The following is a 43,643-nucleotide window of genomic DNA, read 5'->3' as shown; positions in this document are numbered from 1 at the left end:
GCCTGGCTTCCCGTTGCTTTGCCCTTGATAGCGCTCGCATCGAAGCGCTGGAAGAACAGCGCAAGACCGTCCAGACCCGCACCGAAGCACTGCAGGCTGAGCGTAACGCGCGTTCCAAATCCATCGGTCAGGCCAAGCAGCGCGGTGAAGACATCGCGCCGTTGATGGCGGACGTCGAGCGCATGGCGGGCGAACTGAGTGCCGGTAAAGTCGAACTGGACGCGATCCAGACTGAACTGGACTCGATTCTGCTGGGTATCCCGAACCTGCCGCACGAATCCGTGCCGGTTGGTAAGGACGAAGACGACAACGTCGAAGTGCGCCGCTGGGGCACCCCGGCTGCATTCGATTTCGAAGTGAAAGACCACGTGGCGCTGGGCGAAAAGTTCGGCTGGCTGGACTTTGAAACTGCCGCCAAGCTGTCCGGCGCGCGTTTCGCCTTGCTGCGTGGCCCGATCGCCCGTCTGCACCGTGCCCTGGCGCAGTTCATGATCAACCTGCACGTCAACGAGCACGGCTACGAAGAGGCTTACACGCCTTATCTGGTTCAGGCTCCGGCGCTGCAAGGCACCGGCCAGTTGCCGAAGTTCGAAGAAGACCTGTTCAAGATCGCCCGCGAAGGCGAAGCCGATCTGTACTTGATCCCGACTGCCGAAGTGTCGCTGACCAATATCGTTGCCGGTGAAATCGTCGATTCGAAACTGCTGCCGATCAAGTTCGTCGCCCACACCCCGTGCTTCCGCAGTGAAGCCGGCGCATCGGGTCGCGACACCCGCGGCATGATCCGTCAGCACCAGTTCGACAAAGTCGAGATGGTCCAGATCGTTGAGCCTTCGACCTCGATGGAAGCGCTGGAAGGCCTGACCGCCAACGCCGAAAAGGTCCTGCAACTGCTCGGTCTGCCTTACCGCACCCTGGCACTGTGCACCGGTGACATGGGCTTCAGCGCGGTCAAGACTTACGATCTGGAAGTGTGGATCCCGAGCCAGGACAAGTACCGCGAAATTTCCTCGTGCTCGAACTGCGGCGACTTCCAGGCCCGCCGCATGCAGGCGCGTTTCCGTAATCCGGAAACCGGCAAGCCTGAGCTGGTGCACACCTTGAACGGTTCCGGTCTGGCCGTCGGCCGTACGCTGGTTGCCGTGCTGGAAAACTACCAGCAGGCCGACGGTTCGATCCGTGTGCCGGACGTACTGAAGCCGTACATGGGTGGCCTTGAGGTCATCGGCTAAATGAAATATCTGCCGCTGTTTCACAACCTGCGCGGCAGTCGTGTGTTGGTTGTCGGTGGGGGGGAAATTGCCTTGCGCAAATCCCGCCTGCTGGCCGATGCCGGTGCGCTGCTGCGGGTGGTCGCACCTGAAATCGAAGCGCAACTGCGTGAACTGGTTACTGCCTCCGGCGGTGAATGCCTGTTGCGCGGTTACGTCGAGGCGGATCTGGACGGTTGCGGGCTGATTATCGCCGCCACCGACGATGAGACGCTGAACGCCCAAGTCTCCACCGATGCGCACAAGCGCTGCGTGCCGGTCAACGTGGTCGATGCGCCGGCCTTGTGCAGCGTGATCTTCCCGGCGATCGTCGATCGCTCGCCGCTGATCATTGCCGTGTCCAGCGGCGGCGATGCGCCGGTGCTGGCGCGTTTGATCCGGGCCAAGATCGAAACCTGGATTCCATCGACTTACGGTCAGTTGGCCGGACTCGCCGCGCGTTTTCGCAATCAGGTGAAAAGCCTGTTTCCGGATGTGCAGCAGCGTCGTGGTTTCTGGGAAGACGTGTTTCAGGGGCCGATTGCCGATCGGCAACTGGCCGGGCAGGGCGCTGAAGCCGAGCGTTTGCTGCAAGCCAAGATCGATGGTGAAGCCATGGTCACCACCGGCGAGGTGTATCTGGTCGGGGCAGGTCCGGGCGATCCGGATCTGCTGACCTTCAAGGCTCTGCGCCTGATGCAGCAAGCCGACGTGGTGCTTTACGACCGCTTGGTCGCGCCGGCGATTCTTGAGCTGTGCCGTCGTGATGCCGAGCGAGTCTACGTCGGCAAGCGTCGCGCCGATCACGCCGTGCCGCAGGATCAGATCAACCAGCAGCTGGTCGACCTGGCCAAGGCCGGCAAACGTGTGGTGCGGTTGAAGGGCGGTGATCCGTTCATCTTCGGCCGTGGTGGCGAAGAGATCGAAGAACTGGCAGCCCACGGCATTCCGTTCCAGGTCGTGCCGGGTATTACAGCGGCCAGCGGTTGCGCGGCGTATGCCGGGATACCGCTGACCCATCGTGATTACGCGCAGTCGGTGCGCTTTGTCACCGGGCATTTGAAGGACGGTTCCACCGATCTGCCTTGGTCCGACCTCGTCGCGCCGGCGCAGACGTTGGTGTTCTACATGGGCCTGGTGGGTTTGCCAGTGATCTGCGAACAACTGATCAAGCATGGTCGTTCGGCGGATACCCCGGCGGCGTTGATCCAGCAGGGGACCACGGTCAATCAGCGGGTTTTTACCGGCACGCTGGCTGATCTGCCGCGACTGGTGGCGGAGCATGAAGTGCATGCGCCGACATTGGTGATCGTGGGAGAAGTGGTGCAACTGCGCGAGAAGCTGGCGTGGTTCGAAGGGGCTCAGGCGCAGGTCTGAGTCAGATCAAAAGATCGCAGCCTTCGGCAGCTCCTACATGAGAATGCGTTCCCTGTAGGAGCTGCCGAAGGCTGCGATCTTTTGCTTTTTGCTATTAACCCTTCAACCAAACCCCTTTCCCAGCCAGCCGCGCCCGATCATGCGCCAAGGTGAAATCCTGCTCCGGCCCCTTCGGCACAACCCCCGTCGGGTTGATGGTCTTGTGGCTGCCGTAGTAGTGGTTCTTGATGTGCTGGAAATCCACTGTCTCGGCAATCCCCGGCAGCTGATACATCTCACGCAGCCAGTTCGACAGATTCGGGTAATCGGCAATCCGCCGCAGGTTGCACTTGAAGTGCCCGTGGTACACCGCGTCAAAACGAATCATCGTGGTAAACAGGCGGATGTCCGCTTCTGTCAGGTACTCACCCGACAAGTAGCGATTGGCACCCAGCACCTGCTCCAGATGATCCAGCTCGGCAAACACCTCATCGAACGCTTCTTCATAAGCCTCTTGCGACGTAGCGAAACCAGCGCGGTACACGCCGTTGTTCACCGCCGGATAGATCCGCTCGTTCAACGCATCGATTTCACCGCGCAACGGCGCCGGGTAGAAGTCCAGATCGTTGCCAGTCAAGCCATCGAACGCGCTGTTGAACATGCGGATGATCTCGGCTGACTCATTGCTGACAATACGCTTGAGTTTCTTGTCCCACAGCACTGGCACGGTAACGCGGCCGGTGTAATCGGCAGTGTCGGCGGTATAGCGCTGATGCATGAATTCAAAACCATCGAGCTTGTCGCCGGTCGAGCCGAGTGCTTCGTCGAAGGTCCAGCCGTTTTCCAGCATCAGCCAACTGACCACCGACACGTCGATCAGACTTTCCAGACCTTTGAGCTTGCGCAGGATCAGCGTGCGATGCGCCCACGGGCAGGCGAGGGAAACGTAGAGGTGATAGCGCCCGGCTTCGGCGGCAAAGCCACCTTCACCGCTCGGGCCGGGTTGACCGTCTGCGGTCACCCAGTTGCGGCGCTTGGCCTGTTCGCGCTGGAACGCGCCGTCCTTGCTGCTTTCGTACCACTTGTCCTGCCAGTGGCCATCGACGAGTAAACCCATGATCAAGACTCCGTAAACCAATAATCGTTGGAGTCGAGTCTATTCCGATGAGTTCGAACAAAAAGCGCAAAGATCGGGCGCGAATGATCGGTTAAATCGATTTGTCCCGCGCAGCCCAGTATTGCTCGGCAGTTTCGAAGGCTTGCTCTCGCGGCTGGCCAAGGCCACGCAGGGCCAGCGCCATCGTCGAGATCAGCGCCATTTGCGGGTAGCTGTCGACCACTTCACCGCGCCACACGGCTTTCAGATGTTCGACGTCCAAAGTTGCCGGTTTGACGTGGCGTTGTGCCGACATCTGTGGCCATTCCTCATCCCAGCTCTCGCCGCCCGTGGTGCCGTAGAGATGGCTGTCAGCGTCCGGGTTGATCTCGATTTCGCCGCCGTCACCCTTGACCACAATCGCCGTGTCGCCCAGCAGCCCGCTGGCATCGCGATGCACTGCCTGATAGCCAGGATGGAAAATACTTTGCAGCCCGCACCGTGCGCCCAGTGGATTGAGAATCCGCGCCAGCGAATGAATCGGTGAGCGCAGCCCCAAGGTGTTGCGCAGGTCGATCATGTTCTGCAGTTGTGGCGCCCAGTCCACCAACGGCATAAACGCCAGACCACCATTATCCAGCGCCGCGCCGACTTGTTGCCAGGTGCGGCACAACGGGATGTTCAACTCGCCGAGCAGTTGCTCGCTGTACAGACGCCCGGCGGTGTGCGCGCCGCCGCCATGCATGAAAATGCGCACGCCGTTCTGCGCCAGACACTTGGCGGCCAGCAGGTACCACGGCAGATGGCGCTTCTTGCCGGCATAGGTTGGCCAGTCCAGGTCGACATTCAATGCAGGCGCCTGCAAACGCGCGCGCAGCGCTTCGGTGAACCCAGCCATTTCCTCGGCGCTTTCTTCCTTGTGCCGCAGCAACATGAGAAAGGCGCCGAGCTGGGTGTCTTCGACCTTGTCGTCGAGGACCATGCCCATGGCTTCGCGAGCTTCCTCGCGGGTCAAATCGCGGGCGCCGCGCTTACCCTTGCCGAGGATGCGCACGAATTGAGCGAATGGGTGTTCGGCAGGCGTTTCGAGGGTCAGCGCGGGAAAGTCGGTCATAAGCAATTCGTCGGTTTGGGCAGGCCCGCCAGTTTCGCGGCGAGTTTGGCAGGGGTGCCTTTGAACAGTCGGTTCAGGTGCAGGCTGTTGCCTTTGTCCGGGCCGAGCTTCAGTGCTGTGTACTTGATCAGCGGTCGCGTGGCCGGGGACAGCTCGAATTCTGCATAAAAGCTGCGCAGCAGTTCGAGGACTTCCCAGTGCTCAGGGGTCAACTCGATCTCTTCAGCGGCGGCGAGGGCGCTGGCAACGTCGGCGGACCAGTCACTCAGATCAACGAGAAAGCCGTCCTTGTCCAGTTCGATGGCGCGGGCGCCGACGGTCATCGAATTCATAGCCAGCTGTTGACCTTGTCGTGGTGGATCGACAGTTCGACGAAGGCAGGATAATCGATCACTTCGGCCCATTCCGGAACTTCGATGGCGCGAGCCTGAGCATCTTCGGCAAGGACGAATAATTTGATTTGGCGGGTTTGCAATGCGCTGAACGGCGCGGTGCCCGGTTGCAGCGCATAAACCGCATCGCCGGACAGTAATAAGGCATCAGCGCTGCCGATCAGGCGCAAGCAACTGCTCAGGCGATCGTCGCCGAACGGGGAATGAGACAACACATGCAAAGTCGACATCAGAGGGTGATCACCTGGTCGTAACGGTCAATAAGGGCGGTGATGTGCTCGGCGGCCAGTGGCTGCGCTTCGTCCAGCGACAACTTGTCGAGGCCTCGGGCGCTGGCGCTGTCGGCGCAGTAGAACAACTCTTCTACACCAAACATCGGCAGCGCTTGAAGGTTGGCGCTGAGGTCTTTCTGTTGCAAAGCCTTGGCGTTTTGCCCGGCAGCCAGTTGCAACACACCGTCATCGAGAAACAGCAGGCCGATCGGCAGATCGAAGGCGCCACCGGCGAGGACGATGTCCAGCGCTTCGCGGGCAGCGGGGCCGGACCATGGCGATTGGCGACTGATGAGCAGCAGGGATTTGGCCATGTTACGCACCTCCGAAGCAGATCAGACGGTCGGCGTCTTGCACCGCGTCGTGCAACTGGCCCAGACCGGACAATTCCCACGGTGCGCTGACGGAGACCGCTTCACGCTGATAGCGCCTGGCTTCTTCATTGTTCAGCACGCCGCGACGCAGGGCGGCGGCGATACACACTACGCCGTCGAGCTTCTGCTCAGTGATGAATGCGCGCCACTGCTTGGGCAGGTCGAGTTCATCCTGCGGCGTGACCACCGCATCAGAGGCGTTGTAGACGCCGTCCTGATAGAAGAACAGCCGGACAATTTCATGCCCACCGGCCAGCGTAGCCTGCGCGAACAGCAGGGCGCGGCGCGAGGAGGGCGCGTGGGCGGCGGAAAACAGCGCGATGGCAAACTTCATGACGGACTCGATCAGCAAAACTGCGGCCATGATAAAGCATTGCAGACCGCAAAGGATCGCAGCGCTTACAGGGAAACACGATCTCTGTAGGAGCTGCGGCACGCTGCGATCTGTTGATTTTGATTTTGAGAAACAAGATCAAAAGATCGCAGCCTCGTTTCACTCGACAGCTCCTACAGGGAGTACGGGTCGGGCGTTGGTTAGCGGGGCATATAGCCCAGTTGCCAGCGCCGCGGGATTTTCAGAGAGAGCAGCCCTATCGTCGCGGCCAGCAAACCGCTGACAAACATCGCTTTGAGTCCCAGATGGTGTTCCAGCACCGCCCCCAGAATCGCGCCGACAAACATCCCGCTCCAAGGCACCAGTTGAACGCGCCAGCCGCTGCGCCGTTCGCCGAGCATCCAGCGGCCCAGTCCTCGCCCGAATCGCGACAATGCACCCGTGACATAGGTAAGTCCGACCGGTAAACCATTCACTTCTTCGACGGAGGCATTGAGCATGCCCATCGCAATGATCGCCGCCATCAGCGCCGGCAGTTGTGTGTCGAATGGCCAGACCGCCGCCGCACAAAGCAGGGCGGCGATACACAGCAGCAGCGGTAACACCCGGCGTCCGCCGAAACGTGCGACGACAACCCCCAAGGCATTCCCGACAATAAATGTTGCGACGAGGATCAACAGGCGCACAGTCAACCCGACGTCGCCATCACTGATCGCCACGGCAAGTCGGGTGGTGTTGCCGCTCATGAACGAGACGAAGTCACCGCTGGCCATAAAGCCAATGGCGTCGGTCATTCCGGCCAGCACCGAAAGGCTGGCCACCAGTGCCAGACCAATCCGCCCGCGCCACTTTTGTGTGTGCAGATGGCCGGGGCTGGCGCGGTGAGTCGAGGCGGATGGCAGCATGAGTGCGGTGTCCTGGGGTGACAGTTACGGTTCTATGCCATATAGATCGCAATATTCCAGCCAATCCATCCCGGCCATTTCCGCCACCTCACGGTGGACTTCCAGCCGCTGCGCCTGATACTCCTCAGGCGAATCAGCGGTCAGTTGCAAGGTCAACTCCCAGGCGAACAGCCCAAGACTTTCCGCCTCGGCTTCAAATGCTTCGTGCAGGCGCTCTTCACGATACTGCGCCTGAGTTTCGCCTTTGGCCTGGGCCAGCAACGGGTTGAGATGATCGAGGGTTTCGCGCAGTTCGGGACGCGCGTCGAGAAATACTTGCAGGGCATGTTCATGTCGCTGGTCGGTAGGCGCCATGTGGTTTCCTTATGAGGCTGATGAGCTTGGGTTGCCGCAGCGGCCTGCGTGTGTCGCGCTATAAATGCAGTAAAGCAGAACGATTTCTGCTGCTGCAATGATACAGTCCGCTTTTTTCTGAATGAGCGAATGCAATGCGAATTCTGATGGTAGCGCTGGCGGCGACGATGCTGGCCGGTTGCGCGGGTTCGGCGATGAACGATGCTCGCACTCAAGCCCCTTACAAGGTACTGACTTCGGACAAAGCCGAGAAAGTCGTGGCCCAGTGCGTGCAATTCGGCTGGCAGGATGAGGCGGTGTTCGGTGTCGATGCGGCGGCTTATCTGGAACCGCGCAAGCTCGGCGGGACGACGGTCTACACGCGTTCGGCGGAGTCGTTTGTGGACGTGATCACCGAGGCCTCGGGCACGACGTTGAATTACTACGCGCAGAAGGATGATTTTGTTGCCAAGCGCCGGTTGGCGGCGTTGGCGACCTGCCTCTGATCATGTGTTGACGCAGCTGTCGGCATCGTCGGAACGCCGCCCGGAGCAGGCTCACTCCTACAGTGGAATGCATTCCAGATGTGGGAGCGAGCCTGCTCGCGAAGGGGCCGCAACATTCAACCGATCAATCGCTTCTGGAAGAAATGCCGCTTATGCCCCAGTGGATAATCCAGAATCTCTCCGCATTCGCTGAATCCAAGCTTCTTGTAAAACTCCGGTGCCTGGAAGGAGAAGGTGTCGAGCCAGATGCCAACGCAGTCTTTTTCCCGTGCCAGATCTTCTGCCCTCTGCATCAACTGCGAGCCGATACCCTTGCCGCGACCTTGCTCCGGCACGGCCAGTAACTCAATGAACAGCCAACGATAGAACGTGTGGGCATACAAACCACCTAGAATCGCGTCGTGTTCATCACGTACTAACAGAGCGATCGGCTCGAAGGTCGACGGTCCGGCTTTGGCAACGTTGTGCGCACGCAGCGGCGCGAGGATGGCTGTGCGTTCTTCTTCGGTCGGGTTTTGTGACAGCTCGATACGCAAGTTCATGCATGACTTCCTTGTTGTTTGAGTTCGCAGCCTATCCTGCCGCGCGGTCATCTTCCAAGCCCCGTTTCAACCCTTTGGAACTGCCGCTCACGCGCCGGGGTCTAGCTGTTACAGCGTCATTCCAGCACGCGGTTGATGAGGACATCCCATGAACATTTTCGAAGCCCTTCGCGAAAGCCATGACCGCCAGCGTACGTACGCCAAGACGTTGATCGAAACCAGCGGTGACACGCCTGAGCGAGTCGAAGCCTACAAACAGCTCAAGGCAGAACTCCAGGCCCATGAAACCGCCGAAGAGCGCCATTTCTACATCCCGTTGATGGAGCTTGACGAGGGGGTCGATCTGAGCCGCCATGCCATCGCCGAACACCATGAAATGGACGAGATGATGGAAGAACTCGACGAGACCGAGATGTCCAGTCCGGCGTGGTTGGTAACTGCCAAGAAGCTGTCGGACAAGGTTCATCATCATTTGAAAGAAGAAGAGCAGAAATTCTTCCAGATGGCCGGCAAATTACTCAACGAAAAACAGAAAGTACAGCTCGCCGGTCAGTACGAAAAGGAGTTCAAGGCACAGCTGCCGTGAGTACTGAATGGCAGCTTTTGCAGCATTGACGTGTAATCCTTTGGCGTCATTTAGGGTGGGTGTTATCGCAATGACTGTATATGCATCCAGTATTTGCGGTGTTTTCAGGTTTTAACGCAGCTAACTGCGACAAAACCGCCGATGGACAAAAAATCCGTCTCCGTTAGCTTGAAGGCCTCTCCTCGGAAAGGAGAGTTCTTAAATCAACGGAGTGAAAAACATGAATCAACCACAAACCCAACTGCGACACGGTCGTGTGATTTCTCCTGCAAGCCGCGGTGCGGTAGCGATCGAGCAAGGATTGCTCGGCGCCTGGCAGGTCAATGAAATGGAAGGCGGGAAAAACTTCCCGGCGCTGGCAGCGGGACCGTTCCCGGCCCCTTACCAGACCGACTCGGACAGTGTCACGCCACCGGCTGATGGCTACATACTCAGCGGCGGCAAGAGCGATGCCCGCGATTGCGTGAACTTCACCAATGACGAAATGAGCAAGAAGCTCTCCCGTCCATTCACCTGGCCGCTGCTCAATGTCACCCCGGGGCAAACCCTCGAAATCAAATGGGAATACACCGCGCCGCACACCACCCGTGGTTACCGCTGGCTGATCACCAAGGATGGCTGGGACCCGAAACAACGCATCACTCGTGCGCAACTGGAAGCCCAACCGTTCTTCGAGGACTTCTACACTCAGGTGCCTTATTACAGCTACCCGAATGAGTTGAAGGCCAAGGTCAATCATGCGGTGAAACTACCGGCCAACAAGACGGGCCATCATGTGATCGTACTGATGTGGATCGTTGCCAACACCGGCAACGCCTTTTATCAGGCCTTCGACGTCGACTTCAAGTAACGGCGCTGCGTCGTCAAACCCACACGTTCTGAAGGATTAGAACATGTCAAAAATCGATTTCTCTTTAGTGCAAAGCGCGGTGAGCGATGCCGCCTCGCTGATGCCGAGCATTGCCGGTAAAAAGATCCTTATGGGCTTCTGGCACAACTGGCCGGCGGGCCCGAGCGACGGTTATCGCCAGGGTCGCTTCGCCAGCCTTTCGCTGGAGGAGGTGCCCAAGGAATACAACGTCGTTGCGGTCGCTTTCATGAAGGGCAGCGGGATTCCGACCTTCAAGCCGTTCAACGTTTCCGATGCCGAGTTCCGCCGTCAGGTCGGCGTACTCAACAGCCAAGGGCGGGCCGTATTGATTTCCCTCGGCGGTGCCGATGCGCACATCGAGTTGCGCAGCGGTCAGGAACAACCGTTGGCCAATGAAATCATCCGTCTGGTGGAAACCTACGGCTTCGACGGACTGGACATCGATCTTGAACAGAGCGCGATTGACTTCGCTGCCAACAAGACCGTCCTGCCGGCCGCGCTGAAACTGGTCAAGGATCACTACGCAGGCCAGGGCAAGCACTTCATCATCAGCATGGCCCCGGAGTTTCCGTACCTGACCAGCACCGGTAAATACGTGAGCTACCTGCAGGCACTGGAAGGCTACTACGACTTTGTCGCCCCACAGTTCTACAACCAGGGTGGCGACGGGGTCTGGGTGCCGGAGGCCAACAATGGCGCGGGTGCGTGGATTGCGCAGAACAACGATGCGCTGAAGGAGGATTTCCTCTATTACCTGACCGAAAGTCTGGTGACCGGCACTCGCGGCTTCACGCGGATCCCGGCGGACAAGTTCGTCATCGGCCTGCCAGCCAACAATGATGCGGCGGCTACCGGTTATGTGATCGATAAAACCGTGGTCGGGAATGTCCTCAAGCGTCTGGCGATCAAGGGGCTGCCGATCAAAGGCTTGATGACCTGGTCGGTGAATTGGGACAACGGCACCAGCAAGGATGGCGTGCCGTACAACTGGGAGTTCAGCCGGCGTTATGGGCCGTTGATTCAGGGGGGGCGTTCCGTTGGGCAGGATGTCGATGACATGCAATCGCACATCGCCCGGTAGTTGCAAATAAAGAAGCCCGGTAGCGCTGCCGGGCTTTTTTTGTTCGCGCAATTATTCGACCATGGCGGCTTACTCAGGAAACAGGATCAAGCGTCATGTCCAACACAGCCGAGCGGGTCAACATCGTCGACACTCAGGTGTTGTCCCATGACTGGTATCTGCTGAAGAAAATCACCTTCGACTATCACCGCAACAATGGCGAGTGGCAGCGTCAGACCCGTGAGGTCTACGACCGTGGTAACGGTGCAGCGATTTTGTTGTTCAACCGCGAGCAGCGCACGGTGGTGTTGACCCGGCAGTTTCGCTTGCCGGTGTTCGTCAATGGTCATGATGGTTTGCTGATCGAGGTGGCGGCGGGGTTGCTCGAAGGCGCGGCACCGGAGCAACGGATTCGCGACGAAGCCGAGGAAGAGACCGGTTATCGCGTACATGATGTGAAGAAGGTATTCGAGGCTTACATGAGCCCCGGCTCGGTGACCGAGAAGCTGCACTTTTTCATTGCCGAATACGACGCCGCATCGAAGGTCAGCGACGGTGGAGGTCTGGAAGAGGAGACTGAAGAACTGGAAGTGCTGGAGTGGCGATTCGATGACGCGCTGGCAGCGTTTCAGCGCGGTGAGATCTGCGACGCCAAGACCATCATGCTGTTGCAGTATGCGGCGATGAATAACTTGTTTGACTGATAAATCAAAAGATCGCAGCCTTCGGCAGCTCCTACAGGAAAACGCATTCCAGGGTAGGAGCTGCCGAAGGCTGCGATCTGACGGCTAAAACAAATCCCCGGTTTTGCCAATCTGCGACCAGTCGCCACCTTCAAGGGTCAGCAAGCGCTCTTTCGCCTCCAGGCCCCCGGCAAATCCGGTCAGTTTCCCTGACGCGCCGATCACCCGATGACACGGCGCGACAATGGAAATCGGGTTGCGTCCGTTCGCTGCGCCCACTGCCCGCACGGCGCTGGGATTGCCGATCTGTTCGGCAATCTGGCTGTAGGTCCGCGTCTCGCCAAATGGAATGGTCAGCAGCGCCGCCCAGACCTTTTTCTGAAAATCGGTGCCAGCGAAATCCAGTTCCAGATCAAAACAGTCACGCGTCCTGGAAAAATATTCTTCAAGTTGTCGAGCCGTTCGAATCAGGATCGGATTGTCGTGTGCCTCGCTCATCGGCCCGAGGCGCACGCGGTTCGGTTTGTCGTTTTCCCAGAGGATGGCCGCCAGTCGTGAACCGTTCGCGACCAGCTTCAGCTCGCCGACGGGCGAGGGCAGGGTGATGAACGTATAGGACATGACGGCAGACTCCGGATCAGGACGGCAACAGCGCCCAGCATACTGCCTGAGCGGGGAGGCGCAATACGCAAAGCCGACCATACTGCTTGGTGCTCTTGCAGCGTTCCCCGCTCTGTTTTGCACAGACCCTGAAAACAAAAAAAGAGATCGACTCATGAAGTACGAACCTTTGGCCAGATCGCTGATTGCGACCTCACTGGCACTCAGCTGTCTCATGGCTCACGCGGCGTCAGTCGCACCGGTTGCTGCCGAAAACGGCATGGTGGTTACCGCGCAGCATCTGGCCACTCACGTGGGCGTCGACGTATTGAAAAGTGGCGGCAATGCCGTCGATGCGGCGGTCGCTGTGGGTTACGCGCTGGCGGTGGTGTATCCCGCAGCCGGTAACCTCGGCGGTGGCGGCTTCATGACCATTCAATTGGCGGACGGGCGCAAGACCTTCCTCGATTTCCGCGAAAAGGCCCCGTTGGCGGCGACGGCCAATATGTACCTCGACAAGGAAGGCAACGTCATTCCCGACCTGAGCACCCGTGGCCACTTGGCCGTCGGCGTACCGGGGACCGTGTCCGGCATGGAACTGGCGCTGAGCAAGTACGGCACCAAGCCGCGCAAGGAGATGATTGCCCCGGCGATCAAACTGGCTGAAGACGGTTTCGCGCTGGAGCAGGGCGACGTCGAGTTGCTGGAATACGCCACCGACGTGTTCAAGAAGGACATGCGCGATTCCGGTTCGATTTTCCTGCACAACGGCGAGCCGATGCAGGTCGGACAGAAACTGGTGCAAAAGGATCTGGGTAAAACCCTGCGGACCATTTCCGAAAAAGGCGCCGATGGCTTCTATAAAGGCTGGGTCGCCGATGCCATCGTCACTTCCAGTCAGGCCAACAAAGGCATCATCACTCAGGCCGACCTCGACAAATACAAGACCCGCGAACTGGCCCCGGTGGAGTGCGATTACCGTGGTTACCACGTGGTCTCGGCGCCACCGCCAAGCTCCGGTGGTGTGGTGATCTGTCAGATCATGAACATCCTCGAGGGCTATCCGATGAAGGATCTGGGTTTCCATTCGGCCCAGGGCATGCATTATCAGATCGAAGCGATGCGCCACGCATACGTGGATCGCAACAGCTACCTCGGCGATCCGGATTTCGTGAAAAATCCCATCGAGCACCTGCTCGACAAGAACTACGCCACCAAACTGCGCGACGCCATCCAGCCACAGAAGGCCGGGGTCTCGGCTGAGCTGAAACCCGGCGTCGCACCGCATGAAGGCAGCAACACCACGCATTATTCGATCGTCGACAAGTGGGGCAATGCGGTCTCGGTCACCTACACCCTCAATGACTGGTTCGGCGCCGGTGTGATGGCCAGTAAAACCGGGGTGATCCTCAATGACGAGATGGACGACTTCACCTCCAAGGTCGGCGTGCCGAACATGTACGGTCTGGTGCAGGGCGAAGCCAACGCCATCGCTCCGGGCAAGGCGCCGCTGTCATCGATGAGCCCGACCATCGTCACCAAGGACGGCAAAGTGGTGATGGTGGTGGGCACGCCGGGTGGTAGCCGCATTATCACGGCGACTTTGCTGACCATGCTCAACGTCATCGACTACGGCATGGGCCTTCAGGAAGCGGTCGATGCGCCACGCTTCCACCAGCAGTGGATGCCGGAGGAAACCAACCTCGAGGACTTCGCCGCCAGCCCCGATACGCGCAAGATTCTCGAGAGCTGGGGCCACAAGTTCGCCGGCCCGCAGGACGCCAACCACATCGCCGCGATTCTGGTGGGGGCACCTTCGCTGGGCGGTAAGCCCGTTGGCAAAAACCGTTTCTACGGCGCCAATGATCCGCGCCGCAACACCGGCTTGTCACTGGGTTACTGAGGGGCGTAAAAAAGGGGCGGGCTCACGTCCGCCCCTGTCTCAAGGACTGATCAAGGAAGGCTCATCATGACCACCGCATTACTGATCATCGACGTCCAGCGCGCCCTCTGCTCGGGCGAATATCAGTGCCATGACATTCACCGGGTGATCAACACCATCAACGGTCTCAGCATCCGCGCCCGCCAGGCAGGTGTGCCAGTGGTGCTGATTCAGCACGAAGAGAAGGACAGCCCCTTGGCCCATGGTGCCGAAGGCTGGCAATTGGCCGAAGGGCTTGAGACATCGCCCAAAGACCTGCGCGTACGCAAAACCACGCCGGACTCGTTCTACCAGACTGACTTGCGCAAACTGCTGCCGAGCGAAGATTTTGAAAAACTGGTCATCTGTGGTCTGCAAACTGATTACTGCGTCAACGCCACCGTGCGTCAGGCTCATGAACTGGGTTATGACGTGGTGCTCGTTGCGGACGCCCATTCCACCGTCGACAACGGCAACATGAGCGCCGAAGACATCATCGCCGAACACAACAAGGATCTGGCGCACCTGACCGGCTCCGTGGCGCGTATCGACGTCAAACCCGCAGCCGACATCACGTTCTGACAACCCACACAAAACCTGTAGGAGTGAGCCTGCTCGCGATAGCAGTGTGTCAGTTGGCGCAGCATCGTCTGACTGGACGCTATCGCGAGCAGGCTCACTCCTACAGTGATTGCGAAACCCTGATTGCCATGTACATCAGGGATTTCCGCTGGCGGCACTGGCATACTGCCCGCCGTCCGAAGAATGGAATATCTCGATGTTCGCGATCTCCCTGCGTCACGTTCTGGCGCTGACGTCCTTTGCATTTGCCTCCGTCACCCACGCCAGCAGTTTCGATTGCGCCAGCGCTGCCAGCAAAACTGAAAAAGCCATTTGCGCCGATTCGTACCTCTCGAATCTTGACCAGAAACTGGGTTCGCTTTGGCGTTCCACTCTGGCAGAGGTTGCCGATCCGAAAGCGCTTAAAACGGATCAGCGAGGATGGTTGAAGCAACGTAATCAATGTGAAGACCGGGTTCCCTGTTTGCGCCGGCAGTATTTGATGCGTCTCACGGCACTTGAATACATGGTCAAACCGTTTTCCTGGGACGCCACTTGGCAGCTCATTCCCTGGGGAGTTTCGGAAGGGGCAGAAATCACCACCAGGCGCCAGGATGCTTCTCACATCGCCTTTGATATTTCAGCCGCGAACGGCTCCCACTCGGGGGAACTGGAAGGCATTGCAACGATAAAGGGGACGCAGGCCCGATACGAGCAGGGAGAATGTGTCTTGACCTTCAAGGCTCTCAACGGCCTGATCGATGTAGTACAGGATGGCGCTGATTCCGATTGCGGCGCCGGCATGGGCGTTTACTACGGTGGACGGTATGTGCCATCGAAGCAGGCAGTCCTGGTCGACTATGATTTGCTCACGCTGGGTGTGGCACAAACCCAGCGGGAAAACGCAATGTTGCACACGCTGCTCAAGGACGACTATCAGACGCTACTGCAAAACTGCGGCTTGAAGATGGACGGTGAGTCCTCTGAAGAGGTTCCGAACAGTGAGGTCAGCAACTATTGGGTCCGGGGATTGCCATCGAGCAACGCGGCGATTGTCATGCGTGCACCGAATGAGCAGTTCTGGATCATAGTCCTGGTACCCCAGTCCGGGGGTAAAACCCTTGCGCGTTACTACACCAATGTTGCGCAATGGAAAGGGCGTATGCCCGACGTCCTGCAAGCCTGGTATGAAAGTAAAGGCGGGGAAGGCCATATGCCTGTGGATTTCATGCCCTGACCCGCATCAATCCTGCTGGCGTCCGAGGGGTTGTGAAACCACAGCCCTTCAAGTCGCAAACAAAACCCCACGAATCTCGCCGACTCGCGGCGCTACGACCACGCCCTCAAGCACCATACGCGTAATCGTCTGCGCCGCCGTTTGATAATCCTCATCCTGCGGCACTTCGCGTCCCGTGATCCGGCCCATTTGCCAGCCAATATTGGTGTACGTCCGCGTCGCCGACCAGATGAACAGCATCAAATGCTCCGGGTCCACCGGCGCGAGCAAACCGCGTTCGATCCAGCTGCGCAGGCATTCAACGTTGCGCCGCGCTTCGGTCCGCAACAGATCGCGGCACTCGTCGGGCAACTGTCGACCGCCAAGCAGTAACTCGCCACTGAACACCTTGGCAATCGCCGGATGTTCGCGGGCTATACCAATCCGCGCGGCGACGTAGGCGCGCAGCCCCGTCAGCGGATCATCGCTTTCACGCAGCACTGCCGAGGCCTCCAGCAGCGGTTCGACAAAACCCAGCAGCACTTTGCTGTAGAGGTTTTCCTTGGTCTGGAAGTAATAATACAGATTGGCCTTGGGCACCCCGGCACGCGCCGCGATATCGCGGGTCTGGGTGGCGTCGAAGCCGTTGGCGGCAAACTCCTCGCTGGCGGCGGCGAGGATCAACTGCTCGTTGCGGACGCGGATGGCACTCATGGACACACAGATTGGCTGGACGGCATGAAAAGGTTCTGGCGATTTCGGATTCGCAATATACAAAACTATATAGCGATGAGGCCAGTACACTCGACAGACAGCGCTATGATGATTCGATCATTGATTGGAAACGGAGCGAGGCCATGTCCCTTCATGCTTTGCGGGCCGACGCGACACATCTGGATGCGGTGGCGGCGTTGTTCGACGCTTATCGAAGCTTTTATCAGCAGCCGTCGAACCTTGAGCAATCGCGAGCCTTCATCGCAGAACGCATGGCTGCCAGCGAATCGGCGATTTTTCTCGCTCAGGATGAAAACGGTGAAGCGCTGGGTTTCGTGCAACTGTATCCGACATTCTCGTCAATCGATGCCCACCGCACCTGGCTGCTCAGCGACCTGTTCACTGCACCTGCCGCCCGTGGGCGCGGCGTTGGCCGACTGTTGATGAACACTGCGCGGGATTTTGCCTTGGCGACCGGCGCCAAGGGATTGGTGCTGGAAACCGCCACGGATAACTTCACGGCGCAAGGCTTGTACGAATCCCTCGGCTACGTACGCGACAGTGGTTACTACACCTACGTGCTCGACTTGCGGCAGGGCTGAGCAATTTTTTGCCGATTTTGCCATTTCAGGCTTTCGCTGGAAGGCCGCTCTCTCTAGAATCCGCCCGGCCTTCGCAATGAAGGCTCAATGCCATCATTTGGTCGTGTAAACATAGGGACGGACATCATGCAATTCGGGAAAATTCTGGCGCTGGGGCTGGTACTTGCGCTGGGCGGCTGTGCCAGTTTCACCAAAGACGAAGTGGCGCCGGTGACCATGCCGTCGATGGCCAGCTACACCAACAAGCCAAACGTCTACGTCGATTTCGATTTCTATCAGGGCGAGCCGAAAAGTGGTTCCGCCGTGGAAGTGCCGCAGGCACGTGATCAACTGAAACCACAGCTGCAAAAAATTCTTACCGATTCGGGTCTGTTCGGCCGTGTCACTCTGGACGAGTTCCAGAAGCAGCCGGGCGACTACAGCCTGCGTCTGAAAATGTACAACCATCCGCCGAATGCAGGTTCCATGGTGCTGGCCTTCATCAGCGGCTTCAGCATGATGGTGATCCCGGCGTACGGCACTGATCAGTACACCTTGAGCCTGGAAGGCATGGATGACCAAGGTCAGGCCCTGACCACTGCGAGCAACCACGATGCGGTCGGTACCTGGATCGGCATCTGGTTTATCCCGCTGATGGCCAACACGACTAAAGACGCGGTAAATGACACCTTTACCCGTCAGGTCAACGCGTTGCTCAAGCAAATGGTTGATAACAAAAACCTGAAGTACTCGGCACTCGAAACCGGTATTCCACGGGTTTGAAGCGAAAAAAGAGCCGCAATCGCGGCTCTTTTTTTTGCCCTTATTTCAGGGCCTGAATGAACTGTGGATCGCTGTACAGTTCCTTCAGCAAATCGCGCACCATCGGGTTGTAAGCGTTGACCGCGTTCGGGATCGCAATGAAACCGAAGAAGCTGCTGCTCCACTGGCTGCTGACATCTTTGGTGGCGTCGTACACCACATCGTTGCCGTTGAGCAGTGTAAAGCGAGCGGCCAGTTTGCCGTCGCCGGTGCCCATGCCGGCGGACAGTTCGTTCTTCACCACCAGTACTTTCAACTGACGCTGAGCCTGTGGATCGAGCAGACCGGCCTTTCTCAGTTCTTCGGTGATCGCGTCCTGAATGTGCGCCGGGATGCTGCCGGACGGCGAGCGCACCGGGTTGGCGCGGACCACCAGCGAACCTTCACCGGATTCGGCGGTGACCTGAGGATTGCTGATCGCGTGCAGCGGCGGGGTTTGCTTGAGCTTCTGGACGTTCTCAAAGCTTGGCTCGTAGCGGGTCATGGTCATGCCACAGCCTTGCAGTAGCACGGCCAGCATCGGGATCAACAACAGCGACTTCTTCACGGCAGTTCCTTGCGTGGGAATAGAGGAGGGCGCGAATTATGGGCAGAGTGCCATCATTGAGCAACCTCGTTCGCTTGCACGTTGAGCAAGTGCTCGATCTGTGCCAGTTCCCAAGTACTGAGCAAACTTACCGGGTCGGTGCCAAAACGCTGCCAGTGTTCTAGCGAGCCTTCTTGTCCATCGCCGCTGCGGGCATATTCACAGTGATGTAATCGCCCCCCGGCAAAATCCAGCAGCAGGCGCCAGCCGTCGATATCGACTGTGACCATTGCGGTCTCGACGGGTGCTTCGCAGACTTTGAACGCGAGCACTCCGAGTGCCGCTTCACGCAAACGCTGGCACACCTCGCGGGACGTCAGAAATGCAGACATGTCGAACTCAATGACCAGAGGAGCGCGCCAGCATAAAGCCCGAGCCGGCAAGTGTCAGCGTTCACTGGCCCGATCCTGAACAATTCCGTAACATCCGCAACCCTCTTTTCCCCGAACACCTGCGGCCGTACTCGTCGGCCGCTCAGTCAGGTAAGCCATGAAACCGAAACGTCTGCGCGCCGATGTCCTGGCCGGACTCACCACCTCGTTTGCCCTGTTGCCCGAATGCATTGCGTTCGCGCTGGTGGCGCACCTCAATCCGCTGATGGGCCTGTACGGCGCTTTCATCATTTGCACACTGACCGCATTGTTCGGCGGCCGGCCGGGGATGGTCTCCGGTGCCGCAGGTTCGATGGCCGTGGTCATTGTCGCGCTGGTGGTGCAACAGGGCGTGCAGTATCTGCTGGCGACGGTGCTGCTCGGCGGTCTGATCATGATGGCGTTCGGGCTGCTGCGCCTGGGCAAACTCGTGCGCATGGTGCCGCACCCGGTGATGCTCGGCTTCGTCAATGGCTTGGCGATCATCATTGCGCTGGCGCAACTGGAGCATTTCAAGAGCGGTGAGGACTGGCTCAGCGGCACGCCGTTGTACCTGATGACCGGTCTGGTGGCGCTGACCATGGCCATCGTCTACATTCTGCCGCGCCTGACCAATGCAGTGCCGCCGGCACTGGTGGCGATCCTTGGCGTCGGTTTGCTGGTTTATCTGTTCGGCCTGCCGACCCGCACCCTCGGCGACATGGCGCACATTGCCGGCGGCCTGCCGACGTTCGCGCTGCCGGACATTCCGTGGAACCTGGACACCCTGCGCATCATCGCCCCGTACGCGATTCTGATGGCGCTGGTCGGTCTGCTGGAAACCTTGCTGACCCTGAACCTCACCGATGAAATCACCGAAACCCGTGGCTACCCGGATCGCGAATGCGTGGCGCTCGGTGCGGCGAACGTGGTGTCCGGCGCGTTCGGCGGCATGGGCGGTTGCGCGATGATCGGCCAGACCGTGATCAACCTCAGTTCCGGTGGTCGCGGGCGTTTGTCCGGGGTGGTCGCGGGCGTGCTGATTCTGTTGTTCATTTTGTTTCTGTCACCGCTGATCGAGCGCATTCCGCTGGCCGCATTGGTCGGCGTGATGTTCGTAGTGTCGCAGCAGACCTTCGCCTGGGCGTCGCTGCGGGTGGCGAACAAGGTTCCGCTCAACGATGTGCTGGTGATCATCGCCGTGACCACGATCACCGTGTTCACCGATCTGGCCACGGCGGTGCTGTGCGGGATCATCATCGCTGCGCTCAACTTCGCCTGGCAGCAAGCCCGCGAGTTGTACGCCGATGAGCATCTGGAGAGCGACGGCAGCAAACTCTATCGCCTGCACGGCACGCTGTTCTTCGCCTCGACCACGCCGTTTCTCAACCAGTTCGACCCGGCCAACGACCCGCAAAAGGTCACGCTGGACTGTCGCCACTTGAGCTTCGTCGATTACTCGGCGATCGCCGCGTTGAAAACCCTGCGTGAACGCTACGCCAAGGCCGGCAAGCATGTGCAGGTATTTCATCTGTCGGAGCGCTGCAAGAAGTTGCTCAAGCGCGCCGGTGTCGATCACGACTGAGTCGGGCGCCGATCAGCCCTTGAGCCAGGTCTTGCCGAGGATGCGCGAGACCTGATCGGCGGAGTAGGGCTTGGGCAGAAAGTCGTAACCTTCGTAACCGCTGCGCGCCAGTTCTTCGCTGTAGCCCGAGGTCAGCACCACCGGCAGGTCCGGGCGTCGCTGGCGCAGCTCTTTGGCCAGCGCGACGCCGCTGATCCCCGGCATCACCACGTCGGAAAACACCGCATCGAACGCCATGGCATCGGCGCCCACCAGTTGCAACGCTTCTTCGGCGTTGGTCGCCCAAGTGGTTTCGTAACCCAGATCCTCAAGGATCTGCTGGGCGAAACGGCCGACATCGAGATTGTCCTCGACCACCAGCACCCGACGGCGGATATCCGCCGTTGGCGTCTCCTTGATTTCGATGTCTTCCGGCGCTGCGACCACGCTGGCGCTGATTTGCGGCAGGTAGAGCGTAAACACCGTGCCCTCGCCAACCACGCTGGATACATCGACGTTACCGCCCGACTGCTTGGCGAAGCCGAACACCTGCGACAACCCAAGGCCGGTGCCTTTGCCGACATCCTTGGTAGTGAAGAACGGTTCGAAAATATGCTCGAGGGTTTTTGCGTCGATGCCGGTGCCGTTGTCGGTCAGGGTAATTGCCACGAACGGACTGCGTGAACCGGCATGCGCACGAATCGCCGGTAACGGTTTGCCGCCTTCCAGTCGCAGCTTCAGCAGACCCTGACCGTCCATGGCATCGCGGGCGTTGAGGGCAATGTTGATCAGCGCGGTCTCGAACTGGCTCAGGTCGGCGCGGATGTAGCACGGCTGATCCGGACGCTCGACGCTGATATGAATCTGCGCGCCAGTCACTGATTCGAGCATTTCGCCAATGTTCGCCAGCCGCTCACCGGCATCGACGACTTCCGGATTCAACGGCTGACGACGGGCGAAGGCGAGCAGTTGGCTGGTCAGTTTCGCCGCGCGTTCGACCGTATCGGACACTGCGCGCATGTAGCGCTGGCGGCGCTCGTCGGAGAGGTTCGGCAGCCGCAGGAAGTCCACCGAGGAACGAATGATCGTCAGCAGGTTGTTGAAGTCATGGGCCACGCCGCCGGTGAGCTGGCCGATGGCTTCGAGTTTCTGCGACTGGCGCAACGCCGATTCGGCATGGGCCAGGCGCACGCTGCGCTCCTCGACCCGCTGCTCCAGCGTGGCATTGAGTTCCTCCAGCGCCAGCAGGCCCTGACGCACTTCGGCGTCGGCGCGCACGCGCTCGATGTGCGCCCAGCAGCGTTCGGTCACTTCACTCAACAGCGCCTGTTCGAACCGCGACCAGGCGCGTGGTTGCTTGTCGTGAATGGCCATCAGCGCGGTCAACCGGCCTTGCTTGATCAGCGGCATGCAAATGGTCGCGGTGAGGCCGATGGCCTGGAATGTCGCCGATTCCTCGGGCGGCAGTTCGGTGCGGTTGTCGTGGATGATCAACGGCTGGCCGGCGTGCAGCAGGGTCACGGCTTTCTCGCCGAAGTCGCGCAAGCTGTAGTGCCCGACGATGCTTGGCGAGCCCGCCGCGGCAAAGTCGCCGCGAATGGTGAAGCCGTCCTCGTCGGCATCCATGTCGGCATAGGCGCAATTGGACAGGTTAAGGTGCTCGACCATCAGGCGCGTGCTTGCGGCGAGAATCGCCTCGGCGTCGCTGGCGTTGGTCACCGCGTTGCCGATCGCCTCCAGCACAGCGAGGCGCTGGTTGAGAAAAACGGTTTGAGTGGTTTCGGTCACAGTGTCGAGCAGGCCGACGATGTGGCCTTGGGAGTCGCGAATCGGGCTGTAGCAAAACGTGAAATATGCCTGTTCCGGGCCCGCGCCGCGGTCCACCACCAGAGGAAAGTTTTCGATATAGGTGGCTTTGCCGGCAAACGCAGCCTCGGCAATCGGGCTGATCTCGCGCCAGGCTTCTTGCCAGACTGTACTGAAAGGACGCCCGAGCGCCTGCGGTTTGTTGCCGAGGATCGGCCTGAACGCGTCGTTGAAGAGAGTGATCAGTTCAGGGCCCCAGACAATCGCCTGAGGAAAATGCGAAGCGAGACAGAGCGAGACGGTGGTCTTGAGTACATCCGGCCAGTGTTCCAACGGGCCGAGGGGCGTGCTCGCCCAGTCGTGCCTGCGTATCTGTTCGGCCATCTCGCCGTTGTCTTGCAACCAGTTTGTCATAGGGGGTCGGGTCTTTCCTGACGTCAGCCTGTGAAAAAAGACCCGCGCGCGTGGTGTTTGGTTTCAGAGCACCAGACCTTGGTTGGCAACGCACACGATTCGAGCCTGTGAACATCATGGCACGGCCAAACGATTTGTGGCGAGAGAGCACGCTCCCTCGCCACCGTTTCGATACAGGCGTTTATCAAGCGTCGATGGCCGGGAAATCAATGTCCGTCAGCGCGGTGTTGTTCAGATAATTGGTCAGGGTCTGAACCGCCACCAAGGCAATCACTTCGATGATTTTCACGTCATCGATACCGGCGGCGCGGGCGGCAGCGATCTGCGTGTCGCTCAGGTGACCACGGCTCTCGGTCAGTTGGCGGGCGAGGGCGGCGTACGCATTGAGTTCGCCCTGACGCGCCGCGACGATGTCTTGCGCCGACAGCCCCGACTTGCCGGCAAACAAGGTGTGCGCCGCCAGGCAGTAGTCGCAACCGTTGACCTGAGACGTGGCGAGGTACACCGCTTCTTTTTGCTGGGCGCTCAGCGAGGTCTTGCCGAGGATCGCCGAGGCTTGCACATAGGTGTCGAGGGCAACCGGCGCTGTAGCCAGTGTCGCGAACAGATTCGGCAGGAAGCCGATTTTCTTTTTCACGCCTTCCAGCACAGTGCGGGTGGCGTCGGTGGTGGTGTCGAGGTTGATGGTGTTGATGCGGCTCATGGTGATGCTCCGAAAGTCCGGTGCGAAGTGCGCCGGCGATGGAGTGAATGGTAGGCATCGCGAGTAGCGCTTTGGCGGCAAATCGTCGAGGATATGCGACAGATCGTCCAGATATGTCGACGGGAGTCAGCCATGGATCGTTTATCCACCTTGCTCAGCCATTTTGGCGTGAACGCCGGAACCTTTCACAGCGGCACGTTCTGCGGTGTCGCCGTGCACGAGGGCGAACCCGCCGGCCATGTGCATCTGTTGCAAGCGGGTGAACTGCTGGTCAAGCCGGGTAACGAACGTGAGATCCGTCTGACCGAACCGTCGCTGATTTTCTTTCCCCGACCGTTTGCCCATCGGATGTTTGCCGACGAAGCCATGCACAGCCAGGTGGTGTGCGCAACGCTGACCTTTGACGGTGGTTCAGGCAATGCCCTGGCCGCCGCGTTGCCGGATTATCTGGTGCTGAAACTGACTGAAATCCCCGAGTTGGCGAGCACGGTCGAATGGCTGTTCAGGGAAGCTTTCGAAGGGCATTGCGGGCGGATGGCGGTGATGGATCGGCTGTTCGAACTGCTGGTGATTTTGCTGTTGCGTCATCTGATCAGCAGCCGTGAACAGCAACCGGGGATGATCGCCGGGCTGGCCGATGCACGTTTATCGCGGGCCTTGAATTTGATGCATGAGCAGCCGCAAACGCCGTGGAGCGTGGCCGAACTGGCGACGCTGGCGAACATGTCCCGCGCCAGTTTTGCCGAGCAGTTTCGCCGCGTGGTCGGGCAGACACCCGCGGATTATCTGCTGAGCTGGCGGGTCAGTCTGGCGCAGAAGCGTTTGCGCGAAGGCAAGCCGATTGCGCTGATTGCCGAGGAAGTCGGCTACGAAAGTCCGTCGGCGCTGGCCCGGGCGTTTCGGCGCAAGACCGGCCTCAGTCCACGGGAATGGAAAGCCGGTTCCTGAAGGTCATTTGGCGAATCTCTTCGCCCCGGCCACGCACACGATCACACCCAAGGTCACCGCGAGCATGCCGAGGCTGACCTGTTCGTGCAGCAAGGTCGCCGCCAATGCCAGACCGAAAAACGGTTGCAGCAACTGCAACTGACCGACCGCGGCGATCCCGCCCTGGGCCAGGCCGCGATACCAGAACACAAACCCGATCAGCATGCTGAACAACGACACATACGCCAGACACAGCCACGCCGACAGGCTGATCTGGCCGAACGAGGCGGGCGCCAGCCACACACTCCACAGCGCCATCAGCGGCAACGCCAACACCAGCGCCCAGCAAATCACCTGCCAGCCGCCGAGGCTGCGCGACAGCTTCGCGCCTTCGGCATAGCCGAGGCCGCAGGCCACAATCGCTGCGAGCATCAGCAAGTCGCCGGTGGGCGAGGCGGTCAGCCCCTGAGAGACCGCGTAGCCCACCACCAGCGCACTGCCCAGCACGGAAAATATCCAGAACACCGGCCGTGGACGCTCGCCGCCACGCAGCACGCCGAAAATCGCCGTGGCCAAGGGCAATAATCCGACAAACACAATCGAATGCGCCGACGTCACGTGTTGCAGGGCCAATGCCGTCAGCAACGGAAAGCCGAGCACCACACCGAGCGCCACGATCAGCAACGACAACCACTGATTGCGCGCCGGGCGCCGTTCGCGAAACAGCCACAGCAAGGCCACGGCCAGCACGCCGGCGATGGCCGCACGCAGCACCGTGAGAAACACCGGGTCGAACTCCAACACCGCCAAGCGCGTGGCCGGCAACGAGCCGCTGAAAATCACCACGCCGATAAAACCGTTGATCCAGCCACTGGTTTTTTCCCGGATCGGGGGTTTCAGGGTCGAGGTTCTTTCCATGTCTGATCGCGCTCGGCAGTGGGGTTGCGTTGTGATCATCCTAGGGTCGAGAATCAGCACAATCAAAAAATTGTCATGGATACATCTCGCATGCCGCGTTCGCGCTACAAGACCATCGTGGATGCCTACGCGGCGGACATTCGCTGCGGGCGTCTGGCGCCGGGCACGCGCTTGCCGACCCACCGGCAACTGGCGGCGCAGGAGGGGCTGGCGCTGGTCACTGCGTCGCGGGTCTATGCCGAGCTGGAAGCGATGGGGCTGGTCAGCGGCGAAACCGGGCGCGGCACCTTCGTGCGCGAAACCGTGTTGTCGCCGGGGCAGGGCATCGATCAGAAAGACGTCGCGGTGGGCATGATCGACCTCAACTTCAACTACCCGTCGTTGCCCGGTCAGGCAGAGTTATTGCGCACAGCGTTGCGGCAACTGGCGTTGTCCGGGGACCTGGAAGCGCTGCTGCGATATCAGCCCCACGCCGGTCGCGCCCATGAGCGTGCTTCGGTGGCGCGGCATCTGCGCGCGCGCGGCGTGAAGGTCGATGCCGCGCAAGTGCTGATCGTCAACGGCGCCCAGCAAGGGTTGGCGGTGACGTTGATGGCGTTGCTCAAACCCGGTGATGTGATTGCTGCCGATGCGCTGACCTATTCCGGTTTCAAAGTGCTGGCTGAGGCGCTGCATCTGGAGGTCGTGGCGATCCCGGTCGGCGCGCACGGGCCGGATCTGCAGGCGCTGGAAAAGCTCTGCCGCAGCCGCTCGGTGCGCGCCGTGTACAGCATGCCGACCCTGCACAATCCGTTGGGTTGGGTGATGCCGTTGGCAGCGCGCGAACAGTTGGTGGCGATTGCCCGACAGCATGATCTGACCATCATCGAAGACGCGGCCTACGCGTTTCTCGTAGAAAATCCACCGCCGCCGTTGGTGCAATTGGCGCCGGAGCGCACCGTGTACGTGTCCGGCCTTTCGAAGAACATCGCCACCGGTTTGCGCGTCGGCTTCATCGCCGCGCCTGAACCTTCAGTGCCGGCGCTGGAGCGCATCATCCGCGCCACGACCTGGAACACCCCCGGCGTGATGACGGCCATTGCCTGTGGCTGGCTCGATGACGGCACGGTCAGCGTGCTGGAAGAGCAGAAACGCAACGATGCAAAGGCACGGCAAGCACTGGCGGCCAAGGTGCTGAAGGGATTGCCGTACATCGGCCATCCGGTTTCGTATTTTCTGTGGTTGCCATTGCCAGAAGATGTGCGCGCCGATCAGATCGTAGTGGCGTTGATGCACGAGCAGATTTCCGTCACCACCGCCGAGCCGTTTTCCGTATCGGCGCATGTGCCCCATGCGATTCGTCTGGCGCTGGGTTCGGTGGACGTGGCGGTTCTGCGCCAGGCCTTGACCACGGTCAGGCAGATCATCGGCGCTTACCTGTAAAAACAAATGCTACCCTTGCGCCGCCCGATTCACGCCGATCCGGAACCCTCGATGAACAACACCGCACGCCTGTCCCTCGTCCTGACGCTAACCGCCGCGCTGTTCAGCCCGCTCACTCACGCGGCGGGCGACCCCGCAGCCGGGGCGAAAATCTTCCCGCGTCTGTGCGGTGGCTGCCATCAGGTCGGCGAGTCGGCGCGACCGGGTTTCGGCCCGCAACTCAACGGCATCATTGGCCGACCGGCCGGCACCTCGGCGAACTATGTGTATTCCGATGCGATGAAAAACTCGGGGCTGACCTGGAACCGCGAAACGCTGATCGCTTATCTGAAAGATCCGAAGGGTGTGGTGCCGGGCACACGGATGATTTTCTGGGGGCTGAGCGATGAGGAGAAGGTGGAAAACTTGCTGGCCTATCTGCAGAGCTTTCAAGCCACTGCGCCATAAAACTGCGGCTCAAGTCTGAGCCTGATCGGCAAACCACTGCATGACTGAACTGCACCCCGGATGCGCCGCCGAGCCCGGCTGCGGGCACAACGCGTAAACCCCTCCAGTCTTCAACGGCTCGCCAAACGGCACCCGCAACACGCCACGCTCGATCGACTCCGCTGCCAGCGTCATGTCAGTCACCGCCACACCCAAGCCGCGTGCGGCCGCGTCCAGTGCCAACTCATCCAGATTGAACGGAATGTGCCGGTAATCCTCCAGCGGCTGACCGTCGTTGGCCGCCAGCCATTCGATCCACGCCTGACGATCCGCCGAGCGGTGCAGCAAGGCAAAGCGCTGCAATTCTTCGATCGAGCGCGGTGCATGGGCCAGATTCGGCGAGCACACCGGCACCAGGGTTTCCTCGAACAGCGTCAGGCACGCCGCGTCGCTCGACGGCTGTGGCAGGTAAAGAATGTAGGCATCGCTGTCGCTCGCCGGCTCCACCACTTCAGTCGCCACTGTTTCAATCGCTAGCGATATTTCCGGGTGGCGCAGATAGAAATCGCTGAGCTTGGGCAGTAACCAGCGCACCGCCAGCGACACATGCATGCGGATGCGAAACGGGCGCTTTTGTGGCGCGAGGCGTTCTTCGAGGGTTTTCAGTTGCTCAAGGATGCTGCGGGCGCTGGCCAGTACCAGTTCGCCTTCCGGGGTCAGGCGCAGGCTGCGGCTGGTACGCATGAACAGGGCCACCTTGAAGTGGTTTTCCAGTTGCTGGATTTGCCGGCTCACCGCGCTTTGCGTCAGGCACAGGGTCTGTGCAGCGCTGGTGAAGCTGGCGCAACGGGCGACTTCAACCAGCGTCTGCAAGGCTGGTAGGGAGGGCATGTGACGAATGTTATCCATGCGTTTTCCGAATGGCTCGATGATTTTATAGCGTTGGTCGGTTTGGCGAAGACCTTATAGATTCTAGCTCTGGTCGCGATCTTCTCAAGCGGTGCATGCGATTCACGCATGTAGAACGGGCAGAAGCAAGGCGCAGAACGACAGTCAAAGAGGTGGAGCATGGAAAATGTATGTGGCTGGATCGCGCAAGCCGGCAGCGCACCGCAAGGCGCTCGCCTGAGCGGCGCGCAAAAGGCTGACTGGCTGGTGATCGGCGCTGGCATCACCGGGCTCAGCGCGGCGCATACGCTGGCCGAATTGCATCCGCAGGCGCGCATTATCGTGGTGGATCGGCAGCGGGCGGCGCAGGGCGCTTCGGCGCGCAACTCGGGATTCGTCGTGGCCCATGAACACCCGGCGCACAGCGAATTGATCGGCGAGCCGGGTTTTGCCGGATTTGAAGTCGATACCGCCATTTCCCGCGCGGCCAGCGACGAAGTGCGCCAACGCATTGCCCGGCATGCCATCGACTGCGACTTTCGGGACAGCGGCTATTACTTCGCCGTCAACGACCGCGCCAAACTCGACCACGTCGACGCCAAACTGGCCACGCTGCGTGCCCTTGGGGCGCGGGCGGAATTTCTTCAGGGCGCGGCGTTGGCGCAAAAACTCGGTACCCGTCATTACCAAGCGGCGATCTGGTGCGGCCAAGGCAACGCGTTGCTGCAACCGGCCAAATACGTGAAAGGTTTGCTCAACGCTTTGCCGGGCAGCATTACGCTGTACGAGGACACAGACATCAGCGGTCTTGAACGCCTGAGCCATGGACGCCTGCGCGCCAATTCGGTAGACGGCAGCATTGAGGCGAAACAAGTGCTGGTCTGCCTCAACGCCTTTGTTCCCAGGGTCGGAATCGCTGACACCGCGACGTTCCCGATGGAACTCAGCGCCAGCCTCACACGGCCCCTCACCGAACAGGAGTTTCAGGCCATCGGTGCGGTCGAGCCGTGGGGCGTGTTGTCGACCCGACCGCTGGGGGCGACGGTGCGGCTCACCCCGGATCGTCGGGTGATGATCCGCAACACCGCCGAATACCGCACGCGCGATCTGTCCAACGGCGAACTGACTTTACGCCGCCAGCATCACGTCCGTGGTCTGCAACGGCGCTTTCCGTTCCTCGGCGAGTCGGACATTCAATACACCTGGACCGGTCACCTGAGCGCGAGCCGCAGCGGTCAGGCGTATTTCGATCGGGTCGAGGAGGGCGTTTTCGCCGTCGCCGGCTGCAATGGTTCCGGCGTGGCGCGCGGCACGTTGTGGGGACGGTTGCTGGCGGAACTGGCCTCGGGCATCGATTCACCGCTGCTGCAATCGGTGATGCACAGGGCCGAGCCGGGCTGGTTGCCGCCGCGTCCATTGTTCGATATCGGCGCAATGTTGCGCATGCGTGTGGAGGCGGTCAGGGCCAGAACAGAAATCTGAATATTCACCCCATTACCCAAGAACAAAAGCCACTCAACTCAGGTGATAGAACATGCGCATCCAGCCACTTTTTCTGACGGTCGTGCTCGCGGCCGCATCGGCAACGGTTTACGCCGATGAAACCGTCAACATCTCCAACTGGAACAGCTACATCGCCCCGGACACCCTGGCCAATTTCACCCAGGCCACCGGCATTAAAACCACCTACGACATTCACGACAGCAACGAAGTGCTGGAGTCGAAACTGATGACCGGCAACACCGGTTATGACGTGGTCAGCCCGTCGAACCACTTTTTGTCGCGGCTGATCAAGGCCGGGGCGATTCAGAAACTCGACCGTTCGCAGTTGCCCAACTGGAAAAACCTCGACCCGGTGCTGATGCAGAAACTGCAGGTCAACGACCCGGGCAATCAATACGGCTTTCCGTACATGTGGGGCACCGCCGGCATCGGCTACAACGTCGAAAAGATCAAAGCCATCTTCGGCACTACGGACGTCACCCGTTCATGGAAGCTGTTGTTCGACGAAGACAACATCAAGAAACTCAGCCAGTGCGGCGTGGCGTTTATCGACAACCCGACGCAAGTGTTGCCGATCACCCTCAATTATCTGGGCCTGCCACCGCACAGCCATGAGCCCGACGATTACAAAAAGGCCGAACAGGCGTTGTTGAAGATCCGTCCGTATATCCAGTATTTCCATGCGTCCAAGTACATCAGCGATCTGGCCAACGGCAACGTCTGTGTGGTGATTGGTTTCAATGGCGATATCGTTCAGGCAGCGGCGAGTGCCCGGGAAGCGAAAAACGGCATCGACATCGCTTACTCGATTCCCGACGAAGGCACGACGTTATGGTTCGACATGCTGGTCATGCCCAAGAGCGCGCCCCACGACAAAAGCGCCTACGCGTACATGAATTACCTGCTCGAACCGAAAGTCATCGCCAACATCAGCAACAGCATCCACTACGCCAACCCGAACGCGGCGGCCCATGAATTCCTCAATGCAGATGTGCAGCAGGATTCAGCGATCTACCCGCCGAAAAGCGTGCTGGAAAAACTGTTCACCGTGGAAGAGTTGCCGGCAAAGATTGCGCGCCTGACCACGCGGCTGTGGACCAAGTTGAAAACCAATACGTGAGACCGGATGCGGCAACAGGGCGCTGGTCTGACGGGATGATTTGCGCTATTGCTAACAGGGCCGGCACACCGCCGTTACTTGGGAGCAACACGATGAAATTGTTGATGTTGGCCGCGCCGCTGTTACTCGCCAGCGGATTGGCCCAGGCCGCAATCCCGATGTTCAACGCCACGTGCCCGGGCAAGATCGAAGTCCACGCCGATGAGGGCGGGCCGATCTACATCAATGGCAAGGAAGGCAAGCTGAAGACATTCAACGACAACTACTTCGAGGCCAAGGGCGCGGGCGTGACCATTTCCTTGAGCATCAACCCCGATGGCTCGGCCGGGGTCTCGTACACCGGCAAGAACAGAGCCAACGGCATTTGCGAAGTGAAGAAGAGCTGATCACGCCACCTGATTTCGGCCTGCCGCTTTTGCCTGATACAACTGCTGGTCGGCACGCTTGATCAGTGCGCTGTGGCTGTTGTCCGCCGGATCGGCCAGGCCGACGCCGATGCTCACGGTCACATGCTCGACGACCGGGAAGTGCGCTTCGGCGATGGCCACGCGAATCTTTTCCGCAACGACCTCGGGGGTGTCGGGTTGGGCGATTTCCGGGAGCAGCACGGCGAACTCTTCGCCGCCGTAGCGGGCGACGAAATCGGTGGTGCGCAGGCTGCTCTGGATCAACTGCGCCAACTGCTTGAGCACGTCATCACCGACGGCATGGCCGTGGGTGTCGTTGATCCGTTTGAAGTGGTCGGCGTCGATCAGCAGCAGCGCAAACGGGCGCCCGGTGCGCCGTGACAGCAACGTGTACTCGGTGAGTTTTTCGTCGAAGCGCCGACGGTTGTAAACGCCGGTCAAGCCATCGTGAACGGCCAGGCTGAGCAGTTCGGCGTTGGCCTGGGTGAGGGCGGCGGTGCGTTGGGCGACGGTGGCTTCCAGCGAGGCGTTGGCCTCCTGCAGTTCGCGCTCCTTGCCGAGCAGTGATTGCGTCATCGCATCCAGTGACTGGCTGAGCTGGGCAATTTCCTGCACCGGATGCTCGAGGGGAAAACGCGCACCGGGTTCGTTGCGCTGAACTTGTTTGGCTGAACGCGCGAGCTGTTCGATCGGACGGCTCAGGTACAGCGCCAGGTAATACGCGACCAGACCGAAAAGCACCGCCGCGACGACACCCAGAATCAGCAATTTATACAGTAGCAGGCGTGCCGGTTGCAGCGCGGTTTCCAAAGGTTGGCGCACGGCAATCGACCACGACAGCGCGGTACTCGATGGCGTCGGCACGGTGACCATGCTGGTCAGGTAGCCATCGCCCACCGACCAGCCCGGCGCAGGCGAATTATTCGCCGCCAGTTGCTGGCCCATCAATGCTTCGGGGTACAACACCTTGCCGTCGTGATCGACGATCAACGCTTCGATGTCCGGTGCGGAATTCTTATGGGAAAACGCCGCCGATTCGACAATTCGCGTCACCCAGCTCCAGTGCGCATGAGCACCGAGTACGCCGATGACCTGGCCTTCGGCATTGTGAATCGGCGCAGCGAAATCGATGAAGCGCAGCGGTTCGCCATTCGGCATGCCCGGCAGCAACTTGGCCAGCAGCACGGCTTCATGGGGATCGCCGGTGTATTCGCCGCGTAACCCGGCCTGGAACCACGGGCGCTGTTGTACCGATTGCCCGACCAGCAAATTGTTGACCGCTTGATGCACGTTACCTTCAGCATCGGTGACGCCCATCCACGCATATTCGTTGCGGGCCTGGGTGCGCAATTGCATCGATTTGAGAATCGCCGGGTTGTCCAGATCGCCGCGCTCCAGGTGCGGTGCGCGGCTGAGCAGATAAACCTCCAGTTGCCGCTCGCGCAGTTGCTCGCCCAATAACGAGGCGGCCGAACGGGCGGTGTTGAGCAAGGCATTGCCACTGGCCTGTTTCATTTGTTCGGTGGCGATATGGCCGACATAGAAGCCCACGCTCAACAGCGTCAGCAGGGACAAACCGGTAAACCAGAGGGTGAGGTGGCTGCGCAGACTGGCTTTGAGCATGGGCGATGTCGGTCTTGATTGGCGTGACGCCATGGTATGCGACATGGTCGATGGGCTGCCAGCAAAGTGCTGGATGAAACTTGTCGAGATTGATACCAATGAGCCATCATTTTCGGTAAGGTGTGCGCCGCCCGAGAGACGGATCCCGGGCGTTTTCCTATGGAGTTAAACCGTGAAGTACTTCAGCAAAGTAGTCGCCGCCGCTCTGTTCGGTGCGGTTCTGGCAGGTTGCACCGGCACCCCGATGAACACCCAGCAGTACGACAGCAGCCAATACACCGTGGTTGGTCACAGTGAAGCCACCGCCACCGGCCTGCTGCTGTTCGGCGTGATCCCGATCCAGCAGAACAACCGCTTCGTCCGCGCCCAGACCGCCGCGATCAAAGCCAAGGGCGGCGACGCCATGATCAACACCCAAGTTCAGGAAAACTGGTTCTGGGCCTGGGTTCTGACCGGTTACACCACCAAGATTTCCGGTGACGTGGTCAAGCTCAAGACCGTGCAATAAGCCCCGGTTGAATGCAAAAAAGCCCGGCTGATCAGGCCGGGCTTTTTTGTGGGCGTGCGGTACAACTATTCAATCATGCGACGCGGCGCTCGATCAGGCGATCGGAACCACCTTCAGCGACGCGGCGTTCGATCAGACGATCCGAGCCACCTTCAGCAACACGGCGCTCGATCAGACGATCCGAGCCACCTTCGGCAACACGGCGCTCGATCAGACGATCCGAGCCACCTTCGGCAACACGGCGCTCGATCAGACGATCCGAGCCACCTTCGGCAACGCGGCGTTCGATCAGACGATCCGAGCCACCTTCGGCAACACGGCGTTCGATCAGACGATCCGAGCCACCTTCGGCAACACGGCGCTCGAGCAGACGATCCGAGCCACCTTCGGCAACGCGGCGCTCGATCAGACGATCCGAGCCACCTTCGGCAACGCGGCGTTCGATCAGACGATCCGAACCCCCTTCAGCCAGACGACTTTCAATCAGCTTGTCCGAACCGCCTTCGGCGATCAGGGTGTGAGCCGGGGTGGCGGCAAAAGCGTTAACTGCGAAAACCGAGAAAGCGATGCTGAGGATGGTTTGGCGTTTCATGATCGTGTGCTCCAGAAGGTTGTTTGTTTGTCTGGAGCCGATCTTACGCCGCGGATTTTTTATGAGAACTTCATTGGCGTGATGGTGACTATCAACGCCAACGATGTTTGCCAATCCCCCGGATTACGGGGTCTTCACCCGAACACGCAACTCCCCGGTAGCACGCGTCAGCGCCAGTTCATGCAGCGCATCCCTGGTCAGACCGCTGCGTGCCTCGGCCAGCCATGCCGGGCAATTAGGGTCTTGGCGATAGGGCGTGAATTCGGCGTACTGCTGCAATAGACGGGTCTGCAGTTCGTCCAGTTGCGGGCGAATCTGCCCGGCGAGATCCGGACGCGGCGTATCCGGCGCCGCTCCGACGGCTTGCCACTGTGCGAGCAAACCGTACTGCACCAGTTTGTTCGCCTCCATTTGCGCGGCGAGCAGTTGCGCCACGTCTTGCGGGTCAAGCTTGCGTTCGCTGGCCAGCGTGCGGGCGTTGGCGATCACCTGCGCTTCACGGGGGCTGTCTTGAATCGGCTTGCCGCTGTCCCATTTGGTCAGCGCGACGAGATCGCCGATGTTCAGGCGTTCGTTCAGTGTTTCCAGTAACGGTTTCAGCGCTTGCGGTTGGCTGGCTGTCGGGGCTGCCTGGGCGGTCGCGGCGCAGAGGACGAAGAGCGTGCCGGTCAGCACGTGGGGCAAGCGGGGCATGGACAAAGCCTCTTTGAAGAAATTGAAAGTGCACGGTTATTTACCACAGCCGGGCGCCGACAATAAACGTCGGTGTGAAATGTTAATTGCACCCCACACGCAACTCACCGAAGCTATCCTTCATTAGCCCTCCCGCCGTCGAGATGGACCTCCAGTCAATGCAAACCCCCGCTGCCGTCAAACCCCTCTGGCACACCTACCTGTTGTTCCTCGCGCCCATGGTGCTATCCAACTTTCTGCAGTCGATGTCGGGCACGGTCAACAGCATCTACATCGGTCAGATGCTCGGTACGCAGGCGTTGGCGGCGGTGTCGGGGATGTTTCCCATCGTGTTCTTTTTCATTGCCCTGGTGATCGGCCTTGGTGCCGGCGCAGGCGTATTGATCGGCCAGGCGTGGGGCGCGCGTGAGCCGCACATGGTCAAGGCGATTGCCGGGGCGACGCTGTTGCTCGGCGTACTGATCGGTCTGGTCGCGGCGGTGCTCGGCAGTGTGTTCGCGCGCCAAGCGTTGACCGGGCTGGGGACGCCGGCGGATGTGCTCGATGATGCGGTGGCGTATGCCCATGTGATGCTGTGGATCTTGCCGTCGCTGCTGGTGTTTGTGCTGTTTACGCAATTGCTGCGCGGGGTGAGCGATACGTTGTCGCCGCTGTTGGCGTTGATCGTGTCGACGTCGGTCGGTCTGGCGCTGACGCCGGCGTTGATTCGCGGCTGGTTCGGCTTGCCGCAACTGGGCATTCAGAGCGCGGCATACGCGGGGCTGGCCGGTAATCTGGCGGCGATGGCGTGGCTGGCGTGGCGGCTGATTCGCACCGGCCATCCGCTGGCGCCGGACCGCGAGTTCTTTGCCGCTTTGCGGCTCAATGGGGCGATTCTCGGCAAGGTGCTGCGCATCGGTCTGCCGACCGGGGTGCAGATGATTGTGCTGTCGCTTTCGGAATTGGTGATCCTTGCACTGGTCAACCAACACGGCTCGCAGGCGACGGCGGCGTATGGGGCGGTGACGCAGATCGTCAACTACGTGCAGTTCCCGGCGCTGTCGATCGCGATCACCGCCTCGATTCTTGGCGCTCAAGCCATCGGTGCCGGACGCCTGGAACGCATGGGGCCGATTCTGCGCACCGGACTGTTGATCAACGTGTGCCTGACCGGTGGCTTGATCGTGCTGGGTTATCTGCTGTCGCACTGGCTGCTCGGGCTGTTCCTCACTGAAGAGCCAACCCGGGTGATGGCTGAACATCTGCTGCACATCATGTTGTGGAGCCTGCTGGTGTTCGGCTTTCAGGCGATCATCGGCGGCATCATGCGCGCCAGTGGTACGGTGCTGGTGCCGGTCGCCATCGCGATCATCTGCGTGGTCGGCGTGCAACTGCCTGCGGCGTACTGGCTCGATGCGCAATATGGTTTGCAAGGCGTGTGGATGGCGTTTCCCGTGGCGTATCTGAGCATGCTGGTGTTGCAGACGCTGTATTACCAGCTGGTCTGGCGGCATCAGAAGATCGAGCGGCTGGTGTAGAAGCTGCCGCAGGCTGCGATCTTTTGATCTTGCGCCGGCGTAACAAGAACAAGATCAACTGATCGCAGTCTGCGGCAGCTCCTGCAAGGGTGGATTTTCTGCTGTTATCCGGGGAGAAAGCATCGTAGGTTACGCGCCATAACTATAAGGACGTTTGAGGGTGTAAATGGGGGCTTTTCGACTGCTGTTGGCGGTGCTGGTTGCCGTTTCGCATATGGGCGTAACCGTCGCCGGGCTCAATCCCGGTGTGGTGGCGGTGATTTCTTTTCTGATCATCAGCGGTTTTGTCATGACCTCGCTGATCGAGCGCAACTACAGCTCAACCGGTAAAATCGCATCGTTCTATCTGGACAGGGCCCTGCGCCTGTACCCGCAGTTTCTGTTCTATTTCATCGCATCATGCATCGTGGTGCATGTGCTGATGCCCGGTTCGGCACCCGACCTCGAACTGACGGTGCCGCGCGTGGCCGCGAGCCTGTCCATGGTGCCGCTGGGCTTCTATATGTTCGGGGTTTCGAGCCTGTGGATTCTGCCGCCCGCGTGGTCGTTGGGGCTGGAGATGTGTTTTTACCTGGTGATTCCCTTTCTCCTTGTCTTCAAGTGGCGCGGCGCTGCGTTCGCTTTGTCTGTCGGCGTGTTTGTGCTGGCGTGTTTCGGTTACATCAACACCGATTATTATGGCTATCGCTTGTTGCCGGGCGTTCTGTTCATGTTTCTGTGCGGCAGCTATCTGTACAAAGCCAACAGCAAAGGATTGGTAGTGGTGGCCGCGACAGCGATCAGTGCCGGGCTGTTGTTTGTGGCGATCATGGCGGGCGTGATTGAACGCCAGCCTTACAACGCCGAGGTGACGCTGGGCACCGCGCTGGGTATCCCTGCGGTGTATTGGCTGAGCAGGCTCAAGTATCACCGAGCCGACGAGTTCCTCGGCAACCTCAGCTATGGCGTGTTTCTCAATCACTTTGTGCTGATTTACTGGCTGCACGGTTTCTGGTCAGGGACGTACGATGCAGCAATCATTCTGGCTGTGTTGCTGGTCGCTTTTTTGTGCAGTGGCCTGACTTACTACTGCATCGAACGGCCAGTGTTGAAATTGCGCCATCGACTTCGGACAGGTGTGCGGCCGGGCGCCGCTGATGTTCGCAGCGCTGAAGCCCTGGTCTGAGCGCAGGCACGCCAGCCTGCACTGGCGTAACCGGCGGATGTTTGCTTAAGTCAATCGAGGCCCTCGATGTCAGGCGCCGCCCGGAGAATCCCATGTCGATCCGATTGCTGCTGGCAGCCGCGTTTGTCCTGTGCGCCATCCCCGCTGCGCAGGCTGTCGAGTACACCCGGGTCAACACCCACGCCAGTCAGATCAGTTTCACCTACAACCAGATGGGCACGCGGATGTACGGCACCTTCGCCAGGTTCGAAGCGACGCTGGATTTCGACACTGAGCATCTCGACCGCGCCCACACCACGTTGCAGATTGACCTCACCAGCATCGACGCCGGCAGCGAGGACGCCAACACCGAACTGGTGAAACCGGCGTGGTTCGACACGGCAAAATTCCCCGTGGCAGTGTTCGAATCGAGCCACTTCACTCTGCTCGCCGAGAACCGTTATCTGATTGCCGGCCAACTGACCCTCAAAGGCATCACCCGCGATGTGCAAGTGCCGGTGGAATTGAAACCGGACAGCGCCATCGGCATTTTCGACGGCGAGTTGCTGCTCAAGCGCGACGAGTTCGGCCTCGGCGCGGGGGAGTGGGCGGACAGCGTGGTGTCCAAGGACATCGCGATCAAATTCAAGGTGGTGGCGCCACAGCAGTGAGTCCGCTGGCTGGGGTGACAAGGTATGATGTCGCGGTTTTCTGCCGGAGTTCACCCGCCATGCCACGCATCACCCACTACAAGTCCCCCTGCCCGGAAGGCGTCAACAGCCAGATTCTGCAGATGGTCGTCGACTACCTGACGGACATCAGCGCCGTGGGCCTGGGCCCGAGCAATCTGCTGTACAACGTTTATCAGTACGCGGTCGGCTATGAGGTGCATTTGTATCTGGAAGCGTTGAACGGCGAGAAGGGCACCGAAGTGGAATTGCTCGTCGCCACTGCTGAGGACGACCCGGAACAGGTCACCGGTTTCCTCCTGTACCTGCCGGTGCAGGGCGATTGGGAAGCGTGCAGCGTTGCCTACATGGCGGTGCGCGAAGGGCATCGGCGTCAGGGCGTCGCGCGGGCGCTGATCAGCGCAATGGTCGGGCGTTATCCCCACGCGGAACTGGCCTGCACGGTCGGCAAAGTGCCGTATTTCGAAGCGATGGGTTTCGAGGTGATCGGCTCGCGCGAAACGCAGGTTCTGATGAGTACTCGGCATTACCGCAGCAACGGCCTGCGTGGATTTATTGACACCACGCCGATTTACCGGTCGCTGGAAGTGCAGCAGATCCACACCTATCTGCTGCAGAAAAACGGCAAACGCGCGATGCTCGACGCTGAGAAACAACGCGACCGCCACCTCGATCAGACCAGCCGCCATGTCGAGGAATTTGTCCGCCAGCGCCTGACCGTGCACTGACATCTCATCAGCGAAAAAGCCCTTGCCGTGAATTCCGTAGCAAGGGCTTTTTTGTGTCCGCGATTCAGCCGAGTTTGACGTTCATGGTGATCCGCGCCGTGAACACTTTTTTGCCCTCGGTATCGTGAATGTCGACGGTTACGATTTTGTCGCCCTCGCTTTGCCAATCCACGCCTTCACCGCTGGCCACTGCCGTCACATCGGTTTTCGCCTTGGCCAGATATTCCACGCTCATGCCTTTGGGAATCCAGCGTGCGCCGGCCGGGATCGACACATCGGTCATCATTCCGGCGGCGAGTTCGGCGGCGTTGCACATTGCAATGGCATGCACGGTACCCAAGTGGTTGGTGATCTCACGGCGGAACGGTACTTGCACCGTCGCCGCGTTCGCGCGCAACTCGCTCACCAGTGGGTTGATGGTGCTGAAGTAGGGCGCGAACTGACAGGCCATCTGACTGAAGGCCTGCGCACCCACACTATTGAACATGCTAAGAGATTGACTCATGGAAAGCCTCGCGGAAGATGATTAACCGAATGATGTTCCGTAACAGAATATGATTCTGTAACGGAACGGTATTCTGTCTGCGGTAAATCTGTCAACCTATGCGTGTTTTTGGCACTGGCACGGCAAGTGCCTTTCAACTCCAATCTCCAGGCAGTGAGCCGCATGGACACCGTAGATTTACTTGAACGCAGCTACCCCGGCCGCCGTGCCGAACTCAAGCGCGACATCTTTCGCAAGGCGCTGAGCCTGTTCAACGAGCAGGGGATTGAAGCCACTACTATCGAAATGATTCGCGCCGAGTGCGACACCAGTGTCGGGGCGATCTATCACCATTTCGGCAACAAGGAAGGCTTGGTGGCGGCGCTGTTTTTCACCGCGCTGGAAGACCAGGCGCGCCTGCGCGATGCCTATCTGGAGGCGGCGCAAACCACCGAGGAAGGCGTGCAAGCGCTGGTGTTCAGCTACGTCGATTGGGTCGAACGTCAACCGGAGTGGGCACGCTTCCAGTACCACGCACGATTTGCCGTGACCAAAGGGCCGTTCAAGAACGAATTGGCGGAGCGCAACAAGACGCGCAATGTGCGTCTGCGCGACTGGCTGGCCGAATCGGGGCGCGCTGCCGAGCTCAAGGCGCTGCCCGCCGAACTGTTGCCGTCGTTGATCATTGGTCAGGCCGACAGTTATTGCCGCGCCTGGTTGGCCGGACGAGTGAAGGGCAGCCCGGCGGAATATCGCGAGTTGCTGGCGCTAGCGGCCTGGTGCTCGATTCGCACCGATTCGCTGCCGGACAGCTGATTTGCGCAGACAAAAAAAGAGCCTCAAAGCTCTTTGATGGGGAGGAAGTGGAGCCCGTGAGGCTCAAGATGCGCATCAGCAAGGCACAGGCTTGATTGGGGGTCAGAGCACCCGTGCCTACGCAGCGCTCGAAGAGCTGAGCCGCTGCGTAATTCCATCCTGGGAGTGTGCAAGTGGCGGCTCAAGTACCGCCAGTCGCCCGGGCAACTAGACGCTGGCCTCTTTCATGAATGTTCACAGACTCCCTGTAGGAGCTGCCGAAGGCTGCGATCTTTTGATCTTGTCTTTTAAAAGCAAAATCAAAAGATCGCAGCCTTCGGCATCTCCTACAGTGTTTTGCGGTGTCAGCGGGCGCCGGGCCAGCCTGATTTTTCGAGGGCAGCGAGCAGGGTGTCAGCGTCGAGTCCCGGTACTGAATGCCCGTTGCCCTCGGTGCTGTCGCTGGCCAGCAAGGCATTGATGATCGCTTCTTCAACCGCTTCGGTTGCGGCCAGGAACAGCTCGCTGATGTGGTCATTGTTGACCATGCGCAAACCGTCGCAGGTCGGCGCGCCTTTGCCTTCGTAGGCCGCCGGCGGGACATGAGCGTTGCCAGTGGCAAAAGCGATAAAGATGTCGCCGCTGTGATCCTCGTTGCCACCGCCGGTGCGCGCCAGACCCAGGCTCGCGCGCTGTGCCAGACGTCTGCACTGATGCGGCAACAGCGGCGCGTCGGTGGCCAGGCAGACGACAATCGAACCCATGCCCGGATGCGGCAACGATGCTCGCAAGAACGGCGAGTTTTTCTGTTCCATATAACGCCCGACCGGGTAGCCATCGACTCGCAACTCATTGCGTATACCGTGGTTGGCCTGCACGATCGCGCCGACGGTCCAGCCGCCCTGCACAGGGCTCAAACGCCGCGACGAGGTGCCGATGCCACCCTTGAATTCGTGGCAGATCATACCGCTGCCACCGCCGACGGCACCTTCCATGACGGAACCGTCGACGGCTGCGGCGAGCGCTTCTGCGACGTGTTCGGGGTGGACGTGAAAGCCGTTGATGTCGTTAAGCAAACCGTCAAAGGTTTCCAGTACCACCGGCATGTTCCAGTAGAGGCGACCGTCGTCGGGTTGCTGCTGGCGATCCAGTGCAATCAAGGCATCGCGCACCACGCCGAGGCTGTGGGTGTTGGTGAACGCAATCGGGCTGGTCAGCAGGCCCGCCTCGCGAATCCATTCAAGCCCGGTGGCGTCACCGTTGCCATTGAGCACATGTACACCGGCAAAACACGGTTGCAGATTGGTCGAGCCCGGGCGCGGTTCGATCAGCGTGACGCCGGTGCAGATGTCGCGCCCGGCGCTGCTGCGGCCGCGCACATTGCTGTGGCCGACGCGTACGCCGGGGACGTCGGTGATGGCGTTGAGCGGGCCGGGCGGCAGCTGGCCGATGCGGATATTGAGGTCACGGGCGCGGGGTTTCATTGATGGTTATCTCTCTAAAAAAGTCTGAGTTGCTCACCGTCCCCTGCAGGAGTGAGCCTGCTCGCGATAGCGTCGGCACTTTCAATACACCGGTGCCGGATCCACCGCTATCGCGAGCAGGCTCACTCCTACAGAGGGGAAATGTGTTGGATTCACTGGCCGTTCTTGACCTTGCTCCACACCCGCGTGCGTACGCGTTCAATGGCTTTGGGCAGCGGTTCCAGGGTGTACAGCGTGGCCATCGCCGTGGCGGAGGGGTACACCGCCGGGTTATTGCGCGTGGCTTCAGCCACCAGCGGCGTCGCCGCACGATTGCCGTTCGGGTACGACAGATGATCGCTGACCGGCGCAATCACCTCAGGACGCAGCAAGTAGTCGATAAATGCCAGGCCCTGGGTCGGGTTCGGCGCGTCTTTGAGTAGTACCAACGTGTCGAACCACACCGGCGCGCCTTCCTTGGGCAGGCTGTAGGCGATCTTCACGCCGTTGTTGGCCTGCTCGGCATTGGTCTTGGCCTCAAGCATCGCCCCCGACCAGCCGACCGCCACGCAAATGTTGCCGTTGGACAGATCGCTGATGAACTTCGATGAGTTGAAGTAGGCAATGTGCGGGCGCAGTTTCAGTAGCAGCGCCTCGGCTTTTTTATAGTCTTCGGGATCGGTGCTGTTGGGTGGCAGACCGAGATAATGCAGGGCAACCGGCAGCATCTCCGACGGCGAATCCAACATCGCCACACCGCACTGGCCGAGTTTGGCGAGGTTGTCTTCGTTGAACACCAGGTCCCACGAATCCACCGGCGCCTTGTCACCGAGCGCGGCGCGAACCTTGTCGACGTTGTAGCCGATGCCGTTGGTGCCCCACAGGTACGGCACCGCGTATTGATTGCCGGGATCGTTGTTGGCCAGTTTCGCCAGCAGGTCGGCATCGAGATTCTTCCAGCCCGGCAGTTGCTCGCGCGGCAGCGGGGCGAGGGCGCCGGCCTTGATCAGCGTCGGCAGGCTGAAATTGCTCGCTACCACAACGTCGTAACCGCTGTGGCTGGTCATCAATTTGCCTTCGAGTACTTCGGCACTGTCGAAGGTGTCGTAGACCGGTTGAACGCCGCTGTCGCGCTGAAAATCGTGCAGGGTGTTCGGGCCGATGTAGTCGTACCAGTTGTAGACGTGCACGCTCGGCGCATCGCCGGCCATAACGGTCGAGCCGGCGCCAATACTGGCGAGCAGGCCCAGGTTGAGGCCCAGGTTGATATAGCCACGGTGACGACGCATGATGCGGCACTCCTGGCCTGTGCAGGCCGGTGATGAACAGGAGTGGTCAGCCTATCGGGCCGGTCGCGCCGGACCCATTCCCATCATGGGTTACTCAAAAGGGGTAGTGCGTGGACGCGTTGTTGCAGGAAATGCCGGTGCATCAAAGTCTGGCACGGGTGTTTGCCGACGTTGGGCAGGACGGCTTCTGGCGTGCGCTGGTCGACACCTTGCGCTTGCTGGTGCCGCTGGACAACGCGCTGGTGGCGTTGATGAAAGCGGGGCAGGCACCGCAATTGCTGATCGACTTCGACAGCAAGGGTCGATCCGACGAGCAGGAAGAACTGGCCGGGTACACGGCCGGGATGTACTTGCTCGATCCGTTCTATCTGACCGCGTCCACCGGCATTGCCGATGGCTTGCACAGCCTCGCGAGCGTGGCCCCGGACCAATTCCTGCACAGCGAGTATTACCAGAGTTACTTCCGTTCGGTGGTGGGCGAAGACGAGTTGCAGTTCATGATCAACGTCGACGGCGGCGTGCTCGGTTTGTCACTGGGACGCTCGGCGACGTTCACTATGGCTGAGCAAGGCCGCTTGCTCTGCGTGCGCGACTGGGTGTTGGCGGCGATGCGTCGACACGTGCAACTGGTGCCGCCGCAAGGGCCGCCTGCGGAAGGGGTGGCGGGGGATCTGGCGACGTTGCTTGACCGCTTCGATGCGCGGCTGACGGTGCGCGAGGTCGATACGGCACGGCTGATCTTGCAGGGCTTCTCCAGCAAGGCGATGGCCCAGCAGATGGGTATTTCGCCGGAAACAGTGAAGGTGCATCGGCGCAATCTTTATCACAAGCTCAATGTCACCGGGCATGGTGAGTTGTTTGCGCTGGTGTTGCGCCCACCAACTCCCTGACCCAACACAATCCCCTTGTAGGAGTGAGGCGGGGGGGGGGGGGGGGGGGGGGGGGGAATAAATGAGAAAATTAAACAACCCAAACAGAGCCGGGGCACAACGAAA

Annotated in this window: 49 protein-coding genes; 26 read left to right on the top strand and 23 right to left on the bottom strand. The window is 60.0% G+C overall.

Going from position 1 to position 43,643, the window contains the following annotated elements:
• Positions 1-2 precede the first annotated feature (2 nt).
• The gene (gene serS, locus ACIPIZ_RS13895; RefSeq protein WP_401165745.1) at positions 3-1,232 is read left to right on the top strand and encodes a serine--tRNA ligase; all 1,230 of its coding nucleotides are present in this window, start codon (positions 3-5) and stop codon (positions 1,230-1,232) included.
• The gene (gene cysG, locus ACIPIZ_RS13890) at positions 1,233-2,627 is read left to right on the top strand and encodes a siroheme synthase CysG (RefSeq protein WP_064390663.1); all 1,395 of its coding nucleotides are present in this window, start codon (positions 1,233-1,235) and stop codon (positions 2,625-2,627) included. It begins immediately after the preceding gene.
• A gap of 94 nt (positions 2,628-2,721) precedes the next feature.
• On the opposite strand, the gene ACIPIZ_RS13885 is transcribed toward cysG, so the two are convergent.
• The 8 genes from ACIPIZ_RS13885 to ACIPIZ_RS13850 all read right to left on the bottom strand — a co-directional run bounded on the left by ACIPIZ_RS13885 (position 2,722) and on the right by ACIPIZ_RS13850 (position 7,447).
• Positions 2,722-3,723: a glutathione S-transferase family protein gene (locus ACIPIZ_RS13885; RefSeq protein ID WP_105708691.1), complete on the bottom strand. Its 1,002-nt coding sequence runs from the start codon at positions 3,721-3,723 to the stop codon at positions 2,722-2,724.
• A gap of 91 nt (positions 3,724-3,814) precedes the next feature.
• Positions 3,815-4,816, bottom strand: a complete 1,002-nt coding sequence (locus tag ACIPIZ_RS13880) for a glycosyl transferase family protein (RefSeq protein ID WP_105708692.1) — start codon at positions 4,814-4,816, stop codon at positions 3,815-3,817.
• Positions 4,813-5,148 carry a TusE/DsrC/DsvC family sulfur relay protein gene (locus ACIPIZ_RS13875; RefSeq protein ID WP_064390660.1) on the bottom strand — a complete coding sequence of 112 codons (336 nt, stop codon included), beginning with the start codon at positions 5,146-5,148 and terminating at the stop codon, positions 4,813-4,815. Before ACIPIZ_RS13875 ends, ACIPIZ_RS13880 begins: the two co-directional genes overlap by 4 nt.
• A complete protein-coding gene (gene tusB, locus ACIPIZ_RS13870) occupies positions 5,145-5,438 on the bottom strand; it encodes a sulfurtransferase complex subunit TusB (RefSeq protein ID WP_401165742.1) in 294 nt (97 codons plus the stop codon). Before tusB ends, ACIPIZ_RS13875 begins: the two co-directional genes overlap by 4 nt.
• Positions 5,438-5,794, bottom strand: coding sequence for a sulfurtransferase complex subunit TusC (gene tusC, locus ACIPIZ_RS13865; protein WP_064390658.1), 357 nt, complete (start codon positions 5,792-5,794; stop codon positions 5,438-5,440). Before tusC ends, tusB begins: the two co-directional genes overlap by 1 nt.
• A 1-nt stretch (position 5,795) precedes the next feature.
• Positions 5,796-6,188, bottom strand: coding sequence for a sulfurtransferase complex subunit TusD (gene tusD / locus ACIPIZ_RS13860; protein WP_064390724.1), 393 nt, complete (start codon positions 6,186-6,188; stop codon positions 5,796-5,798).
• A 200-nt stretch (positions 6,189-6,388) separates the two neighbouring features.
• Positions 6,389-7,093 carry a YoaK family protein gene (locus tag ACIPIZ_RS13855; protein ID WP_401165739.1) on the bottom strand — a complete coding sequence of 235 codons (705 nt, stop codon included), beginning with the start codon at positions 7,091-7,093 and terminating at the stop codon, positions 6,389-6,391.
• Positions 7,094-7,117: 24 nt separating this feature from the next.
• Positions 7,118-7,447: a DUF6388 family protein gene (locus ACIPIZ_RS13850; protein WP_064390656.1), complete on the bottom strand. Its 330-nt coding sequence runs from the start codon at positions 7,445-7,447 to the stop codon at positions 7,118-7,120.
• 134 nt (positions 7,448-7,581) lie between these two features.
• Here ACIPIZ_RS13850 and ACIPIZ_RS13845 point away from each other — a divergent pair, with 134 nt between their 5' ends.
• Positions 7,582-7,932, top strand: coding sequence for a hypothetical protein (locus tag ACIPIZ_RS13845; protein WP_064390655.1), 351 nt, complete (start codon positions 7,582-7,584; stop codon positions 7,930-7,932).
• A gap of 116 nt (positions 7,933-8,048) precedes the next feature.
• Here ACIPIZ_RS13845 and ACIPIZ_RS13840 read toward each other — a convergent pair whose 3' ends face one another.
• Positions 8,049-8,474 (bottom strand): N-acetyltransferase, encoded by a 426-nt coding sequence (locus ACIPIZ_RS13840; RefSeq protein WP_064390654.1) that lies wholly within the window; start codon positions 8,472-8,474, stop codon positions 8,049-8,051.
• A 148-nt stretch (positions 8,475-8,622) separates the two neighbouring features.
• On the opposite strand from ACIPIZ_RS13840, the gene ACIPIZ_RS13835 reads away from it, so the two are divergent.
• The 4 genes from ACIPIZ_RS13835 to ACIPIZ_RS13820 all read left to right on the top strand — a co-directional run bounded on the left by ACIPIZ_RS13835 (position 8,623) and on the right by ACIPIZ_RS13820 (position 11,695).
• Positions 8,623-9,060 (top strand): hemerythrin domain-containing protein, encoded by a 438-nt coding sequence (locus ACIPIZ_RS13835; protein WP_064390653.1) that lies wholly within the window; start codon positions 8,623-8,625, stop codon positions 9,058-9,060.
• Positions 9,061-9,280: 220 nt separating this feature from the next.
• On the top strand, positions 9,281-9,910 hold the full coding sequence (locus ACIPIZ_RS13830; RefSeq protein ID WP_064390652.1) for a lytic polysaccharide monooxygenase auxiliary activity family 9 protein: 630 nt from the start codon (positions 9,281-9,283) through the stop codon (positions 9,908-9,910).
• A gap of 43 nt (positions 9,911-9,953) precedes the next feature.
• The gene (locus ACIPIZ_RS13825; RefSeq protein WP_122661578.1) at positions 9,954-11,012 is read left to right on the top strand and encodes a chitinase; all 1,059 of its coding nucleotides are present in this window, start codon (positions 9,954-9,956) and stop codon (positions 11,010-11,012) included.
• A 95-nt stretch (positions 11,013-11,107) separates the two neighbouring features.
• On the top strand, positions 11,108-11,695 hold the full coding sequence (locus tag ACIPIZ_RS13820; RefSeq protein WP_105708695.1) for an NUDIX domain-containing protein: 588 nt from the start codon (positions 11,108-11,110) through the stop codon (positions 11,693-11,695).
• A gap of 84 nt (positions 11,696-11,779) precedes the next feature.
• Here the strand turns inward: ACIPIZ_RS13820 and ACIPIZ_RS13815 are convergent, their stop codons facing one another.
• The gene (locus ACIPIZ_RS13815) at positions 11,780-12,295 is read right to left on the bottom strand and encodes a methylated-DNA--[protein]-cysteine S-methyltransferase (protein ID WP_401165747.1); all 516 of its coding nucleotides are present in this window, start codon (positions 12,293-12,295) and stop codon (positions 11,780-11,782) included.
• A 154-nt stretch (positions 12,296-12,449) separates the two neighbouring features.
• On the opposite strand from ACIPIZ_RS13815, the gene ggt reads away from it, so the two are divergent.
• From ggt to ACIPIZ_RS13800, 3 genes are all read left to right on the top strand, one after another.
• Complete coding sequence (gene ggt / locus ACIPIZ_RS13810; protein WP_064390646.1) at positions 12,450-14,177, top strand: gamma-glutamyltransferase; 1,728 nt, start codon at positions 12,450-12,452, stop codon at positions 14,175-14,177.
• Between the two features lie 66 nt (positions 14,178-14,243).
• Complete coding sequence (locus tag ACIPIZ_RS13805) at positions 14,244-14,777, top strand: cysteine hydrolase family protein (RefSeq protein ID WP_401165735.1); 534 nt, start codon at positions 14,244-14,246, stop codon at positions 14,775-14,777.
• Positions 14,778-14,973: 196 nt separating this feature from the next.
• Positions 14,974-15,993: a lysozyme inhibitor LprI family protein gene (locus tag ACIPIZ_RS13800; RefSeq protein WP_401165733.1), complete on the top strand. Its 1,020-nt coding sequence runs from the start codon at positions 14,974-14,976 to the stop codon at positions 15,991-15,993.
• A 48-nt stretch (positions 15,994-16,041) separates the two neighbouring features.
• On the opposite strand, the gene ACIPIZ_RS13795 is transcribed toward ACIPIZ_RS13800, so the two are convergent.
• Positions 16,042-16,686: a TetR/AcrR family transcriptional regulator gene (locus ACIPIZ_RS13795; RefSeq protein ID WP_150648363.1), complete on the bottom strand. Its 645-nt coding sequence runs from the start codon at positions 16,684-16,686 to the stop codon at positions 16,042-16,044.
• Between the two features lie 143 nt (positions 16,687-16,829).
• Here ACIPIZ_RS13795 and ACIPIZ_RS13790 point away from each other — a divergent pair, with 143 nt between their 5' ends.
• Both ACIPIZ_RS13790 and ACIPIZ_RS13785 read left to right on the top strand, forming a co-directional pair.
• Positions 16,830-17,288, top strand: a complete 459-nt coding sequence (locus ACIPIZ_RS13790) for a GNAT family N-acetyltransferase (RefSeq protein ID WP_401165731.1) — start codon at positions 16,830-16,832, stop codon at positions 17,286-17,288.
• 126 nt (positions 17,289-17,414) lie between these two features.
• Entirely contained in the window at positions 17,415-18,050 is a 636-nt protein-coding gene (locus ACIPIZ_RS13785; RefSeq protein ID WP_236428478.1) for a hypothetical protein, read from the top strand.
• A 40-nt stretch (positions 18,051-18,090) separates the two neighbouring features.
• Here the strand turns inward: ACIPIZ_RS13785 and ACIPIZ_RS13780 are convergent, their stop codons facing one another.
• Positions 18,091-18,636, bottom strand: a complete 546-nt coding sequence (locus ACIPIZ_RS13780; RefSeq protein ID WP_253482866.1) for a hypothetical protein — start codon at positions 18,634-18,636, stop codon at positions 18,091-18,093.
• 53 nt (positions 18,637-18,689) lie between these two features.
• Positions 18,690-19,007 carry a hypothetical protein gene (locus ACIPIZ_RS13775; protein ID WP_064390639.1) on the bottom strand — a complete coding sequence of 106 codons (318 nt, stop codon included), beginning with the start codon at positions 19,005-19,007 and terminating at the stop codon, positions 18,690-18,692.
• A 157-nt stretch (positions 19,008-19,164) separates the two neighbouring features.
• Between ACIPIZ_RS13775 and ACIPIZ_RS13770 the strand changes: the two genes are divergently transcribed.
• On the top strand, positions 19,165-20,610 hold the full coding sequence (locus ACIPIZ_RS13770) for a SulP family inorganic anion transporter (protein ID WP_401165728.1): 1,446 nt from the start codon (positions 19,165-19,167) through the stop codon (positions 20,608-20,610).
• Between the two features lie 12 nt (positions 20,611-20,622).
• On the opposite strand, the gene ACIPIZ_RS13765 is transcribed toward ACIPIZ_RS13770, so the two are convergent.
• Both ACIPIZ_RS13765 and ACIPIZ_RS13760 read right to left on the bottom strand, forming a co-directional pair.
• Positions 20,623-22,809: a GAF domain-containing protein gene (locus tag ACIPIZ_RS13765; protein WP_105708703.1), complete on the bottom strand. Its 2,187-nt coding sequence runs from the start codon at positions 22,807-22,809 to the stop codon at positions 20,623-20,625.
• A 184-nt stretch (positions 22,810-22,993) separates the two neighbouring features.
• Positions 22,994-23,512, bottom strand: coding sequence for a carboxymuconolactone decarboxylase family protein (locus ACIPIZ_RS13760; RefSeq protein WP_122660821.1), 519 nt, complete (start codon positions 23,510-23,512; stop codon positions 22,994-22,996).
• Positions 23,513-23,644: 132 nt separating this feature from the next.
• On the opposite strand from ACIPIZ_RS13760, the gene ACIPIZ_RS13755 reads away from it, so the two are divergent.
• On the top strand, positions 23,645-24,460 hold the full coding sequence (locus ACIPIZ_RS13755; protein ID WP_401165725.1) for a cupin domain-containing protein: 816 nt from the start codon (positions 23,645-23,647) through the stop codon (positions 24,458-24,460).
• 3 nt (positions 24,461-24,463) lie between these two features.
• On the opposite strand, the gene ACIPIZ_RS13750 is transcribed toward ACIPIZ_RS13755, so the two are convergent.
• Entirely contained in the window at positions 24,464-25,357 is an 894-nt protein-coding gene (locus ACIPIZ_RS13750) for a DMT family transporter (protein ID WP_401165723.1), read from the bottom strand.
• A gap of 90 nt (positions 25,358-25,447) precedes the next feature.
• On the opposite strand from ACIPIZ_RS13750, the gene ACIPIZ_RS13745 reads away from it, so the two are divergent.
• Together ACIPIZ_RS13745 and ACIPIZ_RS13740 are read left to right on the top strand one after the other, a co-directional pair.
• Positions 25,448-26,779 carry a PLP-dependent aminotransferase family protein gene (locus tag ACIPIZ_RS13745; protein WP_401165721.1) on the top strand — a complete coding sequence of 444 codons (1,332 nt, stop codon included), beginning with the start codon at positions 25,448-25,450 and terminating at the stop codon, positions 26,777-26,779.
• Positions 26,780-26,830: 51 nt separating this feature from the next.
• The gene (locus ACIPIZ_RS13740; protein WP_401165719.1) at positions 26,831-27,226 is read left to right on the top strand and encodes a c-type cytochrome; all 396 of its coding nucleotides are present in this window, start codon (positions 26,831-26,833) and stop codon (positions 27,224-27,226) included.
• Between the two features lie 9 nt (positions 27,227-27,235).
• Here ACIPIZ_RS13740 and ACIPIZ_RS13735 read toward each other — a convergent pair whose 3' ends face one another.
• Positions 27,236-28,114, bottom strand: coding sequence for a LysR substrate-binding domain-containing protein (locus tag ACIPIZ_RS13735; protein WP_122660818.1), 879 nt, complete (start codon positions 28,112-28,114; stop codon positions 27,236-27,238).
• Positions 28,115-28,273: 159 nt separating this feature from the next.
• Between ACIPIZ_RS13735 and ACIPIZ_RS13730 the strand changes: the two genes are divergently transcribed.
• The 3 genes from ACIPIZ_RS13730 to ACIPIZ_RS13720 all read left to right on the top strand — a co-directional run bounded on the left by ACIPIZ_RS13730 (position 28,274) and on the right by ACIPIZ_RS13720 (position 31,102).
• Positions 28,274-29,575, top strand: coding sequence for an NAD(P)/FAD-dependent oxidoreductase (locus ACIPIZ_RS13730; protein ID WP_401165717.1), 1,302 nt, complete (start codon positions 28,274-28,276; stop codon positions 29,573-29,575).
• A gap of 52 nt (positions 29,576-29,627) precedes the next feature.
• Positions 29,628-30,716 carry a polyamine ABC transporter substrate-binding protein gene (locus ACIPIZ_RS13725; protein ID WP_401165715.1) on the top strand — a complete coding sequence of 363 codons (1,089 nt, stop codon included), beginning with the start codon at positions 29,628-29,630 and terminating at the stop codon, positions 30,714-30,716.
• A gap of 92 nt (positions 30,717-30,808) precedes the next feature.
• Entirely contained in the window at positions 30,809-31,102 is a 294-nt protein-coding gene (locus ACIPIZ_RS13720; protein WP_105708711.1) for a hypothetical protein, read from the top strand.
• On the opposite strand, the gene ACIPIZ_RS13715 is transcribed toward ACIPIZ_RS13720, so the two are convergent.
• Complete coding sequence (locus ACIPIZ_RS13715) at positions 31,103-32,746, bottom strand: sensor domain-containing diguanylate cyclase (protein WP_150648368.1); 1,644 nt, start codon at positions 32,744-32,746, stop codon at positions 31,103-31,105. It lies immediately after the preceding gene.
• 172 nt (positions 32,747-32,918) lie between these two features.
• Between ACIPIZ_RS13715 and ACIPIZ_RS13710 the strand changes: the two genes are divergently transcribed.
• Complete coding sequence (locus ACIPIZ_RS13710; RefSeq protein ID WP_064390626.1) at positions 32,919-33,254, top strand: hypothetical protein; 336 nt, start codon at positions 32,919-32,921, stop codon at positions 33,252-33,254.
• Positions 33,255-33,327: 73 nt separating this feature from the next.
• Here ACIPIZ_RS13710 and ACIPIZ_RS13705 read toward each other — a convergent pair whose 3' ends face one another.
• Both ACIPIZ_RS13705 and ACIPIZ_RS13700 read right to left on the bottom strand, forming a co-directional pair.
• Entirely contained in the window at positions 33,328-33,846 is a 519-nt protein-coding gene (locus tag ACIPIZ_RS13705; protein WP_401165712.1) for a phage infection protein, read from the bottom strand.
• A gap of 123 nt (positions 33,847-33,969) precedes the next feature.
• On the bottom strand, positions 33,970-34,539 hold the full coding sequence (locus tag ACIPIZ_RS13700) for a chorismate mutase (protein WP_401165710.1): 570 nt from the start codon (positions 34,537-34,539) through the stop codon (positions 33,970-33,972).
• 158 nt (positions 34,540-34,697) lie between these two features.
• Between ACIPIZ_RS13700 and ACIPIZ_RS13695 the strand changes: the two genes are divergently transcribed.
• The 4 genes from ACIPIZ_RS13695 (at position 34,698) to ACIPIZ_RS13680 (ending at position 38,617) form a co-directional block, all read left to right on the top strand.
• On the top strand, positions 34,698-36,056 hold the full coding sequence (locus ACIPIZ_RS13695) for an MATE family efflux transporter (RefSeq protein WP_064390623.1): 1,359 nt from the start codon (positions 34,698-34,700) through the stop codon (positions 36,054-36,056).
• Positions 36,057-36,222: 166 nt separating this feature from the next.
• Positions 36,223-37,221 carry an acyltransferase gene (locus ACIPIZ_RS13690; RefSeq protein WP_064390622.1) on the top strand — a complete coding sequence of 333 codons (999 nt, stop codon included), beginning with the start codon at positions 36,223-36,225 and terminating at the stop codon, positions 37,219-37,221.
• A gap of 92 nt (positions 37,222-37,313) precedes the next feature.
• Positions 37,314-37,871: a YceI family protein gene (locus tag ACIPIZ_RS13685; RefSeq protein ID WP_122854580.1), complete on the top strand. Its 558-nt coding sequence runs from the start codon at positions 37,314-37,316 to the stop codon at positions 37,869-37,871.
• A gap of 59 nt (positions 37,872-37,930) precedes the next feature.
• On the top strand, positions 37,931-38,617 hold the full coding sequence (locus tag ACIPIZ_RS13680) for a GNAT family N-acetyltransferase (RefSeq protein WP_401165707.1): 687 nt from the start codon (positions 37,931-37,933) through the stop codon (positions 38,615-38,617).
• A 64-nt stretch (positions 38,618-38,681) separates the two neighbouring features.
• Here ACIPIZ_RS13680 and ACIPIZ_RS13675 read toward each other — a convergent pair whose 3' ends face one another.
• Entirely contained in the window at positions 38,682-39,122 is a 441-nt protein-coding gene (locus ACIPIZ_RS13675; protein WP_064390619.1) for a hotdog fold domain-containing protein, read from the bottom strand.
• 162 nt (positions 39,123-39,284) lie between these two features.
• On the opposite strand from ACIPIZ_RS13675, the gene ACIPIZ_RS13670 reads away from it, so the two are divergent.
• Positions 39,285-39,917: a TetR/AcrR family transcriptional regulator gene (locus tag ACIPIZ_RS13670; protein ID WP_064390618.1), complete on the top strand. Its 633-nt coding sequence runs from the start codon at positions 39,285-39,287 to the stop codon at positions 39,915-39,917.
• 344 nt (positions 39,918-40,261) lie between these two features.
• Here ACIPIZ_RS13670 and ACIPIZ_RS13665 read toward each other — a convergent pair whose 3' ends face one another.
• Both ACIPIZ_RS13665 and ACIPIZ_RS13660 read right to left on the bottom strand, forming a co-directional pair.
• Positions 40,262-41,380, bottom strand: a complete 1,119-nt coding sequence (locus tag ACIPIZ_RS13665) for a P1 family peptidase (protein WP_122854578.1) — start codon at positions 41,378-41,380, stop codon at positions 40,262-40,264.
• A gap of 152 nt (positions 41,381-41,532) precedes the next feature.
• On the bottom strand, positions 41,533-42,648 hold the full coding sequence (locus ACIPIZ_RS13660) for a polyamine ABC transporter substrate-binding protein (protein WP_122660810.1): 1,116 nt from the start codon (positions 42,646-42,648) through the stop codon (positions 41,533-41,535).
• Between the two features lie 110 nt (positions 42,649-42,758).
• On the opposite strand from ACIPIZ_RS13660, the gene ACIPIZ_RS13655 reads away from it, so the two are divergent.
• On the top strand, positions 42,759-43,538 hold the full coding sequence (locus tag ACIPIZ_RS13655; RefSeq protein ID WP_401165704.1) for a LuxR C-terminal-related transcriptional regulator: 780 nt from the start codon (positions 42,759-42,761) through the stop codon (positions 43,536-43,538).
• Positions 43,539-43,643 lie beyond the last annotated feature (105 nt).

Origin of the sequence: Pseudomonas sp. NPDC087690, from assembly GCF_044743175.1 — a bacterium.
Classification (GTDB): domain Bacteria; phylum Pseudomonadota; class Gammaproteobacteria; order Pseudomonadales; family Pseudomonadaceae; genus Aquipseudomonas.
This window is presented reverse-complemented; position numbering and strand designations above follow the sequence as displayed.

Excerpts from the sequence above, each read along its gene's own strand:
- cysG (WP_064390663.1), top strand. The coding sequence starts at position 1,233 with ATGAAATATCTGCCGCTGTTTCACAACCTGCGCGGCAGTCGTGTGTTG.
- ACIPIZ_RS13855 (WP_401165739.1), bottom strand. The coding sequence starts at position 7,093 with ATGCTGCCATCCGCCTCGACTCACCGCGCCAGCCCCGGCCATCTGCAC.
- ACIPIZ_RS13690 (WP_064390622.1), top strand. The coding sequence starts at position 36,223 with ATGGGGGCTTTTCGACTGCTGTTGGCGGTGCTGGTTGCCGTTTCGCAT.
- ACIPIZ_RS13770 (WP_401165728.1), top strand. The coding sequence starts at position 19,165 with ATGAAACCGAAACGTCTGCGCGCCGATGTCCTGGCCGGACTCACCACC.
- ACIPIZ_RS13725 (WP_401165715.1), top strand. The coding sequence starts at position 29,628 with ATGCGCATCCAGCCACTTTTTCTGACGGTCGTGCTCGCGGCCGCATCG.
- tusB (WP_401165742.1), bottom strand. The coding sequence starts at position 5,438 with ATGTCGACTTTGCATGTGTTGTCTCATTCCCCGTTCGGCGACGATCGC.
- ACIPIZ_RS13665 (WP_122854578.1), bottom strand. The coding sequence starts at position 41,380 with ATGAAACCCCGCGCCCGTGACCTCAATATCCGCATCGGCCAGCTGCCG.
- ACIPIZ_RS13745 (WP_401165721.1), top strand. The coding sequence starts at position 25,448 with ATGCCGCGTTCGCGCTACAAGACCATCGTGGATGCCTACGCGGCGGAC.
- ACIPIZ_RS13880 (WP_105708692.1), bottom strand. The coding sequence starts at position 4,816 with ATGACCGACTTTCCCGCGCTGACCCTCGAAACGCCTGCCGAACACCCA.
- ACIPIZ_RS13705 (WP_401165712.1), bottom strand. The coding sequence starts at position 33,846 with ATGAAACGCCAAACCATCCTCAGCATCGCTTTCTCGGTTTTCGCAGTT.
- tusD (WP_064390724.1), bottom strand. The coding sequence starts at position 6,188 with ATGAAGTTTGCCATCGCGCTGTTTTCCGCCGCCCACGCGCCCTCCTCG.
- ACIPIZ_RS13790 (WP_401165731.1), top strand. The coding sequence starts at position 16,830 with ATGTCCCTTCATGCTTTGCGGGCCGACGCGACACATCTGGATGCGGTG.
- ACIPIZ_RS13670 (WP_064390618.1), top strand. The coding sequence starts at position 39,285 with ATGGACACCGTAGATTTACTTGAACGCAGCTACCCCGGCCGCCGTGCC.
- ACIPIZ_RS13730 (WP_401165717.1), top strand. The coding sequence starts at position 28,274 with ATGGAAAATGTATGTGGCTGGATCGCGCAAGCCGGCAGCGCACCGCAA.
- ACIPIZ_RS13695 (WP_064390623.1), top strand. The coding sequence starts at position 34,698 with ATGCAAACCCCCGCTGCCGTCAAACCCCTCTGGCACACCTACCTGTTG.
- ACIPIZ_RS13775 (WP_064390639.1), bottom strand. The coding sequence starts at position 19,007 with ATGTCTGCATTTCTGACGTCCCGCGAGGTGTGCCAGCGTTTGCGTGAA.
- ACIPIZ_RS13760 (WP_122660821.1), bottom strand. The coding sequence starts at position 23,512 with ATGAGCCGCATCAACACCATCAACCTCGACACCACCACCGACGCCACC.
- ACIPIZ_RS13825 (WP_122661578.1), top strand. The coding sequence starts at position 9,954 with ATGTCAAAAATCGATTTCTCTTTAGTGCAAAGCGCGGTGAGCGATGCC.
- ACIPIZ_RS13755 (WP_401165725.1), top strand. The coding sequence starts at position 23,645 with ATGGATCGTTTATCCACCTTGCTCAGCCATTTTGGCGTGAACGCCGGA.
- ACIPIZ_RS13715 (WP_150648368.1), bottom strand. The coding sequence starts at position 32,746 with ATGCTCAAAGCCAGTCTGCGCAGCCACCTCACCCTCTGGTTTACCGGT.
- ACIPIZ_RS13840 (WP_064390654.1), bottom strand. The coding sequence starts at position 8,474 with ATGAACTTGCGTATCGAGCTGTCACAAAACCCGACCGAAGAAGAACGC.
- ACIPIZ_RS13700 (WP_401165710.1), bottom strand. The coding sequence starts at position 34,539 with ATGCCCCGCTTGCCCCACGTGCTGACCGGCACGCTCTTCGTCCTCTGC.
- ACIPIZ_RS13740 (WP_401165719.1), top strand. The coding sequence starts at position 26,831 with ATGAACAACACCGCACGCCTGTCCCTCGTCCTGACGCTAACCGCCGCG.
- ACIPIZ_RS13685 (WP_122854580.1), top strand. The coding sequence starts at position 37,314 with ATGTCGATCCGATTGCTGCTGGCAGCCGCGTTTGTCCTGTGCGCCATC.
- ACIPIZ_RS13680 (WP_401165707.1), top strand. The coding sequence starts at position 37,931 with ATGCCACGCATCACCCACTACAAGTCCCCCTGCCCGGAAGGCGTCAAC.
- ACIPIZ_RS13875 (WP_064390660.1), bottom strand. The coding sequence starts at position 5,148 with ATGAATTCGATGACCGTCGGCGCCCGCGCCATCGAACTGGACAAGGAC.
- ACIPIZ_RS13820 (WP_105708695.1), top strand. The coding sequence starts at position 11,108 with ATGTCCAACACAGCCGAGCGGGTCAACATCGTCGACACTCAGGTGTTG.
- ACIPIZ_RS13735 (WP_122660818.1), bottom strand. The coding sequence starts at position 28,114 with ATGGATAACATTCGTCACATGCCCTCCCTACCAGCCTTGCAGACGCTG.
- ACIPIZ_RS13850 (WP_064390656.1), bottom strand. The coding sequence starts at position 7,447 with ATGGCGCCTACCGACCAGCGACATGAACATGCCCTGCAAGTATTTCTC.
- ACIPIZ_RS13675 (WP_064390619.1), bottom strand. The coding sequence starts at position 39,122 with ATGAGTCAATCTCTTAGCATGTTCAATAGTGTGGGTGCGCAGGCCTTC.
- ACIPIZ_RS13835 (WP_064390653.1), top strand. The coding sequence starts at position 8,623 with ATGAACATTTTCGAAGCCCTTCGCGAAAGCCATGACCGCCAGCGTACG.
- ACIPIZ_RS13795 (WP_150648363.1), bottom strand. The coding sequence starts at position 16,686 with ATGAGTGCCATCCGCGTCCGCAACGAGCAGTTGATCCTCGCCGCCGCC.
- ACIPIZ_RS13885 (WP_105708691.1), bottom strand. The coding sequence starts at position 3,723 with ATGGGTTTACTCGTCGATGGCCACTGGCAGGACAAGTGGTACGAAAGC.
- ACIPIZ_RS13800 (WP_401165733.1), top strand. The coding sequence starts at position 14,974 with ATGTTCGCGATCTCCCTGCGTCACGTTCTGGCGCTGACGTCCTTTGCA.
- ACIPIZ_RS13660 (WP_122660810.1), bottom strand. The coding sequence starts at position 42,648 with ATGCGTCGTCACCGTGGCTATATCAACCTGGGCCTCAACCTGGGCCTG.
- ACIPIZ_RS13815 (WP_401165747.1), bottom strand. The coding sequence starts at position 12,295 with ATGTCCTATACGTTCATCACCCTGCCCTCGCCCGTCGGCGAGCTGAAG.
- ACIPIZ_RS13830 (WP_064390652.1), top strand. The coding sequence starts at position 9,281 with ATGAATCAACCACAAACCCAACTGCGACACGGTCGTGTGATTTCTCCT.
- ACIPIZ_RS13720 (WP_105708711.1), top strand. The coding sequence starts at position 30,809 with ATGAAATTGTTGATGTTGGCCGCGCCGCTGTTACTCGCCAGCGGATTG.
- ACIPIZ_RS13845 (WP_064390655.1), top strand. The coding sequence starts at position 7,582 with ATGCGAATTCTGATGGTAGCGCTGGCGGCGACGATGCTGGCCGGTTGC.
- tusC (WP_064390658.1), bottom strand. The coding sequence starts at position 5,794 with ATGGCCAAATCCCTGCTGCTCATCAGTCGCCAATCGCCATGGTCCGGC.
- ACIPIZ_RS13785 (WP_236428478.1), top strand. The coding sequence starts at position 17,415 with ATGCAATTCGGGAAAATTCTGGCGCTGGGGCTGGTACTTGCGCTGGGC.
- ACIPIZ_RS13765 (WP_105708703.1), bottom strand. The coding sequence starts at position 22,809 with ATGACAAACTGGTTGCAAGACAACGGCGAGATGGCCGAACAGATACGC.
- ggt (WP_064390646.1), top strand. The coding sequence starts at position 12,450 with ATGAAGTACGAACCTTTGGCCAGATCGCTGATTGCGACCTCACTGGCA.
- ACIPIZ_RS13750 (WP_401165723.1), bottom strand. The coding sequence starts at position 25,357 with ATGGAAAGAACCTCGACCCTGAAACCCCCGATCCGGGAAAAAACCAGT.
- ACIPIZ_RS13805 (WP_401165735.1), top strand. The coding sequence starts at position 14,244 with ATGACCACCGCATTACTGATCATCGACGTCCAGCGCGCCCTCTGCTCG.